The 57671-nt window shown below is 37.6% G+C and carries 51 protein-coding genes, 7 tRNA genes and 1 pseudogene (1 of these 59 running past the window's edge); 48 read left to right on the forward strand and 11 right to left on the reverse strand.

Features of this window, described 5'->3' with window-relative positions; genetic code table 11:
• A partial coding sequence (tnpC, locus tag BQ7352_RS05000; RefSeq protein WP_143143375.1) for an IS66 family transposase occupies window positions 1–900 on the forward strand: 900 nt, incomplete at its 5' end.
• Window positions 901–2043: 1143 nt separating this feature from the next.
• On the opposite strand, the gene BQ7352_RS05005 is transcribed toward tnpC, so the two are convergent.
• Complete coding sequence (locus tag BQ7352_RS05005; RefSeq protein ID WP_072447518.1) at window positions 2044–3198, reverse strand: GNAT family N-acetyltransferase; 1155 nt, start codon at window positions 3196–3198, stop codon at window positions 2044–2046.
• 189 nt (window positions 3199–3387) lie between these two features.
• On the opposite strand from BQ7352_RS05005, the gene BQ7352_RS05010 reads away from it, so the two are divergent.
• Together BQ7352_RS05010 and BQ7352_RS05015 are read left to right on the forward strand one after the other, a co-directional pair.
• Complete coding sequence (locus tag BQ7352_RS05010) at window positions 3388–3903, forward strand: GerMN domain-containing protein (protein ID WP_072447520.1); 516 nt, start codon at window positions 3388–3390, stop codon at window positions 3901–3903.
• Between the two features lie 20 nt (window positions 3904–3923).
• Window positions 3924–7256, forward strand: a complete 3333-nt coding sequence (locus BQ7352_RS05015) for an N-acetylmuramoyl-L-alanine amidase (protein ID WP_072447522.1) — start codon at window positions 3924–3926, stop codon at window positions 7254–7256.
• 129 nt (window positions 7257–7385) lie between these two features.
• On the opposite strand, the gene BQ7352_RS05020 is transcribed toward BQ7352_RS05015, so the two are convergent.
• A complete protein-coding gene (locus BQ7352_RS05020; RefSeq protein WP_072447524.1) occupies window positions 7386–8558 on the reverse strand; it encodes an MFS transporter in 1173 nt (390 codons plus the stop codon).
• 159 nt (window positions 8559–8717) lie between these two features.
• Here BQ7352_RS05020 and BQ7352_RS05025 point away from each other — a divergent pair, with 159 nt between their 5' ends.
• The 4 genes from BQ7352_RS05025 to BQ7352_RS05045 all read left to right on the forward strand — a co-directional run bounded on the left by BQ7352_RS05025 (window position 8718) and on the right by BQ7352_RS05045 (window position 12451).
• A complete protein-coding gene (locus BQ7352_RS05025) occupies window positions 8718–10031 on the forward strand; it encodes a putative ABC transporter permease (RefSeq protein ID WP_072447527.1) in 1314 nt (437 codons plus the stop codon).
• A 3-nt stretch (window positions 10032–10034) separates the two neighbouring features.
• Window positions 10035–10484, forward strand: a complete 450-nt coding sequence (locus BQ7352_RS05030; RefSeq protein WP_072447529.1) for an 8-oxo-dGTP diphosphatase — start codon at window positions 10035–10037, stop codon at window positions 10482–10484.
• A 12-nt stretch (window positions 10485–10496) separates the two neighbouring features.
• Entirely contained in the window at window positions 10497–11015 is a 519-nt protein-coding gene (locus BQ7352_RS05035; RefSeq protein WP_072447530.1) for a cysteine hydrolase family protein, read from the forward strand.
• Between the two features lie 276 nt (window positions 11016–11291).
• Window positions 11292–12451, forward strand: a protein-coding gene (locus BQ7352_RS05045; protein WP_118401458.1) for an IS3-like element ISRgn1 family transposase whose coding sequence is annotated in 2 segments (ribosomal slippage) — window positions 11292–11544 and window positions 11544–12451 — 1161 coding nt in all. Because the reading frame shifts where the segments join, the coding sequence is not laid out codon by codon here.
• Window positions 12452–12655: 204 nt separating this feature from the next.
• Here BQ7352_RS05045 and BQ7352_RS05050 read toward each other — a convergent pair.
• The 6 genes from BQ7352_RS05050 to BQ7352_RS05075 all read right to left on the reverse strand — a co-directional run bounded on the left by BQ7352_RS05050 (window position 12656) and on the right by BQ7352_RS05075 (window position 18980).
• On the reverse strand, window positions 12656–14887 hold the full coding sequence (locus tag BQ7352_RS05050; protein ID WP_072447534.1) for a sensor histidine kinase: 2232 nt from the start codon (window positions 14885–14887) through the stop codon (window positions 12656–12658).
• A complete protein-coding gene (locus BQ7352_RS05055) occupies window positions 14859–15572 on the reverse strand; it encodes a response regulator transcription factor (RefSeq protein WP_083429857.1) in 714 nt (237 codons plus the stop codon). Before BQ7352_RS05055 ends, BQ7352_RS05050 begins: the two co-directional genes overlap by 29 nt.
• A 135-nt stretch (window positions 15573–15707) precedes the next feature.
• A complete protein-coding gene (aroC, locus tag BQ7352_RS05060; RefSeq protein ID WP_072447536.1) occupies window positions 15708–16811 on the reverse strand; it encodes a chorismate synthase in 1104 nt (367 codons plus the stop codon).
• 18 nt (window positions 16812–16829) lie between these two features.
• Window positions 16830–17102 (reverse strand): DUF1294 domain-containing protein, encoded by a 273-nt coding sequence (locus BQ7352_RS05065; RefSeq protein WP_330390387.1) that lies wholly within the window; start codon window positions 17100–17102, stop codon window positions 16830–16832.
• A gap of 4 nt (window positions 17103–17106) precedes the next feature.
• Complete coding sequence (locus BQ7352_RS05070) at window positions 17107–18117, reverse strand: asparaginase (protein ID WP_072447538.1); 1011 nt, start codon at window positions 18115–18117, stop codon at window positions 17107–17109.
• A complete protein-coding gene (locus BQ7352_RS05075) occupies window positions 18114–18980 on the reverse strand; it encodes a class I SAM-dependent methyltransferase (protein WP_072447540.1) in 867 nt (288 codons plus the stop codon). The genes BQ7352_RS05070 and BQ7352_RS05075 overlap by 4 nt, the downstream gene beginning before the upstream one ends.
• Before the next feature lie 148 nt (window positions 18981–19128).
• Between BQ7352_RS05075 and BQ7352_RS05080 the strand changes: the two genes are divergently transcribed.
• A complete protein-coding gene (locus BQ7352_RS05080; RefSeq protein WP_072447542.1) occupies window positions 19129–20298 on the forward strand; it encodes an MFS transporter in 1170 nt (389 codons plus the stop codon).
• A 140-nt stretch (window positions 20299–20438) separates the two neighbouring features.
• Here BQ7352_RS05080 and BQ7352_RS05085 read toward each other — a convergent pair whose 3' ends face one another.
• Window positions 20439–21302 carry a hypothetical protein gene (locus BQ7352_RS05085; RefSeq protein WP_072447544.1) on the reverse strand — a complete coding sequence of 288 codons (864 nt, stop codon included), beginning with the start codon at window positions 21300–21302 and terminating at the stop codon, window positions 20439–20441.
• A gap of 257 nt (window positions 21303–21559) precedes the next feature.
• Between BQ7352_RS05085 and BQ7352_RS05090 the strand changes: the two genes are divergently transcribed.
• The 6 genes from BQ7352_RS05090 to BQ7352_RS05115 all read left to right on the forward strand — a co-directional run bounded on the left by BQ7352_RS05090 (window position 21560) and on the right by BQ7352_RS05115 (window position 31102).
• Window positions 21560–24145 carry a cation-translocating P-type ATPase gene (locus tag BQ7352_RS05090; RefSeq protein ID WP_072447546.1) on the forward strand — a complete coding sequence of 862 codons (2586 nt, stop codon included), beginning with the start codon at window positions 21560–21562 and terminating at the stop codon, window positions 24143–24145.
• 154 nt (window positions 24146–24299) lie between these two features.
• Window positions 24300–25586: an aspartate aminotransferase type Ic gene (locus tag BQ7352_RS05095; protein ID WP_072447548.1), complete on the forward strand. Its 1287-nt coding sequence runs from the start codon at window positions 24300–24302 to the stop codon at window positions 25584–25586.
• Window positions 25587–25727: 141 nt separating this feature from the next.
• A complete protein-coding gene (locus tag BQ7352_RS05100) occupies window positions 25728–27131 on the forward strand; it encodes a L,D-transpeptidase family protein (RefSeq protein ID WP_072447550.1) in 1404 nt (467 codons plus the stop codon).
• 37 nt (window positions 27132–27168) lie between these two features.
• On the forward strand, window positions 27169–28200 hold the full coding sequence (locus BQ7352_RS05105) for a D-alanine--D-alanine ligase family protein (RefSeq protein WP_072447552.1): 1032 nt from the start codon (window positions 27169–27171) through the stop codon (window positions 28198–28200).
• A gap of 13 nt (window positions 28201–28213) precedes the next feature.
• Complete coding sequence (locus BQ7352_RS05110) at window positions 28214–29578, forward strand: UDP-N-acetylmuramoyl-tripeptide--D-alanyl-D-alanine ligase (protein ID WP_072447554.1); 1365 nt, start codon at window positions 28214–28216, stop codon at window positions 29576–29578.
• Window positions 29579–29701: 123 nt separating this feature from the next.
• Complete coding sequence (locus BQ7352_RS05115; protein ID WP_072447556.1) at window positions 29702–31102, forward strand: alanine/glycine:cation symporter family protein; 1401 nt, start codon at window positions 29702–29704, stop codon at window positions 31100–31102.
• Between the two features lie 75 nt (window positions 31103–31177).
• Here BQ7352_RS05115 and BQ7352_RS05120 read toward each other — a convergent pair whose 3' ends face one another.
• A complete protein-coding gene (locus BQ7352_RS05120; protein WP_072447558.1) occupies window positions 31178–31918 on the reverse strand; it encodes a lysophospholipid acyltransferase family protein in 741 nt (246 codons plus the stop codon).
• 195 nt (window positions 31919–32113) lie between these two features.
• Between BQ7352_RS05120 and BQ7352_RS05125 the strand changes: the two genes are divergently transcribed.
• The 9 genes from BQ7352_RS05125 to BQ7352_RS05165 all read left to right on the forward strand — a co-directional run bounded on the left by BQ7352_RS05125 (window position 32114) and on the right by BQ7352_RS05165 (window position 41293).
• On the forward strand, window positions 32114–32524 hold the full coding sequence (locus tag BQ7352_RS05125) for a protease complex subunit PrcB family protein (RefSeq protein WP_072447560.1): 411 nt from the start codon (window positions 32114–32116) through the stop codon (window positions 32522–32524).
• A gap of 15 nt (window positions 32525–32539) precedes the next feature.
• A complete protein-coding gene (locus tag BQ7352_RS05130; protein WP_072447562.1) occupies window positions 32540–34099 on the forward strand; it encodes a DUF3794 and LysM peptidoglycan-binding domain-containing protein in 1560 nt (519 codons plus the stop codon).
• Between the two features lie 153 nt (window positions 34100–34252).
• Window positions 34253–35125, forward strand: coding sequence for a 4-(cytidine 5'-diphospho)-2-C-methyl-D-erythritol kinase (gene ispE / locus BQ7352_RS05135; RefSeq protein WP_072447563.1), 873 nt, complete (start codon window positions 34253–34255; stop codon window positions 35123–35125).
• Between the two features lie 5 nt (window positions 35126–35130).
• Entirely contained in the window at window positions 35131–35796 is a 666-nt protein-coding gene (locus BQ7352_RS05140; RefSeq protein ID WP_072447565.1) for a GntR family transcriptional regulator, read from the forward strand.
• A gap of 307 nt (window positions 35797–36103) precedes the next feature.
• On the forward strand, window positions 36104–37600 hold the full coding sequence (locus BQ7352_RS05145; protein ID WP_072447567.1) for a spore germination protein: 1497 nt from the start codon (window positions 36104–36106) through the stop codon (window positions 37598–37600).
• Between the two features lies 1 nt (window position 37601).
• On the forward strand, window positions 37602–39257 hold the full coding sequence (locus BQ7352_RS05150) for a GerAB/ArcD/ProY family transporter (protein WP_072447569.1): 1656 nt from the start codon (window positions 37602–37604) through the stop codon (window positions 39255–39257).
• 26 nt (window positions 39258–39283) lie between these two features.
• Window positions 39284–39946, forward strand: a complete 663-nt coding sequence (gene spoIIR, locus BQ7352_RS05155) for a stage II sporulation protein R (RefSeq protein WP_072447571.1) — start codon at window positions 39284–39286, stop codon at window positions 39944–39946.
• Window positions 39947–40016: 70 nt separating this feature from the next.
• Window positions 40017–40838, forward strand: coding sequence for a glutamate racemase (murI, locus tag BQ7352_RS05160; protein WP_072447573.1), 822 nt, complete (start codon window positions 40017–40019; stop codon window positions 40836–40838).
• 2 nt (window positions 40839–40840) lie between these two features.
• Window positions 40841–41293: a YwiB family protein gene (locus BQ7352_RS05165; protein WP_072447575.1), complete on the forward strand. Its 453-nt coding sequence runs from the start codon at window positions 40841–40843 to the stop codon at window positions 41291–41293.
• 155 nt (window positions 41294–41448) lie between these two features.
• Here the strand turns inward: BQ7352_RS05165 and BQ7352_RS05170 are convergent, their stop codons facing one another.
• Complete coding sequence (locus tag BQ7352_RS05170; protein ID WP_072447577.1) at window positions 41449–41901, reverse strand: hypothetical protein; 453 nt, start codon at window positions 41899–41901, stop codon at window positions 41449–41451.
• Between the two features lie 161 nt (window positions 41902–42062).
• Here BQ7352_RS05170 and tig point away from each other — a divergent pair, with 161 nt between their 5' ends.
• From tig to BQ7352_RS05290, 25 genes and pseudogenes are all read left to right on the forward strand, one after another.
• Window positions 42063–43229: a trigger factor gene (gene tig / locus BQ7352_RS05175; RefSeq protein ID WP_072447579.1), complete on the forward strand. Its 1167-nt coding sequence runs from the start codon at window positions 42063–42065 to the stop codon at window positions 43227–43229.
• 106 nt (window positions 43230–43335) lie between these two features.
• The gene (locus BQ7352_RS05180) at window positions 43336–44457 is read left to right on the forward strand and encodes a ComEC/Rec2 family competence protein (RefSeq protein WP_072447581.1); all 1122 of its coding nucleotides are present in this window, start codon (window positions 43336–43338) and stop codon (window positions 44455–44457) included.
• Between the two features lie 32 nt (window positions 44458–44489).
• On the forward strand, window positions 44490–46223 hold the full coding sequence (locus tag BQ7352_RS05185; RefSeq protein WP_072447583.1) for an ABC transporter ATP-binding protein: 1734 nt from the start codon (window positions 44490–44492) through the stop codon (window positions 46221–46223).
• Between the two features lie 40 nt (window positions 46224–46263).
• Window positions 46264–47454, forward strand: a complete 1191-nt coding sequence (locus BQ7352_RS05190; RefSeq protein ID WP_072448606.1) for a pyridoxal phosphate-dependent aminotransferase — start codon at window positions 46264–46266, stop codon at window positions 47452–47454.
• A gap of 23 nt (window positions 47455–47477) precedes the next feature.
• Complete coding sequence (locus BQ7352_RS05195; protein WP_072447585.1) at window positions 47478–47909, forward strand: DUF1700 domain-containing protein; 432 nt, start codon at window positions 47478–47480, stop codon at window positions 47907–47909.
• A 285-nt stretch (window positions 47910–48194) separates the two neighbouring features.
• Window positions 48195–48365, forward strand: a complete 171-nt coding sequence (locus BQ7352_RS14510; protein WP_159430631.1) for a hypothetical protein — start codon at window positions 48195–48197, stop codon at window positions 48363–48365.
• Between the two features lie 111 nt (window positions 48366–48476).
• Window positions 48477–48812, forward strand: coding sequence for a rhodanese-like domain-containing protein (locus BQ7352_RS05200; protein WP_072447587.1), 336 nt, complete (start codon window positions 48477–48479; stop codon window positions 48810–48812).
• A 36-nt stretch (window positions 48813–48848) separates the two neighbouring features.
• The gene (gene yfcE / locus BQ7352_RS05205; RefSeq protein WP_072447589.1) at window positions 48849–49394 is read left to right on the forward strand and encodes a phosphodiesterase; all 546 of its coding nucleotides are present in this window, start codon (window positions 48849–48851) and stop codon (window positions 49392–49394) included.
• Window positions 49391–50548 (forward strand): THUMP domain-containing class I SAM-dependent RNA methyltransferase, encoded by a 1158-nt coding sequence (locus BQ7352_RS05210; protein ID WP_072447591.1) that lies wholly within the window; start codon window positions 49391–49393, stop codon window positions 50546–50548. The genes yfcE and BQ7352_RS05210 overlap by 4 nt, the downstream gene beginning before the upstream one ends.
• A 15-nt stretch (window positions 50549–50563) precedes the next feature.
• Window positions 50564–51163, forward strand: a complete 600-nt coding sequence (locus BQ7352_RS05215) for an XTP/dITP diphosphatase (protein WP_072447593.1) — start codon at window positions 50564–50566, stop codon at window positions 51161–51163.
• Window positions 51160–51639: a metallophosphoesterase family protein gene (locus tag BQ7352_RS05220; RefSeq protein WP_072447595.1), complete on the forward strand. Its 480-nt coding sequence runs from the start codon at window positions 51160–51162 to the stop codon at window positions 51637–51639. The genes BQ7352_RS05215 and BQ7352_RS05220 overlap by 4 nt, the downstream gene beginning before the upstream one ends.
• Window positions 51640–51793: 154 nt before the next feature.
• Window positions 51794–51868, forward strand: a tRNA-Pro gene (locus tag BQ7352_RS05225).
• Window positions 51869–51903: 35 nt separating this feature from the next.
• Window positions 51904–51974, forward strand: a tRNA-Gly gene (locus tag BQ7352_RS05230).
• A gap of 29 nt (window positions 51975–52003) precedes the next feature.
• A tRNA-Arg gene (locus BQ7352_RS05235) sits at window positions 52004–52077 on the forward strand.
• A 21-nt stretch (window positions 52078–52098) separates the two neighbouring features.
• Window positions 52099–52172 (forward strand) — tRNA-His (locus BQ7352_RS05240).
• Between the two features lie 18 nt (window positions 52173–52190).
• Window positions 52191–52262, forward strand: a tRNA-Gln gene (locus tag BQ7352_RS05245).
• Window positions 52263–52277: 15 nt separating this feature from the next.
• A tRNA-Lys gene (locus tag BQ7352_RS05250) sits at window positions 52278–52350 on the forward strand.
• Window positions 52351–52408: 58 nt separating this feature from the next.
• A tRNA-Leu gene (locus BQ7352_RS05255) sits at window positions 52409–52489 on the forward strand.
• Window positions 52490–52613: 124 nt separating this feature from the next.
• Window positions 52614–52739, forward strand: a pseudogene (locus BQ7352_RS05260) (sporulation transcriptional regulator SpoIIID); the annotation flags it as partial.
• A gap of 583 nt (window positions 52740–53322) precedes the next feature.
• Window positions 53323–53862, forward strand: coding sequence for an RNA polymerase sigma factor (locus BQ7352_RS05265; protein ID WP_072447599.1), 540 nt, complete (start codon window positions 53323–53325; stop codon window positions 53860–53862).
• Window positions 53846–54571, forward strand: a complete 726-nt coding sequence (locus tag BQ7352_RS05270; protein ID WP_072447601.1) for a hypothetical protein — start codon at window positions 53846–53848, stop codon at window positions 54569–54571. The genes BQ7352_RS05265 and BQ7352_RS05270 overlap by 17 nt, the downstream gene beginning before the upstream one ends.
• 11 nt (window positions 54572–54582) lie before the next feature.
• Entirely contained in the window at window positions 54583–55470 is an 888-nt protein-coding gene (locus BQ7352_RS05275; protein WP_072447603.1) for an ABC transporter ATP-binding protein, read from the forward strand.
• Complete coding sequence (locus BQ7352_RS05280) at window positions 55457–56668, forward strand: ABC transporter permease (RefSeq protein WP_072448608.1); 1212 nt, start codon at window positions 55457–55459, stop codon at window positions 56666–56668. The genes BQ7352_RS05275 and BQ7352_RS05280 overlap by 14 nt, the downstream gene beginning before the upstream one ends.
• A gap of 56 nt (window positions 56669–56724) precedes the next feature.
• Window positions 56725–57030 carry a hypothetical protein gene (locus tag BQ7352_RS05285; RefSeq protein WP_242948530.1) on the forward strand — a complete coding sequence of 102 codons (306 nt, stop codon included), beginning with the start codon at window positions 56725–56727 and terminating at the stop codon, window positions 57028–57030.
• Between the two features lie 261 nt (window positions 57031–57291).
• Window positions 57292–57671 carry the 5' portion of a single-stranded DNA-binding protein gene (locus BQ7352_RS05290; protein WP_072447605.1) on the forward strand. Its footprint extends 25 nt past the window's final position, so only the first 380 of its 405 coding nucleotides appear in the window; it begins with the start codon at window positions 57292–57294; the stop codon falls past the right edge of the window.

Genomic DNA, 57671 nt, shown 5'->3' on the forward strand with positions numbered 1-57671 from the left:
GAGGCATTTTTCCGCCCGATGTATGAATACTTTCATCGGAAGCTTCTGGAAAGAAACTTCGTAATGGCTGATGAGACTCCTCTTCAGGTTTTGCATGAAGAAGGGCGTCGTGCTCAGACAAAGTCCTATATGTGGCTGTTCCGTAGTGGAGAAGACGGTGGTATCCCGATCATTCTCTACAAGTATTCACCAACCCGCGCCGGAGACAATGCCGTTGAATTCCTTCAGGAATTTAACGGCTATCTGATGTGTGATGGTTACAGCGGATACAATAAAGTATCAAAGGCAAAGCGGACAGCCTGTTGGGCACATATCAGAAGATACCTGACAGATGCCATTCCAAAAGGAAAGCAGCTGGATTATACCCAGCCTTCCGTACAGGGCATGATGTATATCAATCAGCTCTTTCATCTGGAAGATATCATTAAGGCAAAGCACTCATCCTTCGATGCTATCAAAAAGGCCAGACTTGAGAAAGAAAAGCCGATAGTGGAAGGCTTTTTGTCGTGGCTTGATAAACAGAACCCTGTCAAAGGTTCGAGGATGGATAAGGCTGTAACATATATCCTGAACCGGAGAGACTATCTTATGACCTATCTGGAAGATGGACGATGCAGTTTTTCTAACAATCTCAGTGAAAATGCGATCCGTCCTTTTACAGTCGGCCGCAAAAACTGGCTGTTCTGCGATACACCTCATGGTGCCCAGGCCAGTGCTATAGTATATACGATGGTAGAGATGGCCAAGGCAAATGGAGTAAATATCTATCACTATTTAACCTATCTTCTGGAAAAGCTGCCAGATGATAGTATGAGTGACAATGAATTAGATCAACTTGCTCCATGGAATGAAAAGGTAAAAGCTGAGATAGGGCGTCGAGCAGAAAACTCAAATCAATAATAAATCATATGTGAATTATCAAGGTATTCCGGTTGCTGAAAAGTAGCCGGATATTTTTCTATCAACGGCTGAAATCTAAGCGCTTACGAAAAATCTAAAATATAAATGATTAGTGAGAGGTATTACAAATGGAAGATTTATTTTGAAGAAAAGGAATTTTGAATGATGCTGGAGATGTATTACGAGCACGAATTACTCATGATAATAAAAAAATTTTAACAATATCCCGAGATAACGGTAATTATAAATATAGTAGGACAGAATATGGGAATGGTACGGTTGTAAAAACTAGAGTAATTAAAAAAAGAAAATGAGATTTTTGAATATTAAGGATTTATATTTTGTAGAAGTGATTTTAAGAGTAGAAGAAGTAGAAAGTAATACGAGTTTGGTATTATAATTTACCAGGCGATACAAAGTAGAAAAATGGAAAAATCTTATAAAATCAAGAAAAAAGAACAGAAAAAGATTAAAAATCTAAAATAAGGAAATGGTTGGTAAAATGGTTTGGAAAAGTTGAAAAATAAGGCTATGTGAGATACTATATAGATGAAAAGTGCGTAAAAACGTTGGATAAATAAGAACATGAGATGTGTTTAACTCTTTTCGAGCATGTTGATGAATTTGTCTAAGCTCAGTTGAATAAGAACATAAAGCGTATTTAAAGCAAATGGAGAATATTGGGGAAATAATGTTTTTTGCATTGTCCCCAAATACGCTAATAAGAGGATTTAAGGAGAAAAAAGCAATATGATAGATTGTTAGAGTGTGATTGGCATTATCGGAGTTTGTTATATTGGATGAATATGGTGAAGAATTGAAAGTATTTATTTGACATAAATTTTCCAAAGATATATAAAGAAATTAAATGAAATGGATAATGATGAAGTGGGCAGAAAGAAGTATAACTAAGACATAGAGGTTTTAAACAGAATGTGTAGAATAGAAGATGGTAAGGAAACAAATTAGAAAAATTGGAGGGTAATAGAGGATTACATATAAAACAGGTCAGTAATACTGAATGAGTAAAAAATTATAGGAATTATATATCAGTTATTCTAGCAAGGAAAAAACTCCTTACTGATTTTCAGACATTAAAAAGTTGAAAATCAGTAAGGTCTATTATTTTATAGGAAATTTCTATCAGCATTTATCAAGTGGTGACAATGCCAACGGCAAAGGAAACCAGTTACAATTTTCAGGCAACTGTGTTTCGTCTAAAATTAAATGGTAATTAGGAGAGAATAAAGCTAAAATACTTTCAAAAGAAGAAAATTCCAAATTGGATTTTTCTTTTGATTTTTTTAATTGTGTAACGGAAGGAGCTCCGTTATCTACTTGAATTCGAAAACTTCCTTGCTCTTTTATAGTAATATCCAAACTTCCTGAGGTTAAAGGAATATATGAAGATTTTACATTTAAGAAAAATTCTAAAACCTTAGGATAATCAAAAATCATATAATTATCATCCAGAGATGTTGTAAATGACTCAAAGAGCTGGGTACATCCTTTAATAAGGCTGGTATCATAAGGGGCAATCCGCAGAAACAGTTCTTTTGAATTACTTTCTTTTAAGCATTTTTCTAAAGAAGCAAAAAGCAAATCTTCATCGGTTAAATACATTTCTAATATGTGGTTTCCTTGGAGGGCAACGTACCCTTTACATATCTGATTTTCTAATATACCATAAAATTTTGTATTCCAGCTTTCCATAATGAAAAGAAAATCTTTAGGATTTCTTTTAATAAATAATATTTGATTTTCCTGTATTGCCCGGATTTTGGCGAGCAAAGGATCTTTTTCATTTTGAATTTGGCGGAGAGTTATTTTGCGTTCTGGAAATTTTTGACGACAGTGACGGAAATTATCCGATGTAAAACAATACTGGAAAACAAATCCTCCTTTTTCATATCCGTAGTATTGATAGCGGTTTCTAAGACCTGAAAGAGTGCTCATAGAGATATTATTGTCTTTCATGTCCTGAATAGCTGTATGCATTAGATTACGCATATATCCTTTTCCTCTGGAATAAGGATGAACCGAAACGCTGCCTACAGTAGCGCAAGTGATTGTTTTGAATCCACAACACAAGGTAATGGGAAGAACACATACGTAGGCCTTGATTTCTCCATTTTCCAAAGCAAGATAGTGAATAGATTTTTCTTCTTGGCCTTCTTCATACAGTTTGGGAAGAAGTTGACGAAAATCATGAGGACTATGGGACATGCTAAACACCATATTAATAAAATTCAATATGCTAGGGAAGTCTTTTGGAAGTGCTTTTCTGTAAATAATCATGTTAATCTCCTTTTTATGATGAGCTTTATTGCCTGTATTTTAGCATACCCCTTAGTACTATACAATAAAACAGTGGCTGTAGTGTGAAATTGGCAATTGAATGGATAGAATGTTGATGTTATAATGATTTAGAAATAGAGGTGCAGCTTAATAAGAATTGAGATTTTATTATGAAGAGGGAGAAATCAGATGAAAAAGAGAAATGTTTTGTTAATATGCTGCAGCATATTGTTGGTATTAGCAGGATGTGAAAAAAAAGAGAATGCCAATGAACTTCATCAGGGAAATGAAACGGTTCAGCAAGAAAGTTTAAATGAAAATGATGAAGCGAAGGAAGAACCAGTAGAGGTAAATATCTATAAGATTAATCCTGACAATGAAGAACGTGTAATAGAGGTAAAAGAATGTGAAGAATTAAATGAAACAATTCTTTGGGAGTTTTTAAAAGAGGCAAAAGTTGTTCCAGAAGAAAGCAATGTATTATCTTTGGAAGTAAAGGGAAATCAACTTGAATTAGATGTAGATATTGCTTTTGGAGAGTGGTTGAGGAGTTTTGGAACGACTGGGGAAAAAGAGATTATTAGTTGTGTTGTAAATACATATCTGGATGCATATCAAGCTGACGAGATAAAAATTACAGAAGAAGGACAGACATTATATTCAGGTCATACAGAATATACAGAATATTTAAGAAAATTTGAATAAAACTTATAGGGAGAGAACAAATGAAAAAAAAGTTAGCTAAATGGGCTGTAACGATGATTGCAGGAGCCATAATTGCATTATCAGCCCCGGGAAATGCAGTAAATGCAGCAGAAAAAACGCAAATTCAGGAAGAAGAAACAAAATCAACTGAAAATCCATTGAATTATATTTATATTGATGAGGCGCAATTAGAAGAAGAGAGTATGCAAAGTATTGTTCTTTCATGGGGAGAAAATACAGCAGAAATTTTAGATATAACGTTAACTGTGGAGGATGAGAATGGCTCACGAACAAATTTAAATGTGGAGAAGAGAGTGGACGAACTCTTTTTGTATGAACACAGTTTTGAAAATGGTATTTATCATGTGTCGGAGGTAAATGTTACAACAAGCTCAGGTGTAAGAACTTTTACAGCTGAAGAGCTTAAGATAGATGCTTATTTTGGGGTTGGAAAGAAAGTCGATGAGAGTATTAAGAGTGATTACATAGAAATGGAGAGCCAGTCTGCAGAAAATGCAGTGGTTACAATTGAGACAGATAATGCGGCAACAGTTGAGAAAAGTGTTGCAGATGCACTTTCTGAGCAGGCTGTGCCATTGACTGTAAATAAAAAGGAAAGAAGCAATTCTAATTTAGTCATTGTGCTTGATCCCGGACATGATGCCAGTAAACATCCAGGAGCAACTTCCCATGGCGTTAAAGAGGAAATTGTAACTTTAAAAATTGCAGAGTATTGTAAGGAAGTGTTAGAGCAGTATTCGGGTGTATCCGTATATATGACACGAACAGATGGAAATTGTCCGTATCCTGGTACGAACAGTATAGATGATATCATCAAACGTGTAGAGTGGGCAAAAACAAAAGATGCTGATGTGTTTATCAGTTTTCATATCAATTCTTCGGTTTCTAGTGCAGCACAGGGAGCTGAAGTATACTATCCGCAAGGAGAGGAAAATGCCCAGGAACTTGCCAAAGATATTGTAGGTGAACTTGCAAAACTAGGTCTTAAAAATCGTGGGGATAAAGGCGATGACAGTTATGCAGTAATAAGGCATTCAAAGAGAAATGGCTTTCCTGGTTTAATTATTGAACATGCGTTTGTATCAAATGCATCAGATGCAAAATGGTTCCAAACAGAGGAAAATCTTAAAAAATTAGGTCAGGCAGACGCAGCGGGAATTATCAGTCATTATGGTCTTACAAAAGATAAAGGTAAGTGGGAATTTATAGGTAAATATTGGAAATGGAATGAAGGAAATGGCAAGTATGCAACAAGTACCTGGAAATTCATAGATAATACATGGTATTATTTTGATGCGAATAGTAATATGACAACAGGCTGGCAGCAGATTGGCGGAACATGGTACTATATGAACAGCAGTGGAGCAATGACAACAGGCTGGCAGCGAATTGGCGGAAGCTGGTATTATATGACCGAAAGCGGAGCAATGGCAACGGGTTGGCAGCAGATTGGCAATCAGAAATATTATTTGAATGAAAGCGGAGCAATGGCAACAGGCTGGCAGCTTGTTGAGAATATATGGTATTATTTTAATAATTCTGGCTATCTGTTGAAAGGCGAACAGACAATTGTGGGAAAAAAATGGTATCTTGATGAAAATACAGGAGCGTTATATACTGGTTGGCAATTAATTAATAATAAATGGTATTACCATACAAGTGAGGGACGAAAACAAACGGGTTGGCAGCGAATTGATGGAATATGGTATTATATGGACGCTAGCGGAGTGATGACAACAGGCTGGCAGCGAATTGGCGGAACATGGTACTATATGAACAGCGGTGGAGCAATGACAACGGGCTGGCAGAAAATTGACGGAACATGGTACTATATGAACAGCGGTGGAGCAATGACAACGGGCTGGCAGCAGATTGGCAGAACATGGTACTATATGAACAGCGGTGGAGCAATGACAACAGGCTGGCAGCAAATTGGCGGAACATGGTACTATATGAACAGCGGTGGAGCAATGACAACGGGCTGGCAGCAGATTGGTGGAACATGGTACTATATGAATGGAAGCGGAGCAATGGTAACCGGTTGGCAATTACTAGGACGTAATTGGTACTATATGAACGGAAGCGGAGCAATGCTTACAGGATTTCAGACTATTGGAAATCAGACCTATTATATGAATGGAAGCGGAGTAATGCAGACCGGCTGGCAGCTTATTGAGAACATATGGTATTATTTTAATAATTCTGGCTATCTGTTGAAAGGCGAACAGATAATAGGCGGGACAAAATGGTATTTAGACAGCAGTACAGGAGCGTTATATACCGGCTGGCAATTAATTAATGGAAAATGGTATTACTATACAAGTGTAGGTGTGAAACAAACCGGCTGGCAGCAGATTAATGGAACATGGTACTATCTGGATGGCAGTGGAGTAATGCAGACCGGCTGGCGGACTATTGGAAGTCAGACATATTATTTTAATGGAAGCGGAGCAATGGTAACGGGCTGGCAGCTTATTGAGAACGTATGGTACTATTTTAATAATTCTGGTTATCTGTTAAAAGGTGAACAGATAATTGGTGGAACGAAGTGGTATTTGGATAATAGTACAGGAGCATTACATACTGGTTGGCAAACACAGGCAGGAGAAAAATACTATTATAATGACTATGGAAAAAAGCTGACTGGCTGGCAGAGTATATCAGGGAAAAAGTATTATATGAATGAAGATGGTGTTGTACAGACTGGCTGGAAAAACATAGAGAATGTATGGTATTTTTTTGAAAATTCAGGCGAGTTAAATGATAATCCATCTTCAAAACCGCCAGTAAACAATGGTGTTGAATTCTACTATGAAATAGCTGGGAATAGTTCCGTTACTGTAGAGCAAATGGTGAATTATTATAAAAAAAGCGGAAAGTCTTATCCAACTGAGGCTTTAAAAGCAGGTGGAGCTGCAACTATTGAAGAATTTTGTAAAATTTATTATGAAGAATGTGAAGCAGAAGGAATTAAGGCTGAAGTAGCATTTGTACAATCTATGATTGAAACAGGATTTCTGCAATTTGGTGGAAGTGTAAAAATTGAGCAGTTTAATTTTGCAGGATTAGGTGCTACCGGAAATGGTGTCAGCGGCAATTCTTTTGAGAATGTAAGAATTGGTATTCGAGCACATGTCCAGCATCTGAAATGTTATGCGAATGCTGAACCATTGCAAAATGAATGTGTTGACCCAAGATGGGGAGAATGGCTTAGAAACAAAGCACCGTATGTAGAATGGCTGAGTATTCCGAATAATCCCCATGGAACAGGGTGGGCAGGCGATGCAGATTATGCTGCAAAGATTTTAAAAGGAATTCAAGGTATGAAGTGATATAGAATTGTATCAGGTATCTCGTTAACAGGAAGATATTAGAAAATTATCTGAAAGGATTTTTTTCTAATATCTTCTTTTGGATTTTGAATATTTTTGAAATGGTTTCGACTGTATCAGCGAAACAGACTACCTTACTTTTTTCAACATTCTTTCGTGCATTACTGTCATCAGTGCTAAAATAAGAAGCAGATACACGGGCAGCAGTGCAATTTGAATATGGTTGGCAATAAGCCCAAACAAAGGCGGCATCACGCAAGTTCCAATATAAGCAAATGCCATCTGGACACCAATCATTGCCTGAGACTTATCCTTGCCGAAATTCACCGGTGTAGAGTGAATGATACAGGGATATACAGGGGCACAGCCTAAACCGATTAAGATAAAACCACAAAAGGCTGCCAGACTGCTCTTTGGAATGAAAAGTGCAGCAATTCCTGCTAGAATAAATCCTTCTCCAAGACGTATCATTTGAGTATCATTGAATTTTAATGTGAGAAAACCACTAATAAATCTTCCTGTAGTAATTCCAATAAAAAACAATCCTGCAAAGCTTGCAGCAGTTTTGGCATCTAATCCATGATGCAGAACAAGATAACTGCTTATCCATAAGCTTGCGGTCTGCTCCAATGCGCAATAGCAGAAAAAGGCAGTCATTACTTCCTTTGCTCCGGGAATTTGCAGAACCTGACGCAGAGAGAGTGCTTTTTCAGGTGTTTTTTCAGTGGGGTTTTTAAAATGCCCTGTGCTGCCGTCACGATTTTTCCAGAGAGGCAGACTGAGAAATAAAATCATTGTCAGCACAATCTGGAGAATGGAAATTATACGATAGCCCGCATTCCAGCTGTACCCGTTGGTCAAAGTATAGCCCATAAGATAAGGACCTAAAGTTGCACCCACTCCCCACATACAATGGAGCCAGCTCATGTGCTTGCTGGTATAGTGAAGTGCTACATAGTTGTTTAAAGAAGCATCTACACTTCCGGCTCCCAATCCGTAAGGAATTGCCCAGATACACAAAGCGGCAAAAGAATGGCTGATGGAAAAACCGAACAGGGCAAAAGCTGTCATCAGAACACTAAAGGCAGTTACCTTTCCTGTGCCAAATCTCTTTGTCAGGCGGTCGCTTTGCAGACTGGAAATAATAGTTCCAAGAGCAATAATCATAAAGACGGCACCTGAATAAGAGACAGGTACAGAAAACTCCCTGTATATAACTGGCCATGCAGAGCCTAAAAGCGCATCGGGAAGTCCTAAACTGATAAATGCCAGATAAATAATAGCTAATAATAAATGAAACATCAGACGTTCCTCCTTCTAATATATTCTTTAAAAGAATATCGTTAAACTGCAAAAAATGCAAGAATAAAAAGATATTGAATAAAGAACAACAAAACTTGCATTTAAATCATAATTTCGGTATAGTATGTTCCATAAAATAAACACAAAAGAGGAGATCCTATGGTTTATACGTGGAGTGAATTATTTTGGATTTTTTATATCTATTCCTTTATTGGATGGTGTGCAGGAGTTATTGCCAATGCTCTTCGCAGAAGACGATTTGTAAATACAGGATTTTTAAACATTCCCCTTTGTCCCATTTATGGAATTATAGGAGTTGCTTATTGTATCTTTTTGCCTGAGCTGACAAATAAGATTTTCTTCCTGTTTTTGGGAGGCTGTGTCATTGCGTTTATCGTTATTGTAGTGACCGGCGCTGTTTTGGAAAAAGCTTTTAACAGGAAATGGTGGGATTACAGCAAGAGACGTTTTCAGTTTCAAGGATATTTGAATTTTATTCATTTAATATTCTTTGGCGTCAGCGCTGTAATATGTATGCGTTTTATCAATCCGCTGCTGGTAAAATTGATGAGCTTTATTCCCGGACAGATATTATTGATTTTAGAGATTGTTTTCGGAGTTATTTTACTGGTCGATACCATTTGTTGTGTGACAACGGTGCTTCAGATTAAGCATACGATTAAGACACATAAATTTGTGGACTATGTGCAGGGAGCTACAGAAAACTTTGGAAATGCATTGACGAAAAAGGTACAGCATAGAATGGAAAAAGCCTATCCGAATATTGAGAAGGAACGCATTATTCAGGCTGAAGAACCTAAGAAAGAGCCGAAGGTCTTTGCTGAAGGCTGCTGTTTTTATAAAATTGTAGGACTGTTTTTTATCGGGGCATTTCTGGGAGATATTACAGAAACGATTTTTTGCCGTATTACAGCAGACAAATGGATGAGCCGAAGCAGTGTGGTATACGGTCCGTTTAGTATTGTATGGGGGCTTGGCTGTGCCTGTCTGACAGCATTTTTGTATAAATATAAAGATAAAAGTGACCGTTATATTTTCCTGTACGGAACAGTTTTAGGCGGTGCTTATGAATATATTTGCAGTGTGTTTACTGAGCTGGTGTTTGGAACGGTATTCTGGGATTACAGTAAAATCCCTTTCAACTTGGGTGGACGCATTAACTTGTTATTCTGTTTCTTTTGGGGAATTGCGGCAGTGGTATGGCTGAAAATTCTGTATCCTGTTTTCTCCGGCTGGATTGAAAAGCTTCCGAAAAAAGGCGGTAAAATTATTATGTGGGCAGCTATTGTATTTATGGTAATCAATATGTTGATTTCAGCCCTTGCTCTTTATCGCTATAATGACAGAATAGAAAATCCTGTTCCGAAAAATAGTTTGGAAAAGATTTTAGATGAGCGTTTTGATGATGAAAGAATGGATAGAATTTATCCCAATGCAAAGAGAGGAAGATAAGAAATGCATACCAATGAGATGACAGAGCTTATGAATATCTGTATGATTTATGACAACCATGGAAATGTATTGCTGCAGAACAGAAGAAAGAAAAATTGGGCGGGAGTAGCGTTTCCCGGCGGACATGTAGAAGAAGGAGAAGCCTTGGTGCCTTCCGTTATTCGGGAGATAAAAGAAGAAACAGGACTTGACATTAAGGATGTAAAGCTCTGCGGAGTGAAAGAATGGTTTAAGGATGGTGTGCGCTGCATGGTGTTCTTTTATAAAACAAATTGCTTTTCAGGAACGTTGCAGTCCTCTGAGGAGGGCGAGGTCTTCTGGGCGCCGGCAGATAAGATTTCAGAATATCCGCTGGCAAATGACTTTGAGAATAATTTAGAATTGTTTTATTCAGAAGAAATCAGCGAATTGTTCTATGGGGCAGATGAAGCACGTATTTTGAAGAAATATTAAGGAGGTTTTACAATGAGAGAATTATTAGTAGTTGTGGACATGCAGACAGATTTTGTAGATGGAGCTTTAGGCACAAAAGAAGCTCAGAATATTGTGGAAAATGTGGTTACTAAGGTAAAATCTGCTAAGGAATGTGGAAAAGATATTATTTTTACTATGGATACACATCAGGAAAATTATCCGGAAACTCAGGAAGGAAAGAAGCTTCCTGTTGCCCATTGTATCAAGGGAAGTAAGGGCTGGGAAATCATTCCGAAGCTTCAGGAATTGGCACAGGATTGTATGATTGTGGAAAAACCTTCTTTTGGAAGCACACAGCTGGCACATATTGCTGCCAGAGGGCAGTATGAAAGAATTGAATTGGTTGGACTGTGCACAGACATTTGTGTGATTTCCAATGCTATGATATTGAAATCTTCACTTCCTGAGGCTGAGATTTTTGTAGATGCAAATTGTTGCGCAGGGGTATCGCCGGAAAGTCACAGAAATGCTTTAGAGGCAATGAAAATGTGCCAGATAGAAATATTGTAGAACTAATTGTAAACTCATGTAAAGAATGATAGAATATCGTATAAGAACAATCGTGTTGCAGGGTGGCTGACCTCTAGCATTACTGACATTCGTTTTTACGTTTTGTAAGTAGTGTTTTAAGCATAGAAAAACCACCCGTTGAACTTTGGCCGAGTCTCTTGGGTGGTAATCCATAGATTAAAAGGTCAACCCCTTGTGGGCGGTTGTTCTTGTTGTGATATAACATAGTTGTAACATCTCGACCTAATAAGATATAATCTTAGGAGGAAACGAGGTATGTTACAGATGAGTCAATACTATGAACCAGAATTCAAGAAGAAGATAGTCCGTCTTCATCTTGAAGAGGGAAGATCCCTCAAAGGTCTTGCTGAAGAATATGGTGTATCCAAAGCAAGTATATCTATTTGGACAAAACAATTCCGTGAAGAATGCCAAACAAACGACGAAGCCAAAGCCGATTATGATTACATGAAAGAGAATCTACAGCTTAAAAAGCAACTTGCAGAACTCCAAAAGGAAAATGACTTCTTAAAAAAAGCAGCGGCATTCTTTGCGAAGGAAATCGATTAGAGGCTTATCGATTCATTCAGAAATACAACAAAGACTTTGGACTCAGATGGCTTCTTAGAAAGTTTAACATCTGTCCAAATGCTTATTACAATTATCTAAAAAATCGAAAAGCTGATTATCATCAACAGAAAGATGAGATCAAAGATTCCATTCGAGAAATCTATCATTCTCATGGCGGAGTTGATGGATACAGAACTATACATGCCTATCTTATTCGTAAAGGATACGATATTAGCCGCTTAACAGTTCACAAATATATGAATACTGAAATGCAGTTGTTTTCAATTTCAAGAAAAAAGAAAACAACATATGAACATGGCGTCGCTCACAAAGTATACGAGAACAAACTGAATCAGAATTTTCGAGCAGATGAAATCAATCACAAGTGGTGTACAGATTTTACTTATCTTTTCCTGACGGATGGCAGCAAGCGTTATAATTGCACGATTATAGATCTACATGACCGAAGCGTTATTGCAAGTATAACGGACAGAAATATAACCGCTGATTTAGCGAAAAGAACGTTGGAAAAAGCAATTCATTCTCAACCAGGAATTGACTTGAGCAAGCTTCTCGTGCATTCGGATCAAGGAAGCCAGTACACATCAAAAGAGTTCACTGAATTTTGTGAGGAGCTTGGCATCACTCAAAGTATGAGTAAGGCTGGATATCCATATGATAATGCTCCTATGGAAAGATATTTTAATACATTGAAAAATGATCTTATTTACCAGCATTATTATCGTACAGAGGAAGAACTTTACACAGCAATCGAAGAATTTGCGTATGTACAATATAATCATGTACGACCGCATTCTTATAATAACTACAAAACGCCTTATGAGGCACGCTACGGGAGTGTATAACTCCTGTAGTGGAAATTAGGTCGTAGTGTTACAAAAAAGCTTGACCACAACATCTTTTTACTTTATTATAAGCCGGAAGGAAAGATTTTTCAACTGTTAGTAATGATTAAATTAAAGATTTTTAGGGTTGCACTGCGACGGAGCATTGTTATAATTATAGAAGCAATCCGCCGCAGGCAAAGAATTCTACAAATAGAACTCTTTCTATTGTTTTAGAAAAGTTATCTCAGCAGTGAATAAGTCAGCGTCTGTGGAAATTTCCAGCCGTCCGCCCTGCAGTTCTGTAAAACTCTTTGCAATGGCAAGACCAAGTCCGCTTCCTTCTGTATTTCTGGATGCATCTCCTCGTACAAATCGTTCTGTAATTTCATTTGGATTGAAATTCAGCTCTGTGGCAGAGATGTTTTTCATAATAATTTTTACATGATTTTCTGTATTTTCCATAGTGATATATACTCTTGTGCGAGGCATTGCGTATTTTGTAATGTTTACAATCAAGTTTTCAAATACGCGATAAGTTCTTTGGCTGTCCAGAGGAAGAATGACTTTTTCTTCCGGAAGCTGCCAGCGGAAAATTAAATCCGTTGCATCAATTTTATCCTGAAGTTCCAGTTTTACCTGACGCATAAGGCTGACAATATCAACATCCATAATGTTTAAGGTGACAGTTTTGCTTGTTGCCTTGCTGACTTCAAACAAATCTTCGATTAAAATTTTTAAGCGGTTTGCTTTCGTATCCAGTATTTCAATATATTTGTGTCTGTCTTCTTCTGATAAATCTTCATTTTTCAAAAGGTCAACATAAGTGATAATTGCAGTAAGCGGAGTTTTCAAATCATGGGAAACATTGGTAATTAAATCTGTTTTCATTTTTGTACTCTTTACTTCTTCTTCTACGGCTTTTTTAAATCCGGTCTGAATTTTGCCGATTTCGTCACGGAATGGTTCAAATACACCTAAATCTTCGGGAATTGTACCGTTTAAGTTTCCTTTTGCCAGTTCATTTGTTGCTTCCAAGAGAAGCTGATACTGGTCCTGAATTTTTCTCAAATATTTTCTCAGCAGGAAGAATAATGCAACGGAGTAAATAACTAATACACCAATTCCCCAAACCCAGAATAGACTGATGAAACCTAAAACAATAAAGTTGATTAAAATAACTTTGAATAAGATTTTGTTTGTATTTCCACGGAGGTCTACATGAAGCAGAGCCTGAATTACTTTTTCTATCTGTTTTCTGAGCCACGGATATATACGGTAAACGAGAACACTTTCCTTTATATATGTTTTTGGCCCAAGAACGAAAATTCTTCGAGCACAGCCGGCAGCCCAATAACAGGTGGTAAATACACCAATCCAGCCAAATAGTCCCCATAAATACTGCAAAGTGTTAGCAAGAAACTCAGGAGAGCCGATGCTGGTTAATACATTGTAAATTGCCTGCTGACTGAGGTTATTGGAATTATAGGCCACGGCCAGCGCCATAGCAATAACTGTACAGGATACAGCAAATACAATTTCAAAAGGTAATGCAAATATTTTTTCCCACTTCCATGTGAAGAATTTAAAGGAAGGGAGAACAAAAGCAAGAATAGCTACAATACCCATCAGAGTTGCCAGAAGAGTAACCAAATCACCTTCGTGGTTTCCTGCGTAATAGTCTGTCTGGTAGATGAAACCGGAGTCTGTATTCTTCAAGGATTTTAAACTATCTTTTGTCATGCCAAAGTAGTAAATTCTGTCTTGTGGTTTTTGGAATTCTTTGTTGTAGTCATAGTTTTCGTCATAATTAGAAGCAGGGTTGGACTTTGCATTTTTATTTAAAACCTGTGAAGTATTGGTACGTTCATGGGAAATAAAATTGGTAAAAGTAATATTTCCGTTTTCTCCATATCCGATTGCACCAAGGAACGCATAATCGCTGTCCGTGTTTAGAATATTGTCTTTTTGGCAGTCAGATAAAAGGGAAGATAAAGAGTTTTCTGTTTTATCTGAACCACGATTGCTGTCTATGATTTCTTCGCTTTGTGCATCCACTACCTCATATTCAATATAAGGACGGAGAAAAGTGAAGTCTCTTTCCCAGTCTCTGTACATATCATTTGTTGTTTCAGCAGCCCATTGCCAAGGCTCTTCATAGGTATAATCATCTTCGTCTTCATCACCGGAAGTTTTTTCATAAGGGAAAAAGATGTCAAAAGGCGTCAGCGTTGTCTGATTTTCTCCCTGTATTTCTTCTGCGTGAAGAACATAGGTACTTTTTACTAAAAGGTCGGGCAGATTAGATGAAGAAAAGGGAAAGTTATATCCATCTGCGCCGGTCTGTTGTTTAATGTAATGAGGTCTTATAATCATCATTGCCAGAGAAGGCAGGAGGATTATAAGAGCAATAAGAATAAGAGTTATTTTATGATAATTTTTCGATTTTGTATCCAACTCCCCACACCACCTTTAAATATTTTGGTTCCTTCGGATTAATCTCGATTTTTTCACGAATATTTCGCACGTGAACCATGACAGTTTCTGTATTGATTGCCCGTTCATTCCACACACGTTCATAAATTTCGTCAGCCGAGAATACTCTTCCGGGATTTTTTATAAGTAACAGAAGAATTTTAAACTCCATAGGAGTCATTTTTACGGGAGTATCATCTACCCGTACTTCAAAGGTATTTTCATTGACTTCCAGACCGCCTATAGTATAAATGGTGTCTGTACGTTCGGTTTCCTTTGCCTGAAGCTTTTCCATAAACTTACGGTATCTGCGCATCTGAGAATTTACCCTTGCCATAAGCTCCATAGGAGTGAATGGTTTTGTAACGTAATCATCTGCACCGATATTCAGTCCCATGATTTTATCTACTTCTTCAGATTTTGCAGAGAGCATAATTACAGGGAAATCGTGTTTTTCTCTTAACTTGATGGTCATAGTAATACCATCCATGCGAGGCATCATAATATCTACAATGGCAAGATGAATTTCCTCCTTTTCTAAGACCTCCAGCCCTTCTATTCCGTCCGCAGCCATGAAAACCTCATAGCCCTGACTTTTCAGGTAGATAGCAACGCCTTCACGAATATCCTTGTCATCTTCTACAATTAAAATATGATTCATTTCCATGATGTTTTCTCCTGTTCCTCTGTCTATAACAGATATTAAAATATAAATATAAAAAGTGATGTGTGAAAAAATATAAGAATTTCTAAAGAAAACCTTCGCAAATTATATAGCACAAAATGCGAAGGTCTTTACATATTATTTCCGGAAGAATTCTTTGATTTTATCCAACCGAGTAGTCATACCTGCCAGCATAAAGTCTAAAATTACCAATGCTGCCATGGCTTCTACCACTACAACGGCTCTTGGAACAATAATCGGGTCATGTCTTCCGTGAATTTCAATTTCAATATTTTCCCCCTGACGATTTACAGTTTGTTGTAGGGCTGCAATAGAAGGAGTTGGCTTAAATGCAGCGCGAAATATAATGTCACAGCCATCGCTCATTCCGCCTGTGATACCGCCGGAGTGATTGCTGTGTTTTTGGCGGCAGCCGTTTTCATCTATATAATAGCCGTCATTATTCTGTAAACCTGTGGAGCGTGCGGCGTTCATACCATCTCCGATTTCAAAGCCTTTTACAGCTCCAATCGAGAAGATTGCTTTTGCAAGAGCAGCATCCAGCTTTTCAAAAGCAGGCTCACCCACTCCGGCAGGGACACCGCTTATGATACATTCCACCATTCCCCCGGAGGAATTACATTCTTTCATGCACTGCTCCAGATAATCCTGTGCTTTTTCGGCTGCCTGAGCATCCGGCATATAAAGAGGGTTTTTCTGAATTTCTTCTTTAGTAAAGTTATCAGGATTAATTGCCACAGGGCCTATGGCGCTGGTATAGGCACAGATAGAAATTCCCAGCTCTTTTAAAAGCTTTGCGGCTACTGCACCGGCTGCAACTCTTCCAATGGTTTCTCTGCCTGAGGAACGTCCGCCGCCTCGATAGTCACGAAAACCATATTTGATATCATAATTTAAGTCTGCATGACCGGGGCGGTAATACTGTGCAATTTCGCTGTAATCTTTGGAGCGCTGGTCTTTGTTGCGTACTATAAGAGAAATCGGTGTACCGGTAGTTTTTCCTTCGAATACGCCGGACAGGATTTCCACAGCGTCATCTTCCTGACGTTTTGTCGTATAGCGGGACTGTCCCGGTTTTCTGCGGTTGAGATATGCCTGAATATCTTCTTCACTAAGGGGAAGACCGGCAGGACACCCATCAATGACAACTCCAATTCCCTTTCCGTGAGACTCTCCCCATGTACTGACACGGAATATATTTCCTAATGTAGAACCATACATAAATAACCCTCCCCTAAATTAAAAAACAGTGTAAGCTGCAACAGCAGCGATTGCCTGCAACAGCAGGATAATCGGAAGTCCTATGGTAAACTTCGGATGTTTCGTCTTGTGACGGAACAGACGCATACCACAGATTGCACCCAGAGAACCGCCGCATATGGCAATGCCTAAAAGTGTGTTTTCTGATATTCTCCACTGATGTGTTTTGGCTTTTTGTTTGTCAACACCAAAGCAGATAAATGCCAGAATGTTCACAGCAACCAGATACATCATAATATTTTTAACAATCAATTTTTTACTCCTTTGTGCTTGTCAGATTGATTTCTCCTGCAAGATTTTTATAGAACATTTCTTCGATTTTTTTTCTTTCCCAGTGCTTGCCTAAAATCCACATAACCTTTGTGACAACTGCCTCTGTACTCATATCATAAGCTTCAAAGACACCTGCTTCCAGCGCGGCCTTTCCTGTTTCATAGAGGGAGAGATTGCTGCCCTCGTAAGGACACTGGCTTTTTACCACAACAATCATTCCTTTTTGGATAACGTCTCTTAAATCATTCATAACTTCAGAAGACAGGGAAGGAATTCCGCCCATTCCAAAAGCTTCGATAATCAGTCCGCGATAGCCCTGCTCATAAAGGAACTGGAAAATCTTTCCGTCAAATCCGGGAACCAGTTTAATGAGGAAGACTTTTTCCTCTAAACGGCGTTCCAGTACACAGCTTCCTGTTGGCCCGGGAATATAAGAACGCTGAATATCAAGTCCACGGGAATTAATTTCTCCCACATAAGGGTAGTTAATACTTTCAAAAGCATGAAAACTGGTGGTACGCACTTTGGAGGCTCTTGTTCCCAGAATAACTTTGCGGTTAAAGGCAAGGAAAATGCCCGGCATTCCGCTTCCTGCCATGTGAATGGCGCAGCGGCAGTTTTCTACGGCATCTGCCAGAGGATTTAAAATAGAAAGCTGGCTGCCGGTAATAACTACAGGAATTGGAATATTTAAAAGCATAAAGGACAGGGCAGAAGCTGTGTAAGCCATGGTATCTGTACCGTGAAAAATAACAATTCCATCATAAGAAGTATACTTTTCGTAAATGGTTTCTGCCATAGTCTGCCAGTTGGAGGGCTGTATATTTGCGCTGTCCAACTGGAAAAGCTCGTAAAAATCCACATCATATAAATTGGTGATATCTGAAATATAAGATAAGATATCATTGCTGGAAAGTCCGGGAACCAGCCCCTTTTCATTTTGTACACAGGCAAGTGTACCTCCCGTGGTAATAATCAAAATTTTCTTTTTCATTCTTTTTTGCTCTCCCAGCGTCCGGAAGCACCGCAGGGAAGTACCAGATTTGTCTGGGTAACAGGAAGTCCGATTTCCTGTGAGTCTACGGTACCGTTAAAATTCTTTAATTCTGTTGCCAACATATAGGTAAGCACAGCAGGAGCCAGCCCTGTTGTGTAAGAATTTACAAGGAAAAACAGCGGTTCGTCAGAGAGTATCTGGGTACACAGCTTAATCAGAGGATGAATGGCATCCTCGATTTTCCAGATTTCGCCCTTCGGACCTCTGCCGTAAGAAGGCGGGTCCATAATAATGGCGTCATATTTGTTTCCTCTGCGAATTTCTCTCTCTACAAATTTTACACAGTCATCTACCAGCCAGCGAATAGGAGCATCCTTTAATCCGGAAGATACGGCATTTTCCTTTGCCCATGCTACCATTCCCTTAGAGGCGTCTACGTGAGTAACCGCAGCGCCTGCAGCAGCAGCGGCTAAAGTTGCACCTCCTGTATAGGCAAAAAGATTTAAAACCTTAATAGGACGGCCTGCATTTTTGATTTTCTCAGAAAACCAATCCCAGTTGGCTGCCTGTTCAGGGAAAAGCCCTGTGTGTTTAAAACTAAATGGCTTTAAGTTAAAAGTCAGGCTTTTATATTGAATGGTCCACTGCTCAGGCAAATCAAAAAATTCCCATTCTCCGCCGCCTTTTTTGCTTCTGTGGTAATGGCCGTTCATGCGTTTCCAGCCTTTGTGTGTTTTTGGGGTGTCCCAGATAACCTGAGGGTCAGGACGTACTAAAAGGTAATCTCCCCATCGCTCTAATTTCTCTCCATTTGAGGTATCTATGATTTCATAATCTTTCCATTGATTTGCAATCCACATATTTTAATCCTTCCTATTATATAAGGTAATTCACACTTAGTATAACAGAATGGGAAAGAGCAGGCAACAGCGGAATTTAATTCAGGTTTATTGAAATAAACAGGCAGGGATGATATGATTGTCTATAACAAAAATTCAGGAGGGGAATATGCAGGAAAAAAGCATGAAGCAAAATCTTTTTCTGCTTTCATTGGCAAAGTTTTTGTCAGGATTTGCAGGCTATATTTACGATATTGGAATTGTCATTTATCTGTTTAGTCAAACAAAATCCGTAGCAGTTATCGGGGGATTTTTTATCTCTCAGTTTCTTCCTGCGTTGATTATTTTGTTTACAGGGAAGATTATTGATACCCATAACCAGAAAATGCTTATGTTTTTGTCAAATCTGGCAAAGGCAGCAGTTTTCTTTTTACTTTTATTTGAAGCAAATATAGTTTTTATTTATGTGGCAACGTTCTTCATGAACTTACTTTTGGAGTTTGAAAGTAATACCACTCAGGCACTTATGGCAAACCTTTTTTCAAAAGGCAATTTATTTAAGGCAGATTCGGTTATCAATCTTTTAGACTCGGCATCTCTTATTCTTGCTCCGGTCTGTGCGTCTGTAATTGCAACGAAGTTCAGTATTCAGATTAATTTGATGATTGATATTGCATTATATGGAGTGACTGGATTTTTGTATTTATTACTGCCGTCAGATGCTTTAGGTAATATAGAGAAACAGAAAGAGGAAAAGAAAGGTTATGCGTCTATTGTAAAGAACAAAAGAATTTTATGTACGGTTCTTTTCTGGAACTTTTTTATGCTCTGCATCGGAATTGCGTCACCTCTTGAAATCAGCATGATTGAGGATACCCTGGGAATGTCATCTTCCTGGTACGGAATTGGGAATACAGTAGAGGGTATTGGAATGTTGCTTGCATCGGGCTTTGTTTTGGGAATTATTAAGAAATTAAAGCCGGAAAACATTATTCTTCTGGGACTTTTCAGTGCGGCTATGAGTTACGGGGTAATAGGAACTGCCGGAAATATAGGAGTGTATCTTTTTGGTGCAGGATTGGTAGGGGTGACATCGACTTTTTGCCCGCTGGGATTTAAAACGGCTGTACAGATACAGAGTGAGACTAGTCTGGTGGGGAGAACTTTTACCGCATCAAGATTTACGATTTTGATTACCAGAATGATAGGCTCTTTGCTGGTAGGCGGTATGCTTACTGTGTGGAATATAAGAGTGATCTATTATCTGCTGGCAGGATTTTTGATGGTTACAGCAGTGGCGTATTATTTTGTAAATAGACAGAAGGAGTTGCTACATTAAGCGCACACCGAGAATATTTATACATTTTATGCTCAATCTGCGCTCACTTTGAGCTTGTAATCTCAAAACGTGCTCGACAAATTCGCTAAAAGTGTATAAATATTTCGGATTGCTGTTTCCTGAACAATTTCCTTATCATACTAACGAGAAATATTATATTTTTTCAGAAGCGCTTTTAGTCCATCCGGAGTCTTTCCAAGTTCTTCCAGTTGGGCTAAATCTCCGTTTTCTGCTAACTTTGCAATTAAAGTGCTGGTTTCTTCAATACCGTCTTCCCAAGCATCTTCTCTCTCCTGACGGAGATGTTTTTCAGCATCATATTCATAAATACTCATACTTTTCGCCTCCATTCGATTTTGACTTAAAAATTCTGAAAGAATTCCCTCCTCAATACATTCACAAATAGCACGTTCTACCGCATCCTCAATCTCCATTTCTTTTGAATATCGTCTGACTCTGGCTGTATATTCTGAGTAATCGTGCAGGGACTTACACGTAGAAAGAAGTTCTTTGTTATGTCCCGGATTGATATTCAGCATAACAGCTTCAAGCTCTAATTTGGGAGCACCGTCTAAATGGGTATATGCGTTTGATAATCTCAGTATTTGCCGATCCGGTACTTCTTCCTCACCATTATAAAAAATTAAGAAATTCGGTGTGGGAATGGGAATAATTTTCGTGCCGTATAAATGGGCTTCTTTTGTTAAAGCTGAGTAAATATCAGATACATAAAATAAAAATCTCAGCGGTAAATTAGGGTTGTAGGTAGATTGATGCTCGTAAAGAGAAAGTCTGGAGTCAATTAGGAAAGATACATCATTTTGCATAGACATATAAATAGCATTTTCCAATGTATTGATTTCCAGTTCTTCAGGATTTTTGTAGTGCTTTCCGGTTACAGCATTATATAAATCCAATAATTCCTTCTTATCCCTGTAAAGCATAGCAAAAATACGAGATTTAAACGTGCGGTTTACAGCAAGTTCGTTGTTTCCTTTGTCCATATAAATACCTCCTTGAATAAAAATTATGCAGGAGGCACTTTTAATAAAGAAACCTCTCTGCTGTTGTGGGAATAAAAGCATTGAGATTTCTGTTTGAATAGAAATTAGAAATAAGACAGGCTTAGCCCTTAGAATTATAAGAAATATAATGCTTTTCCAATAGTTTAACATGCCGGAAATGCAACTGCAACCAGAAAAGACAATAATATATTTTCTTAGGACAGCATACACTGAGTTAAGATACAGGAGGTGTTGTCATGTACGAAAATTTAACTCACAAGGAGCTTTGTGAGGCTTTTCATACGGATGAGAAAAATGGCCTTGATCAACAGGAGGCTGAAAAACGTCTGCTCCGTGACGGAAGCAACACTTTAAAAAAAACCAAAGAGCAGACGATTTGGGACAGGATACAAAATCAGATTAACGACCCTATGATCTTCATTCTTTTTCTGGCAGCGTCTATTTCTATGTTGCTGCGGGAGTATGGTGATACAGGAATTATTCTGGCAGTGATTGTCCTGAATACCACAGTAGGAGTGATACAGGAAGGAAAAGCTCAAAAAGCGTTAGAAGCACTGAAAAAGATGACAGCTCCTTCTGCAATTGTAAAGCGTAATGGAGTTTATCAAAAGATACCGGCAGATAGGCTGGTAAAAGGGGATTTAGTAAAGCTAAAAGCAGGTAATCAGGTTCCGGCCGACATACGCTTGCTTAAAGTACAGGGGCTTGCTGCTAATGAGTCGACCCTTACGGGAGAGTCTTTGCCTGTGGTGAAATCCTGTGAAGTATTGACAAAAGAACTTCCCGTAGCAGAGAGGAAGAATATGGCATATATGTCCACAGAAATCACGAAAGGCGACGGTGAAGGTGTTGTAGTTGCTACAGGAATGAACACAGAGTTGGGGAAAATTGCAGGAATGATAGAAGATACAAAACAGGAAATGACACCTTTGCAGAAACGTCTGGGAGATTTAGGGAAAATTCTAAGTATTGTGGCGGTAGCATTGTGTGCAGGCTTGTTTTTTATTGGAGTGATACAGCATAGAAATCTCTTACAGATGCTGCTTCTGGCTATTTCACTGGCTGTAGCTGCTATTCCGGAAGGGCTTCCGGCAGTAGTTACCATTGTCCTTGCTCTTGGAGTAGCCAGGATGGTAAAAGTAAATGCCATTATCCGCAGACTTCCGGCAGTAGAAACCCTGGGTTCTGTGGGTGTTGTGTGTTCTGATAAAACAGGAACTTTAACTGAGAATAAAATGGCAGTGACGAAAATTTATGCGGACGAGAAAATACTGCCTGTTTCTACAGTGAGAAAAAGAGAATTTCCAAAACTTATGGAAGGATTTCTTCTATGTAATAACAGTATTCTGGGGAAACAGGAAATCGGAGATGCTACAGAACTGGCTCTTTTACATACAGGAAGAAACATGGGATATGATGAAAGACGATTGCAGCAGCAGTATCCCAGAACTTTTGAAATTCCCTTTAATTCCGAAAAAAAATATATGGTAAGTGTACATAAAGATGGAAGTCATGAGACAGCATATATAAAAGGTGCATGTGATTATATCTTAAATCAATGTACTTATGTAGAAAATCGTGGAAAAACGAAACCTATGACACAGATGGAAAAGATGAAAATTCGCAGAGCTATGGAGGATATGGCAAAGGATGGACTACGGATTTTAGCTCTGGCATATAAGGAAAGAGTTACGAATAAAACAGAGAGGTCTTTAACGGAAGGGCTGGTTTTTGCAGGTATGGCAGGAATGATAGATCCGCCCAGAAAGGAAGCTGCCCGGTCTGTGAAAACCTTAAAACAAGCCGGTGTACAAGTGGCAATGATTACAGGAGATTACAAAGATACTGCATTTTCTATTGCAAAGAAAATTGGAATTGCAGATTGTATGGAGCAGTGTATTACCGGACAGGAAATGGATGAGATGAGCGAAGATATTTTGCGAAAGAAAATGAAAAATCTTCGGGTATTTGCAAGAGTAACGCCGGCTCATAAAGTGAGAATTGTAAAAGAATTTCAGGATAATGGGCAGATTGTTGCTATGACAGGTGACGGTGTCAATGATGCTCCTTCCCTGCAAAAAGCGGATATTGGAATTGCCATGGGTGAGAATGGAACAGACGCAGCTAAGAATGCAGCAGATATGGTACTTTCCGATGATAATTTTTCTACTATTGAAAAAGCAATGGAGGAAGGCAGAGGGATTTATGTAAATATTAAGAAGTCGATTTTATTTCTATTGTCTTCTAATTTTGGTGAAATTATTACTATGTTTGCGGCTGTTCTTTTTCAGCTGCCTACACCTTTAAAAGCGAGTCATATTCTGTGGGTGAATTTAATTACAGACTCTCTTCCGGCATTAGCGCTGGGAATGGATAAAAATGATGAAAAAGCTTTGATGAAGAAAAAACCTCGAAACCCAGATGAAGGACTTTTTGCACACGGAGGCTGGGGATTTACTATTTTTTATGGGATTTTAATTGCTACAATTACTTTGTATGCTTTTTATCTGGGAGGACAGACCTATGCATTTACTGTTTTGGGGGTATCCCAGCTTTTTCATGCCATTGGTATGAGAGATAAAGACAAATCTGTTTTCCGAATGAAACATTTGGAAAATCCGTTTATGCTGGGAGCTTTTTTTCTGGGATTGGCACTGCAGGCAATGGTTACAGAAATTCCGTATTTTGTACAACTTTTTGGAACGGCTCGTCTGTCTTTACAGGAATGGTGTCTGCTTCTGGGGATTTCTTCAATTCCTCTTATTGCTCATGAACTGCTGCTTATTCCAGGCAAACTTTTGGGAATGAAGAAGAGACAGTAAAATGCAGGAAAAAACAAAGAAAATTGCATATAAAAACAAAGAATACCTATAAAAACACCTAAAATTAAAGAGAAATGCAAGAAACACTTGACACTAAGTCATATATTAGCATACAATATGTAGAAATAAAAAAGAAAACATCAGGAGGAAAGCCATGACACCGTATAAAGAACTTAGTAAAGAGCAGTTACAGGCCATGAAGGCTGATTTAGAAAAGCAGTTTGAAGAAGTAAAGGCAAAGGGGTTAAATCTGGATATGTCCAGAGGAAAACCGTCTAAACAGCAGTTAGAATTGGCAATGGATATGCTGGAAGAATTAAAGAGTACAGATAAACTGAAATGTGAAACAGGAATAGACTGCCGTAATTATGGTCTTTTAGACGGTATTCCAGAGGCTAGACGTTTGCTGGGGGAAATGACAGAAGTATCTCCGGAAAATATTGTGATTTTTGGAAATTCCAGTTTAAATGTTATGTTTGATACAATTTCCAGGTCTATGACTCATGGAGTTTGTGGAAGTACACCATGGTGTAAGTTAGATAAAGTAAAATTTTTATGTCCTGCACCGGGATATGACAGACATTTCCGTATTACAGAATACTTTGGGATAGAAATGATCAATGTTCCAATGACACCTGCCGGACCGGACATGGATATGGTAGAAGAACTTGTCAGCACAGATCCTGCTATTAAAGGTATCTGGTGTGTGCCAAAATATTCTAATCCCCAGGGCATTACTTATTCTCCTGAAACTGTAAAAAGATTTGCAAATTTAAAGCCGGCAGCAGAAGATTTCCGTATTTTTTGGGATAATGCGTACTGTATTCATCATTTATATGATGATAAACAAGATTTCCTTGTGGAAATTTTAGAGCAGTGTGAAAAAGCAGGAAATCCAGATTTAGTTTATAAATTTATTTCAACTTCTAAAGTGAGTTTTCCAGGTTCCGGTATTGCAGCAGTGGCGGCATCTACAAAAAATCTGGATGAATTCAGAAAGCATATGGCTGTACAGACCATTGGTCATGATAAAATTAACCAGCTTCGTCATGTTCGTTTCTTTGGAGGAATTGTGGGAATGCACAAACATATGAAGAAGCATGCAGAAATTCTTCGCCCGAAATTCGAGATTGTAGAAAATACATTAGAAAAAGAGTTAAGTGGAGCGGAAATTGGAACATGGACAAATCCAAGAGGCGGATATTTTATTTCTTTTGAAGCTCTGGAAGGGTGTGCAAAGGCTATTGTGGCAAAAGCAGCCGAGGCAGGTGTGAAAATGACAGATGCAGGTGCAACTTATCCTTATGGAATTGATCCTCAGGACAGCAACATTCGTATTGCACCAAGTTTTCCAACGGTAGATGAGCTGAAACTTGCTACAGAAGTCTTTGTGCTGAGTGTAAAATTAGTAAGTATTGATAAAATTTTAAGTGAAAAATAAATTTGAGAAAGAGCAGAGGGCGCTGAATGGGGAACAGTGTCCTCTTTGTGCGTAATAAAATTGTTAATAATTCTTAATTGGTGAATTGGAAAAATTGTGTTATACTGGAACGCAACAGAAAGTAATGTCAGGGGTGATTATATGGCAAAAAGAAAATCTAAGAAAAATAAATATAAAAAAATGAAAAGAATTCTACTGGGAATTTTAATCGCTTATGCAGTCCTTTTGATGGGAGCATATTTTATTGGTGTGTTTTATTATTCCAAACATTTCTATCCGGGCTCGCAAATAAATGGAATAGAATGTACCGGAAAAACTGTGGCAGAAGCAGAAAAGGCCATGAAAAGCCAGATTGCCGGATATATGCTGGTGTTGAAGGAACGAGGAGACAAAGTAGAAAGTATCAATGCTTCGCAGATTGATATGAGATACATAGATGACGGGAAGATTGCGGAGCTTAAGAAGGAGCAAAATCCGTTTACCTGGTTTTTATCCTTTGCACATAAGAAGGATTATACCATGTCAGCTACAACCCCGTATAATAAAGAAGCCGTCTATGCAGCAATCGACGGGCTGGCATGTTTTCAGGAAGAAAATATAGTACAGCCTTCCGATGCACATCTGGAAGTGGGCGAAAACGGATATGAAATTGTTCCTGAAGTACAGGGAACAGCTCTTGATAAAGAAAAGGTAAAAGAAGCAGTAATAAAGGCTATTGATAACGGAGAAATCGAATTAGATTTTGAAAAAGAAGGCTGCTATCTTGCGCCATCTGTATTAGCAGATGATGAAAATTTGGCAAAGCAGAAGGAGCAGGGAAATGTGCTTTTAGGTGTGACGGTTACCATTGATTTTTCTGACAGACAGGAAGTCGTTAATGCAGAGATTATGAAAGACTGGCTGGTAACAGATGAGGCTGGTAATCTGGATTTGGATAAAGCGAAGGTAAAAGAGTATGTACAGCAGTTAAAATATGAATATGATACTTTTGGCTCATCCAGACAATTTACAACTGCAACGGGAAATACTATTACGGTAAAAGGCGGAGATTATGGATGGGTAATTGCCCCAAATGATACAACAGCTAAGATTATAGAAGCTATTAAAAGTGGGCAGTCACAAACAATTGAGCCGGAATATACCTACCGGGGATATTGCAGGGATACCAATGATATTGGTAATACATATGTTGAAATCAGCCTGGAAGAACAGCGTATGTGGTTCTTTAAAGACGGGCAGCTTCTTGTTGATACACCGGTAGTTACGGGAAATCATAACAAGGGATACGATACTCATACTGGTGTTTATGCCATTATGTATAAGGAGAGAAATGCCACTTTGACAGGTGAAGATTATAAGACACCGGTAGATTACTGGATGCCATTTTATGCCAATACAGGTATTCATGATGCAGGCTGGAGAAGTACTTTTGGAGGAAAAGAGTATATCAATAACGGTTCACATGGATGTGTCAATACACCGCCTGAAAATGCAGAGAAGATTTTTAATAACATTGAAAAGGGCGTTCCAGTAGTGGTATATTAAAGAAAGAAAATTTGACCTATAAAAGGAGTTTATAAATATGAAGATTATAGTATTAGCCGGAGGAAACAGTACAGAAAGAGAAGTATCTATTGCGTCAGGGCAGGGAGTCTGCAAGGCATTAAGAGAGCGTAATCACAAAGCAGTTCTTTTGGATCCTTACTTTGGAGTACCCCAAAAAGAAGAAAATCTTTTTCCGGCAGAATATGATATTGATAAAGCAGCAGATGCTATGAGAGAAATGAGCAGTAAATTAGAGGAAACCATGAAGACTCGTAGGGGATTTTTCGGACCAAATGTTCTGGAAATCTGTAAGGAAGCTGATATTGTCTTTCTGGCGCTTCATGGAGCAAATGGAGAAGATGGAAAAGTACAGTCTGTTTTAGATTTAATGGGAATTAAATATACAGGTTCCGGTCCGTTAAGCAGCGGGATGGCAATGGATAAAGGTATTACAAAAATGGTTTTTGAAGCAAAGGGAGTACCTACACCAAAGGGAATTACTTTGGAAAAGGGAAAATGCAGCAGCCGTCTTTCAGATTATGGAATGGGATTTCCGGTTATTGTAAAACCTTGTTGTGGAGGCTCCAGTGTAGGAGTGTGCATTGCGAATGATCAGAAGGAGTATGAAACAGCGTTATTAGAAGCTTTTTCTTATGAAAATGAAGTTGTAGTAGAACAGTTTATTACAGGAAGAGAATTTTCTGTAGCTGTTGTGGATAAAAAAGCATATCCTGTTATTGAAATTGCTCCGTTACAGGGCTTTTATGATTACAAGAATAAATATCAGGCAGGTTCTTGTGTGGAAACTTGTCCTGCAGACCTTTCTTCTGCACTGACAAAAGAAATGCAGAAATATGCAGAAATGGGTTATGAAGCATTAAATCTTCAGGCTTATGCCCGTCTGGACTTTTTAATGGATGATGAGGGAAATATGTATTGTCTGGAAGCAAATACTTTGCCGGGAATGACACCTACCAGTTTAATTCCTCAGGAAGCAAAAGCAATTGGAATGGATTACCCTCAGCTTTGCGAAAAACTCATTGAAGTTTCATTGAAAAAGTACCAGTAGGAGGGAAGACACTATGAAAAATCTTACCTTAAAAAATCTTGCATTAGCCTGTAACGGAACTTATGTAGGAGCAAAGGAAGCGGAAAATAAAGAAATAACCTGCATTTTTACAGACAGCCGAAAGGCAGAAGCAGGAGGGTTGTTTGTTCCTATTAAAGGTGCGAGAGTAGATGCCCATGATTTTATTGAGCAGGTAATGGAAAAAGAAGTGCTGGCTACTTTATCAGAAAAAGATTTAGGAGAAAAGCCTTTTCCGTATATTCTTGTAGAGTCATCTCTTGCTGCTGTAAAGGATATTGCAGAATTTTATTTAAAACAGCTTCAGATACCAGTGGTGGGAATTACAGGAAGTGTTGGGAAGACCAGTACAAAAGAAGTGATAGCATCTGTATTGGCTCAGAAATATAATACTTTGAAAACACAGGGGAATTTCAATAATGAATTAGGTCTTCCTCTTACAATCTTCAGGCTTCGTGATGAGCATGAAATGGCAGTACTGGAGATGGGAATTAGCGATTTTGGGGAGATGCACAGACTGGCAAAAATCGCAAGACCGAATACTTGTGTCATTACAAATATTGGATTATGCCATTTGGAATTTTTGAAATCCAGAGACGGAATATTAAAGGCGAAAACAGAGATTTTTGATTATCTTCAGCCGGATGGACATATTATTTTAAATGGTGATGATGACAAGCTGGTGACTGTACAGGAAGCAAAAGGAATTAAACCTGTATTTTTCGGTGTAGAAAATCATCAGGGCATTTGGGCGGATGAGATTAAACCAGAAGGGTTAAAGGGAATTTCCTGCTGTATTCATGCAGGAGAAGAAAGTTTTTCTGTACTTATTCCTGTTCCGGGAAAACATTCTGTCTATAATGCTCTTGCGGCAACAGCAGTTGGTTTGACTTATGGGCTTACTATAGAAGAAATCCGCAGAGGTATCGAAAGCCTTCAGTCCGTAAGCGGCAGATTTCACATTATAGAAACACCAAAATATACAGTCATCGATGACTGCTACAATGCAAATCCAATATCCATGAAAGCCTCTTTAGATGTACTTACAGATGCTCTGGGCAGAAAAGTTGCCATCCTGGGCGATATGGGAGAATTGGGTGCAGATGAAAGAAAGATGCATCAGGAAGTTGGAAAATATGCAGCAGAGAAAGAAATCGATGTTCTCTTATGTGTGGGAGAACTTTCAACAGATATGGCAGAGGCAGCCAAAGCAGTAAACTCTAAAACACAGGTAAGACATTTTACAAATAAAGAAAATTTGATGAAAGAAATTCCGGAAATTCTTGAAAAGGGTGATACGGTGCTGGTAAAGGCATCTCACTTTATGGAGTTTGGGGAGATTGTAGAAAAATTGAGTTAATACATTGCATTTTCAGGGATATATTGTAATTCTTGCGAAATAGTATACTTTCTGTTATAATTTCAGAAGTGTGCATGGTTAAAGCACTATGTAAGATACTATAACGTAAGGAGGAAATGACACATGCTGAACAACATTTTAAGTGCAGTAAATGATTGGATGTATACGTATCTTCTATTATTTCTGCTGGTAGGAACGGGAATTTACTTTACTGTGAGAACACGTTTCGTACAGGTGAGATTATTAAAAGAGTCGTTTCATGTATTAAAAGAAAAAGCAGGAGAAGAGAATGGAAAAAAACAGGTTTCTTCTTTTCAGGCGCTGATGATTTCCACAGCCTCCAGAGTTGGAACAGGGAATATTGCGGGAATTGCTACAGCCATTGCAGCCGGCGGGGCCGGTGCAGTATTCTGGATGTGGCTCATGGCAGTGATTGGTGGAGCATCTGCTTTTATTGAAAGTACATTGGCACAGGTTTATAAAGTGAAGGATAAAGAGGAGTTTCGAGGAGGTCCTTCCTATTACATGGAGAAGGCTCTTGGCAAACGCTGGCTGGGAATTTTATTTTCTGTTCTCCTGATTATCTGCTTTGCTTATGGTTTTAACGGGCTTCAATCCTTCAATATGTCATCTTCTCTGGAATACTATATTCCGGGTTATAGCGATACAATTTATCCTATGATTGTAGGGTTGATTTTAGCAGTAGGAACAGCATTTGTTATTTTTGGCGGTGTACACAGAATTGGTTTCATTACATCTGTGTTAGTGCCAATTATGGCTGGGGCATATTTGTTAATCGGGCTTTATACGATTATTACGAATATTACAGAACTTCCTGAAGTATTTTCTATGATTTTTTCTCAGGCATTTAATTTCAAGGCATTTGCCGGAGGTATGGCAGGAAGCGCCGTGGTAATCGGTATTAAAAGAGGTCTGTTTTCCAACGAAGCAGGTATGGGAAGTGCCCCAAATGCTTCTGCGAGTGCATCTGTAAGTCATCCGGCAAAACAGGGAATGGTGCAGGTTTTGTCTGTATTTATTGATACTCTGTTAATCTGTTCTGCAACAGCTATGATGCTGTTACTTTCCGGTGTGCAGGGTGAGTCCGGTGTACTAGATGGAATTCCTTTCGTTCAGAAAGCCATTTCTGAAAATGTGGGGAACTGGGGTATTCATTTTATTACGCTTTCAATTTTTGCCTTTGCATTCAGCAGCCTGATTGGAAATTATTATTACGCAGAGTCTAACATTCTGTTTATCAAAAACAATAAAAAATTATTATTTATTTTCCGTATTACCTGTCTTTTAGCAGTGTTTTTTGGAGCACAGGCAGATTTTTCCATGATGTGGAATATTGCGGATATTACTATGGGCTGTATGGCAACCGTAAATATTCTGGTTATTTTAGTTTTGGGAAATACGGCGATTAAAGTATTAAAAGATTACGAAAAACAGAAAAAAGAAGGAAAAAATCCTGTTTTTAAAGCAAAAGACGTGGGGATTGAGAATACGGAGTGCTGGTAAAATAATCAGGTAATGAAAAGGTATACATTTGATGCAAATTAAGCGTCCAATGTATACCTTTTTTCGTGGAGTCTCTTAAGTTAAATCATGATTTTTTTCCAACATTTCTAAAATGACTTTCTGTGTATACGCTCCTAAATGTTTTTTGTCTTCTTTCTCTAACTGGTCCGGATAAATAGGAGCACCGTATTCAACAACTAGCCTGCAAGGCTTGATTTTTGGAAAATGTGCTTCAAAAATTTCAGCAGAGTTGCTGATTGCAATAGGTATAATCGGACATCCTGCCTTTGTGGCAATTTTAAAGCTGCCTTCGTGGAATGGAAGCATTTCCAGTTCATTTTCCCCTTTGTTTCTTGTTCCCTCTGGAAAAATGCAAATCGAAATTCCGCTTTTTACTTTATCGATAGCAGTTAAAATAGTTTTCATGCCGGCTTTAATATCCTGTCTGTCTAAAAAGAGACAGTGCAGATAGCGCATCCATGTAGAGAGCAGAGGAATTGGCTCCATTTCTTTTTTTGCAATATAACCTGTTAAATCAGGACATAAAGTATAAGTCAGCAGGATATCAAAAAAGCTTCGGTGATTTCCGATATACAGTACTGGCTGGTCTGCAGGGACATTTTCATGTCCGATTATAGTGATTTTTGCACCGGTTACTTTTAAAATAAATTTAAAAACAGTTTGAATAATACGCAGGGAACTAATATCCTTTGCGCGTTTATTAAACTTTCCTACAATCCACTCCACAATAAGAATAGGAATAGACAAAATTAAGTATCCGATTACACAGATACATACAATAAGAAATCGAAACATAATAAATAACCTTTCTTTCTGTTGAATAATTAAAAGATGCCTGACGGATTGCTTTGCATTTTGTACGCTTACAATCCCTGGTATCTAATAAATTATAATGAAATCAGCTTTAATATGCAAGGATTAGTACGCATATTTCAGAAAAAAACCGCATACATTTAGGATAAGACTGGCAAAGTGAAGGTGGCGCAAGATGTGAAAAAAGGAACAGCCATAATACTGCTTTTGACAGCAATTTCCTGTTTTCTCTGCGGATGCAGTATTGAAAAAGTAAGGGCGATGGATGGTGTGAAGCCGGAGTATACTGTTATGAAGGAAGCAGATTATCCTGAAAAAGTAAAAGAATTGATAGGAGAAAATAAAACAAAGGAATTTCAGATGACTTATCAGGATGCAGGCTACCTGTATCTTATGAAAGGATATGGCGAGCAGAAGACAGGAGGATATAGTATTCAGATTGAAGATTTATCTCTGTGGGATAATGCAATTCATTTACAGACGACATTATTGGGACCTGAGGATGGTGAAGAACTAAAGGAGGAAGCATCTTATCCCTGCTTGGTGATTAAGATGAAATACCGGGAAGAGCCGGTTATTTTTGAATAGAAAAGGGGTAATGGTGTGGAACTGGTAACGAAAAATGTGTATATGCTTCAAAAAAAATGTGAGGCAGTCAATCAGATTACTTTTGATGAGGATTTAAATGTTCCTGACGTAAAGCCGGATATCGGGCGCATGATACAGAAAAAAGGCGATATACAGTTAGAGGATATTCAGATAACAGAAGGGCGTGCATATATTACAGGAGCCCTTGTGGTAAGTCTTTTATATGTCAGTGATAATGAAGAGAGACGTTTACAAAGTCTTATAGGAACTTTGCGTATTGATGAAAATCTGAATTTGGAGGGGCTGGAGAACGGAGATAAAGTGCAGTTAAAATGGGATATTGAAGATTTAAGTGTTCAATTGATTAATTCCAGAAAATTAAATATGAAAGCACTGGTGACATTTACAGCATATGTGGAAGAAAGCAAAGAGCTGGAGCTTCCTGTTGCCGTGGAGGATGATGAGATTTCCCAGAAAAAAGAAGATATTTCCATTTTGGGAACTGTAATACATAAAAAAGATACTATGCGTATAAAAGAGGATATTTCTTTAAGCTCTAATAAACCTGATATTTATGAGTTACTCTGGAATACGGTAGAAGTAAGAGGATTGGATATTCGGACAGAAAATGATAAAATTGTGATAAAGGGAGAGCTTTTTGTTTTTGCCCTTTACAGTGGAAATGATGAGAACAATTCTTTGCAATGGCTGGAACACTCAGTTCCTTTCTATCAAGAATTGGAATGTATAGGGTGTATTCAGGAAATGATCCCCAATGTGGAAATTTCCATGCCACAGGGTGATTTAAAAGTAAAGCAGGATGAAGATGGGGAAGAGCGAGTCATTGGTGTGGACACTGTTCTGGAATTAGAAATGAAAATTTACGAAGAGGAAGAACTTTCTCTTCTTATGGATGTGTATACACCATTAAAAGAGTGTGAGGCAGTGAGGGAAAAACATACGTTAGAAAGTCTGCTGGTAAAGAATTTTTCAAAATGTAAGGTAAATGACAGAATTAAAATAGAAAACAGTCATGGGAAAATTCTGCAGATTTGTCACAGTGATGGCAGTGTTAAGGTGGACAGCAGCAGGATTGTGGAAAATGGAATTGAAGTGGAGGGAGTTGTCCAGATCCGGATTTTGTATATTATCGGGGATGATGATATGCCATTTTATTCTATGGAGACTATGATACCTTTTCAACATATAATTGAGGCTGAACATATTACAGAAAATTGTGTTTATTACATGCGGGCAGACTTGGAGCAATTGTCAACTACGATGATTGACAGCGATGAAATTGAGGCGAAAATAGTGATTAATTTAAACGCTCTGGTAATGAAGCAGAGAGAGACTGGTATTATTCAAAATATTGAAGAAAGAGAGCTGGACAGGGAAAAGCTACGCAATATGCCGGGAATTGTCGGATATCAGGTACAGCCTCAGGATACTCTATGGGATATTGCAAAACGGTTTTATACCACAATTGATACAATCTTAGAATTGAATGAAATGGAAACAGAAATAATTAAGCCCTATGATACATTGGTGCTTATGAAAAAAGTAGAAAAATAAAATATCATGAGTAAAGGGAGCGGTTTCATGTAAACGGCTCCCTTTAAAATGCAGAAACTTATTTTTTGCTGTACTAGTTGAAAAAAAATAGGTTTTCATATAGAATAGAATGTACTAAAAGGAATACAATATACAAAAGTCGGAGGAGAAGCCATGAGATTAAGAGCATTAGCAAAAATCAATCTTGGTTTAGATGTTCTGCGTAAAAGAGAAGACGGATATCATGAATTGCGTATGATTATGCAGACAATTAACATGTACGACCAATTAGATATAGAAATAAGTCAGACACCCGGAATTACAATCACCACGAATTTGCCGTTTATACCGGTAAATGAAAATAATCTGGTATATAAAGCAGCCAGGCTTTTGATGGATGAATTTCAGATAGAGCAGGGAATTACTGTGGATTTGCAGAAATTTATTCCGGTAGCAGCAGGTATGGCAGGGGGAAGTTCTGATGCAGCGGCAGCCATGATTGGTGTAAATCGTTTGTTTGGATTAGGGCTTTCTGTAAAGGAACTGATGGAGAGAGGCGTGAAAATAGGCGCAGATGTACCTTATTGTCTTTTAAGAGGAACTGCATTGGCAGAAGGAATTGGAGACAAGCTTCGTGCCCTTCCGGCATGTCCGGATTGTTATGTGTTAATTGGAAAACCGGCAATTAGTGTGTCTACAAAGTTTGTTTATGAAAATCTTCATGCTAATGAATTAGAATATCATCCTGAAATTGACAAAATGTTGGATGCAATTCAATGGCATAATTTGAATAAAATTGCAGACAATATGGGGAATGTATTAGAAACAGTTACAATTCCTCATTATCCTATTATTCAGGAAATTAAGGATCATATGAAAGAGCATGGGGCATTAAATGCTATGATGAGTGGCAGTGGACCTACTGTGTTTGGTTTATTTGATGACAAAACAACGGCAGAAAATGCCTGCGAAGCATTGCGGGCCAGCCGTCTGGCGCGAACTGTTTTTTTGACTACAGTATTTAATAATGGAGGAAGGAGAAAATAGCAGGAATGGATTTAGAAATGAATATGGATGACTATCTTCCTTTGAGGGATGTAGTTTTTAATACATTGAGAAGGGCAATTTTAAAAGGTGAATTAAAACCGGGAGAACGCCTGATGGAAATTGCCCTGGCAGATAAGCTTGGAGTAAGCCGTACACCAATCAGAGAGGCAATTCGTAAGCTGGAGTTGGAAGGGCTTGTGGTTATGGCTCCCAGAAAAGGGGCAAAGGTTGCTTCTATTACAGAGAGAGACTTAAATGATGTGCTGGAAGTAAGAAAAGGAATGGAAGTATTAGCCATTTCTCTTGCCTGTGAGCGAATTACAAAGGAAGAGATGGAACGTCTGGAAGAAATAGAAGCACACTTTCAGACACTCATTGAGTCTGACAACCTTACAGAACTGGCAGAGGTGGATGTGGAATTCCATGACACCATTTATCAGGCAACCAATAATAAACGTCTGGTACAGCTTTTGAATAATTTAAGAGAGCAGATGTATCGTTACCGTATGGAATATTTAAAAGATATTGCTGTACGCCGTACATTGGCAGAAGAACATAAATCCATCTGTGAGGCTTTGAGAGCAAGAGACGAAAAAAAGGCTTTAGATTACGTACAGCTTCACATTGATAATCAGCAAAAAGCAATTATTCGCAGTTTAAATCAAGAATAAAAGAAAATATGGGTGAGATAATAAAAGGAGATGTTGCACGAAGTTTGTGTGGCAACTCCTTTTTTCATACAAATTAATGATAATGTTTGAAGATATAGACTCAGCCATTCCATGGCAAATACGTCCATTTTCTTGCTTTTTTGCGCTGTCTACGGATGTTTTGTCCGCCAAACTCGTGCCAAGGCACTCAGACACGGCATCTATAAGCGGCGGAGAAAAATAAGAAAATGGACAGGTTTGTTCATGGAATGGTTGGAGCTGTATTCGTCATTTTGCCAAGTTTTAAAATTATTTTGAGGAGAAAATCATGAACAATATAATTTCAACACATATTGATGAAAATGAAGCATATGTAAGAAAACGCCTGCAAAACTGTGATGATTGTATCATTCGTCCTATGCTTTTAGGAGAGGGTAAGAAGATACGTTGCCTTGTAGTTTATATCGAGGTTGCCGTAAGTAATATGGTGTTGGAGGACTCTGTAATTGGCAAGCTGATCAATCATATATGGGAGATGCCGGGAGATGAACTGATTGAATTTGTTAAAGACAACGGAATGGGAATTTCCGATGTACAGCCTTTGGAAAACATGGATAAAGCTTTTGCAGCCATGTTGGCTGGAAATGCAATCTTTTTTATAGATGGTTACAATAAGGCAATTAAAATCGGAAGTAAAGGATACCCCAATCTCAGTGTTTCAGAGTCCAGCAGAGAAAAGGTGCTTCGTGGTTCAAAAGAAGGGTTTACCGATGCAGTAAAGACAAATGCCGCATTGGTGCGAAAGAGAATTCGAGATACAAGATTAAAAGTAAAACAGAAAACAATGGGAGAAAGAAGCCAGACGCTGGTGCAGCTTTTGTATATGGAAGATTTAGTGCGGCCGGAGCTTTTGTCAGAGATTGAAAATCGTCTGGACTCCTTTGTTATTGATGGAATTTTAGATACCGGAGTTATTGAGCAGCTTACAGAAAAACATTGGCTTTCACCTTTTCCTCAGTTTCAGACTACAGAGCGACCGGATAAATGCGCAGCAGAAATTTTAAATGGCAGAATTTTATTATTGTGTGACCACTCTCCCACAGGGGTTTTACTTCCGGCAGTTTTAAATGATTTTCTGCAGGTTAGTGAAGACAGCTACAATCACTTTGAAATTGTGAGTTTTCAGCGGATTATTCGCTATTTTGCTTTGCTTTTAACCCTGTTGTTTTCCGGCACATATCTTGCAGTTACAAATTTTCACACACAGGTCTTGCCAACAAATCTGATTTTGTCCTTTTGCGAGGCACGACAAGGGGTTCCTTTTCCGGCTCTTTTAGAAGTATTATTTATGGAAATTGCCTTTGAAACTATTCGAGAGGCAGGAGTACGGATGCCAGGACCTCTGGGGGGTACTATTGGTATTGTAGGAGGCCTGATTGTAGGACAGGCAGCGGTGGAAGCCAATCTGGTAAGCCCTATTGTGGTGGTGGTAGTGGCTGTGACAGCGCTTTGCTCACTGGCAATTCCTAATCAGGAATTTTCAGCGCCATTTCGAATGTTAAAGTTTGGCTTTATTTTTCTGGGAGGAACTTTAGGAGTATTTGGAATTCTTCTTGGGCTTTATCTGACCATCAGCCATCTGGCAGGGTTAAAGAGTTTTGGAATTCCTTACCTGACTCCTTTTGCAGCTCAAAATCAGGCAGGATACAGAGGGGAACAGGATGGTGTTGTACGTGCTCCCTTCCTTTTTCTTACCAAAAGACCATTGTATGCAAAGCGAGACCAGCAGATAAAACTGCGTAATAAAAAGAAGGGAGGGGTATGATATGTTTGCAGATAATGCCAGAATTTCTCACAGACAATTGTTTCGCCAGATTGTTCTGGGCGTTTTAGGGATTTATACACTGGTTATTCCTATATTTCCGGAAGTTTCGGGAAGACAGGGGGTTTTATGCCTGCTTACAGTACTGGCAGTGTATCTTCTTTTCTGTATTTATTTTATTCGAATAAAAACCGTAATGCAAAATCCTAAGAGGTATATGGGGAAGGCTGCAGGCAGTATTTTTGTTTTTCTGTATATGTCGTGGCTGTGCGTCATGGGAGTGTATCTTCTTTTGATGACAGCCAGAATTACGGACCGCTTTCTTATTGAAGGAAGTGTGTATTGGATTATTATTATTTTAGCAGGAATAGTCACGTATCTGGGCAGTCATCAAGGTCTGGAAAGAAGGGGAAGAATGGCAGAGGTGTGCTTTCCTGTTTTGCTTTTTATTATAGGAATAATGTTATGTCTGGGAATTTTGCGTATGAAAAGCTACTACCTGGGAGAATTGGGAGATTTGAGTTTACAGGGGTGGTTAAAGGGAAGTTATCAGATTTTTTGCGCTTTTTTACCTTTTGCCTTTTTACCTGTTACACTGGGAAATGTGAAAAAACCGGGAGAAACAGGAAAAGTGATGCGTGGAGCGCTGCTGCTTGTAACAGGAACTTTGATAATATGCCTTTTATTGTTACAGGGAAGCTTTGGGATTGGGGGATATGAGCACAGGCAGTATCCAATGATTGAATTCATGGCAGGTATTCGAATTCCCGGAGATTTTCTGGAACGAGTGGATATTTTCTGGGTGGCAGCAGTGATGTTTAGTATGTTGTTCGCTTTAGGAGGCGTATTTTTTTACAATCATGAATTGTTGGTAAGGACAGATATGGAAAAAGGAGCTCCTTTTCTGGCAGTGGGAGTTGTGGCAGCGGCTTTAATATGTGAAAAAATGCAGATACCCGAAGAATTTTTCTGGAATATCACAGGCTGGTTTTACGGACCATTGTTTTTGCTTCTTCTATCTTATGCCGGTTTTGCCGGTCGGAAAAAATCCGTTTTTGTAAGAAGCGCAGTGATTGTTTTGTGTATACTTCCTTTATCCGGCTGTGGGGTGTCTTTAGAAAACAGAGAATTTCCACTATCTATGAGTGCAGATTATAAAGACGGAAAATATGAACTGATTTATGGCATTCCCGGATTAGGAGAAATAACAGGACAGGGGAAAAATCAGGAAGAGCAGGCTCAGGCGATTTCCTATCAGGGAAAGACTCCCAAGGAAGCAGAGGCAGCATTTAACAGAAATCAGAAGAATTATCTGGATATGGGACATATGAAAACGGTTATTTTAGGAAAAGAACTTCTGGAAAACGAGAAGGCTTTATTTGAAATTTTAGATTATTTAGAAGAAAAGCCTTCTGTAGCAGGGAATATCTACGTGTTTTCCTGTGAAGATGTTGCAACGCTTATGAGTTTTGATACACAGGGAGGGGAGTCAGTGGGAGATTATCTTACGGGAATTTTGGAGAACAATCTGGAGGGCAGGCCCAAGGATGCAGTTACTCTTCAGGATTTATATAATGCGTGGCACAGAGAAGAAAAATTGCCAGAGCTTTTAGAAGTGGAAACAGTGAATAAAAGACCGCAAATTCGTCAATACTCCTGATAAGAAAATCAGGAGGTACATAAAAGTTGGGTGAAAAATGGAAAGACAGGAAAATCTGGCTGGCAGCAGCAGTTTTGGGATTGGCAGTGACTTTGTTTTTAACAGGAATAAATACGGTTCGCTTAAAAAGAGAAAACAGAGAAATGCAGGAACGCCTGGACAGAGAAATACAGCAAGGGATTGCAGAAGAGGTATTCCGTCTTCACGTAATTGCAAACAGCGATAAAGATATGGATCAGGAATTAAAATTACAGGTGAAAAATAAAATCGTAGAATATTTACAGAAAATTTTAAAACCAGATGCAGATTTAGAAGAAACTAAGGAGGCAGTACTCACGCATTTACAGGAAATAGAGGAAGAAGCAGAAAAGACTGTAGAGGAGGCAGGGTTTGATTATGAAGTACGTGCAGCAGTGGAGAACACCTACTTTCCGGATAAAACCTATGGAGATTGTACTTTTCCGGCAGGAGAATATGAGGCTTTGAATGTACGCATTGGAGAGGCACAGGGACATAATTGGTGGTGTGTGCTTTATCCCAGTTTGTGTTTTATTGATGATACTTATGGTATAGTGACAGAAGAAAAGAAGGAGGATTTGAAATCTGTGCTTACAGAAGAAGAATTTGAGCAGATTTTAAAAAATCCACAGGAAAAGCCAAAGGTGAAGATTGGATTTCGTTGGTTTTAACCTTGCAATATCCCTTTGTTAAGGGTAAAATGAGAAACAGACGATAAAAAGACAGTTATGAGGTTATTGTATGAAATATAAGAAAACAGCGCCTATCGGCGTTTTTGATTCCGGAGTAGGTGGTCTGACAGTTGCAAGAGAGATTATGAGAAATTTGCCTCATGAGAAAATCGTGTATTTCGGTGATACTGCCAGAGTTCCGTATGGAAGTAAATCAAAAGAAACAATTTTGCGCTATTCCAGACAGATTGTCCGCTTTTTACAAACTCAAGAGGTAAAAGCTATTGTGGTAGCCTGTAATACGGCAAGTGCGCTGGCTCTTGAAACAATCAGTGAAGAAATTGATATTCCCATTATTGGTGTGGTAAAGCCGGGAGCAAAGGTGGCAGCACAGACTACCAGAAATAAAAAGATTGGACTTATTGGTACAAGGGCAACTGTAAAGTCAGATTTATACCGCAAAACTATTCAGGCGGAAAATCCGGAGATTGAAGTAATCGGGCAGCCATGTCCGTTGTTTGTGCCTCTGGTGGAAGAAGGATGGTTGAAAGACCCTGTTACTATAGAGGTTGCTAAGCGGTATCTGGCGCCGTTATTAGAAAAAGATATTGATACACTTATTTTAGGTTGTACTCATTATCCTCTTCTTCGTTCTACTTTAAAGACGTTAGTGGGGGATGAGGTGACACTGGTAAATCCTGCTTATGAAACAGCAAAAGAATTACAGAGACTTTTAAAAGAGCAGGGTATGGAAAATGAGATACATGTAGATGAAGAATTTCCCTATCGCTTTTTCGTCAGTGATGAGGAAGAATGTTTTCAGGAATTTGCAAATTCTATTCTTCCTTATAATGTAAAGCGAACAGAGCAGATTAATATTGAGGAGTTTTAAAAATGACAAAAGATGTTTTAGTTACGGTAAAAGGACTTCAGAGTATGGAAGATGGCAGTCCTCCAGAAGAAGTAGAAATGGTGGCAAAGGGTGAGTATTATTATAAAAATGGACACCATTATATTTTTTATAATGAAACTATAGAAGGGTTCACAGAGCAGAACAGAAACAGTATTAAAATTTTAGAAAATAGTGTGGAAGTAAAGAAAAAGGGACTTACTAATATGCAGATGATTTTCGAGGAGCAGAAAAAAAATATCACATATTATACCACTCCTTTTGGAAATCTTCAGATGGGAATTGCAGCTACCAATATAGATGTAAAAGAACAGGAAAAAAGTCTGGAGCTTTGTATTGATTATGCATTGGAAATTAATGGAGAACATGCAGCAGACTGCCAGATTGCAGTAAGTGTAAAAGAAAAGGACAGCGGTGAATTTTCTTTAAATATATAAAAAATGGGATTATTTCTTTAAGCAATAATCAGGAATATCCATACATTTTTGATAAATCTGTGGAGCACGCCTTGAGATTACAAGCTCAAAGCAAGTCCAGACTGAATGTAAAATGTATAAATATTCCCAACGTACACTTAAAGTAATAATCCCGTTTATTTTTGGGCAGACGCAGCTTTTTCTTTCATGCGTTTGAACCATCCCTTTTTCTTAGCCGGAGGTGTCAGGGAACCGCGAAGTCCTCTTACTCCTACAATGTAAATACCGCTTACATCGGCTTTGATTTCTTTTTTTACAGGAATTAAGTCAAATATTGCTTCGTCAGCTACCAAAGTCATAATCTTTGGTCCGATTTTGGCTTTTACGATAGGCAGCTTAGAACGGCGCATAAGCTTTGGAGTCTGGTCGATAACCATCTGTGGCAGACCGGATTGTTTAATAGGCAGACGTTTTTTATCAATGATAAGCATTGTCATAGTCTGCTTCATAGCATCCATCTGTACCTGTTGTTCTTCCTGTTTTTTCTGAGCCTTTTTTCCAAGGAAAAAGAGAACAATAATACCAATGATTAAAATAACCAAAACAACCAGAAGTATTTTCGTAAGCATTTCTGTTAATCCTCCTATTATTTCAGTAATTCATACTTAGAATATTCTAGCACCCTTTCCGTGAAAAGGCAACTAAAAATCCCTTGAAACCCTTTCTTTTTCAGCGGTAATATGGTATAACTGCTTTTGTATACTAATTTTGAATGGAGAGGAAAAAAGGCATGAAGAAAAAAATGATAATCCTTCTGCTGACATTGGGAATTCTGGGTACAGCGATGGGCTGCGGCGAAAAGAAGGATAAAACAGAAGATAAAGAAGGAACAAAAACAGAGCAGTCTTCACAAGAAGATTTTCAGCTGACAAATAAAGACGGAAAAGTAGTAGCGGTAGATATTGATGATATAGAAAAATATATTACTTTAGGAGAATATAAAAATCTTCAGGTGACAGAAACACCTAAGGCTACTGTGACAGACGAAGAAGTGGATAACAGTATTCATTATACACTTATGACAGGTTATGAGCAGGTTGAAGTGACAGAGGACAGAGCTGTTCAGCAAGATGATACAGTCAATATTGATTTCACAGGTTATATGGATGGTGAGGAATTTGAAGGCGGTTCTGCACAGGGTGAAGATTTGCGTATTGGTTCAGGTTCTATGATCGAAGGCTTTGAAGAAGGGCTGATTGGACACAAAAAAGGTGAAGAAGTGACTTTAGACCTGACTTTTCCAACTGATTACAGAGCGGAAGAAATGCAGGGAAAAGCAGTACAGTTCAAGGTGAAAATTAACAGTATTTCTCAGGCGCCGGAACTTACCGATGAATGGGCAGCAGCCAATACAGACTATAAGACTGCGGAAGAATTCAGAACAGCACATAAAGATACAATGCAGAAGAGTATAGATTTAGAATATGAAGGTCAGGTAAAATCTGATTTATTTACTATGGTAGTAGAAAGTACAGAGTTTAAGGAATATCCGGAGGCTATTTTAGAACAGGGCAAAAAAGATGTAAAGGAAAGACTTGATCAGATGTATCAGGCACAGTTCCAGATGACTTTGGACGATTACGTTAAGCAGCAGGAGATTTCTGAAGAAGAAGTAGATAAGGTACTTACAGAGTCCGCGCAGACTTATTTACAGCAGAATTTAATTGTACAGGCTATTTTCAATGCAGAGGGAATTGAAATGAGCGAAGAAGACTACACAGTAGAAGAAGCAAAATATGCAGAAGCAAATGGATTTCCAGATGCAGAAACCATGAAGATGTATTATGGTGATTTGAACGTATTAAAAGACAGCGTTCTCTGGAATAAAGCATGTGATGTAATTATGGAAACTGCTACAGTAACAGAACAGGAACCGGAAGCTGATACACAGGAATAGTGGATAAATACCGCAGACAAACATGAAAGATAGAATGTGTGTCTGCGGTTTATTATTACTACGCAAAGAGCGTACTGCAGCGGATAGATAAAAGGAGATAAAAGAGATGAAGACAAAAACAAGGAGAATATTAGGACTTTTGCTTGTTATGCTTCTTATTGTTGTGCCTCTTTGGGGCTGTGGAAAAGAAAAAATGCAAGGCAGTGTGAATTCTGATATTGTGCAAAATACACAGACAGCAGGTGGTCTTATCGTACATTATCTGGATGTTGGACAGGGAAATGCCATTTTACTTCAGTCAGAGGGGAAATCCATGCTCATAGATGGTGGTGCAAGAAAGAGTTCTTCCTTTGTGGTAAGTTATCTGGAAAAGCAAAATATTGAAAAACTGGATTATGTTTTGATTTCCCATTTTGATGAGGATCATTTATCAGGCGCTGTGGGTGCCTTACATAAATTTCCGGTGGGGACTTTGATTACACCGGATTATGAGGCTGACTCTAATATTTTTCAATCTTATCAAAAAGTGGTAGAGGAGAAAGGATATGAAGCTGTGCATCCACAGCAGGGACAGGAATTTTCTTTGGGAAGCGCAAAATTTCGGATTATCTCTCCTGTATCTTACGGTCATGAGGATGAAAATCAAGACTCTGTAGGAGTTATTTTAGAAAACGGAGAACAGAAATTTTTTATCGGCGGAGATATCGGGCTGGAAAGTGAAAAAGAAATTTTAGAGTCCGGTGTGGATATTCAGGCAGATGTTATGCTTATGAACCATCATGGTTCCCATGTAAGCGAAGAATTTTTCAAAAAAATCGCCCCTTCTTACAGTGTAATCAGTTGTGGGGAGGACAATAAGTATGGGCACCCCAGAGAAGATACTATGGAGCTTTTAAAGAAGTATGATGTACCGGTATTTCGTACAGATGTGCAGGGAACTATCCTTATGTACAGTGACGGAAAAGAGCTGACATTTCAACAGGAACCCTGTAATGATTACACCCCGGGGGATAGAAATGGGACAGAAGAAGACCAGGATATCCAGGAGTTTAATAACAGCAATGAACAGGAATGTGACTTTGTTTTGAATGCACATACAAAGAAAATTCACAAGAAGAGTTGTTCATCTGTAGAAAAGATGTCAGAGGACAACAGAAGTTACTACAAAGGGGATATCAATGCTTTGCTTGATGCAGGATATAGTGCCTGCAAAAGCTGTAATCCATAAAAAGAAGGAAAAGATACAAAGGAGAATAGGAAATGAAAAAGACATTAAAGCAGCTGGCAGGTTATTATAAACCCTATAAGGGACTTTTCTTTTCAGACCTGTTTTTCGCAGTTTTAGGAGCAGGGATTACATTGGTAATCCCGCTTCTGGTACGTTATATTACAAGCAATGTAGTGTATTATCCGGTGGATAAAGCTGTAAATGTGATTATAAAATTGGGGATATTAATGATTGCTTTAGTCCTTTTAGAGGCCTTTTGCAATTTTTATATTTCTTATTATGGGCATCTTATGGGGGCTCGCATTGAGAGAGATATGAGAAATGAGATTTTCAGTCATTATCAGAAGCTGTCCTTTGCGTTTTTTGATAACCAGAAGGTAGGACAGCTACTTTCCAGAGTGACGTCAGACTTGTTTGAAATCAGTGAGCTTTTGCATCACGGACCAGAGGATTTAATTATTTCTATAATCAAATTTGTGGGTGCATTTTTCATTTTGGCGTTTATTAATATGAAATTGGCTTTAGCTGCATTTTTCTTTATTCCATTTTTGGTTTTGTATGCCCTTTATTTTAACCGTAAGATGGAGACAGCGTTTCGAACCAATAGAGCCCGTATTGCAGACATTAACACACAGATTGAGGATAGTCTTTCAGGAATTCGTGTGGTAAAATCTTTTGCAAACGAACAGGAAGAAATGAGAAAATTTAAAATCGGAAATCAGCGTTTTGTAGAGTCTAAAAAACAGAGTTATCAGTATATGGGGACGTATTATTCAGGGATGGGAGCCTTTACCACACTGATTACGGTTGTAGTTCTTCTGGTAGGTGCATTTTCTCTTACAAAAGGACAGATGCCGGTAGCGGATTTAGTAACGGTTCTTTTATATATTAATAATTTTACGGAACCTGTGAAAAAGTTAATTAATTTTACAGAGCAGTTCCAGAATGGATACAGTGGATATGTACGTTTTCGCGAAATTATGGAGGTAGAGCCGGATATTACAGATGATGAGGATGCTTGTGAACTTACCAATGTAAAAGGTGCCATTGATTTCGAAGGTGTTTCTTTTTCTTATGAAGGAAACAAAGAGCAGGTACTAAAGGATGTAAATCTTAAGGTAAATGCAGGAGAATATGTGGCTTTAGTAGGTGGCTCAGGAGCTGGAAAAACAACTCTTTGCAGCTTAATTCCCCGTTTCTATGACGTAACAGAGGGAAGGGTTTTACTGGATGGACAGGATATCAGAAAGATTAAATTGCACAGTCTGCGAAGCAAAATTGGTATTGTGCAGCAGGATGTTTATCTGTTTGCAGGAACGGTTATGGAAAATATTCGATATGGAAAACCGGCTGCCACAGATGAAGAAGTGATACAGGCTGCCAAAGCTGCCAATGCCCATGATTTCATTATGGAACTGGATAATGGTTACCATACAGACATCGGACAAAGAGGTGTGAAACTTTCGGGGGGACAGAAGCAGAGACTTTCTATTGCCAGAGTTTTCCTGAAAAATCCTCCGATTTTAATTTTTGATGAGGCAACTTCTGCTCTTGATAATGAGAGCGAAAAAATTGTACAGGACTCCCTGGAAAAGCTTTCTGCAGACAGAACTACCTTTGTAATTGCCCATAGACTTTCCACGATTAGAAAAGCTCAGCGAATTCTGGTGCTGACGGAGGACGGAATTGCAGAGGAAGGAACACATCAGGAACTTATGGACAAAGAAGGGATTTACAGCAGTCTTTATAAACTTTCGTTTTCATGATACAATAAAAAAAGAAATGCAGGGAAAGGAATGGTTGAACATGATAGCAGATAAGATGAAAGCAGTGATAAACAACAGCTCGGCAATTCGTGCAATGTTTGAAGAAGGAAAAAAATTAGCAAAAGAATATGGTGCAGAAAACGTTTATGATTTTAGTCTGGGCAACCCAAACGTCCCTGCACCGCCTGTAGTACAGGAGGCAATGTGTGAAATAGTGAAGAATGAGGATCCGGTTGTTCTTCATGGATATATGAGCAACGGCGGATATGAAGATGTAAGGCAGGCAGTGGCAGAGTCTTTGAATAAAAGATTTGATACTTCTTTTGAGAAGGAAAATATTATTATGACAGTAGGGGCTGCCGGAGGATTAAATGTAATTTTAAAAACACTGTTAAATCCACAGGATGAAGTTATAGTGATTGCACCATATTTTGGAGAATACAATGCATACGTTTCTAATTATGATGGAGTTTTAGTGGTAGTGAGCCCTGATACCAGAGATTTTCAGCCTAATTTAAAAGAATTAGAGGAAAAGCTTACAAAGAGAACAAAGGCAATTATCATAAATTCGCCTAATAATCCTACGGGTGTAGTGTATTCAGAGGAAACAATCAAAAAGCTGGCAGAGATTTTGAAGAGAAAACAAAAGGAATTCGGAACGGATATTTATCTGATCTCTGATGAACCATATCGAGAATTGGTTTATGACGGGGTAAATGTTCCTTATCTGACAAAATATTATGAAAATACTATTGTAGGATATTCTTTTAGTAAATCACTTTCTTTGCCGGGTGAAAGAATTGGTTATCTTGTTATTCCAAAGGAAGCGGCAGACTCAGAAGAAATTCAGGCAGCAGCCAGTGTGGCAACCAGAATTTTAGGATATGTAAATGCGCCTTCTTTCATGCAGAAAGTGGTTGCCAGATGCCTGGATGCAAAGACAGATGTGCCTTATTATAATCGAAATCGCGAAACATTGTATCATGCCCTTGTAGAAATGGGATTTCATTGTATTAAACCGGAAGGGGCTTTTTACTTGTTTATGAAATCGCCTGTAGCAGATGAAAAAGAATTTTGCGAAGCAGCTAAGAAATATCATATTCTTATGGTGCCTGGTTCCTCTTTTTCCTGTCCGGGATATGTAAGAATTGCTTATTGTGTTTCTTATGAAACGATTGTAAACTCTTTGGACAGCTTCAGAAAGCTGGCGGAGGAATTTCACACCATATAGATTGAGAAGGGAGCAGGTCTGATATGATGAAAAGGGAGTTTTTAGAAGAATTAAAGACAGCGTTAAGCGGGCAGCTGCCGGTAAGTGAAGTGGCAGGACATGTGGCATATTATAAAAATTATATAGAAGAGCAGGAAAGAAGCGGAAAAAGCGAAACAGAAATTTTAAATATGCTGGGAGATCCAAGGCTGATTGCGAGAACAATTTTGGATACTGCTCCCAATAGCGCTGAAAATCAAAACTATTTTTATGAGCAGACACCTGAGGAAAGCCAAAGAAAAGCAGAGAAAAAAGGGTTATCAGACAAAACCAAGAAATATCTTTTTATTGGAATTACTATTGCGGTTGTATTTCTGATTATTTCACTTATTACAACTTTGTTATCTTTTTTACTGCCGATTTTATTACCGGTTATCCTTATTTTAGTGGTGATTTCTATTGTACGAAAAAGATAAAAAACAGAAAGAAATCCCTCATAGGGGAGCTATGAGGGATTTCGAGGGGAGTATAAATAATTAAATAAGGGGTTATAATGTAAAAAAAATTTTTGAAGGGTAAATTCTTTTTACAACCCATATTATAATATAAAAGGAAAAAAAAAGCAATAATATTATTTTTTTGTTAGAAAATTGTTAAAATTTAAGAAATATCAATTTAATATATTTTCCTGAGAATATTATTTTTGATTACAGAGATAATAATACTGTAACGAAAAATTTTTATTCAGGAGGTATTTTATCATGGCAAAAAACATGAACAACACAAATAAGAACAAAGCAACATCTAACACAAACAAAGCGAAAAATTCATACGCAGAAAATTGTGGTGACAGAAATGCAAATAAATCTGCTGCTTCCAATAACAAGAATGCAGCAGAGAAAAATAACTCTAAATCAGAATACAGCTATTAAAAAGGAAACTGTCGCCTGTGCAGGAAACTTCGGTTTTACCGGAGTTTCCTTTTTTTGAAAATAAATTTCTTCCTGCATATACTAATACTAAAAGAAAAAGGAATGATTGTGATGCTGAGTATTGATACAATTTCAGCGGAGGAATTAGATAATTATATAGGCAGACAGGATGCTGTTATTATAGACTTGCGGAATACAGAGGAATATGAGGTCAGCCATTTAAAAACAGCAGTGAATATTCCATATGGGGAAATTGAAAAATGTAGAAAATTCTCCAAGGATAAATTGCTGGTGTTGTACTGCAGTCGTGGAAGCAGCAGTTTATTTGCAGCAAGAGAGCTGATGAGAAGGGGATATCGGGTAAAATCTGTAGTAGGAGGAATTAGATGTTACAAAGGTTCGAACTTGTATTTTTCCAATAGGCATAGTAAAATAAAAAACAAATAATTGAAAATTAAAGTATACAACAAGGAGAAAAACAAGATGAAATATATGTTTGCTTCAGACATTCACGGTTCCGCATATTATTGTAAGAAAATGTTGGAAGCTTATGAGCAGGAAAAGGCAGATCGTTTGATTTTATTGGGAGATATTTTGTACCATGGTCCCAGAAACGATTTGCCAAAAGAATATGCACCTAAGGAAGTTATTGCAATGCTCAATGAAAAAAAGAATGAGCTTTATGTAGTAAGAGGGAACTGCGAAGCAGAAGTAGATCAGATGGTTCTGGAATTTCCGGTTATGGCAGATTACTGTATTATTATGGATGGGGAAAGAACTATTTATGCAAGCCATGGTCATATATATAATGAGGAAAATCTTCCGCCGATGAAAAAAGGGGATATTTTTATTCATGGACATACTCATGTATTACGTGCAGAAAAGAAGGAAAATTATACAATTTTAAATCCGGGTTCTGTGTCAATTCCAAAAGAAGGAAATATTCCTACTTATGCTGTTTTGGAAGATGGTATCTTTAGTATCCGTGGGTTTGAAGGGGAAATTGTTAAGGAGTTAAAACTTTCATGAAAATGTTTGAATTAATAGCACCTTGCCATTTTGGGCTGGAAGCTGTATTAAAGAGAGAAATACAGGATTTAGGATATGAAATCAGCGAAGTAGAAGATGGAAAGGTTACTTTCTATGGAGATGCAGAAGCAATTGTAAGAGCAAACATTTTTCTTCGTACAACAGAAAGAATTCTTTTAAAAGTAGCAAAGATTAAAGCTACAACTTTCGAAGAATTATTTGATAAAACAAAAGCTTTGCCGTGGGAAGAATTTATTCCTGTAGATGGAAAGTTTTGGGTTGCAAAAGCAAATTCTGTAAAAAGTAAACTATTCAGCCCTTCAGATATACAATCTATTATGAAAAAGGCAATGGTAGAGCGTTTGAAATCTGTTTATCATGTGGAATGGTTTGAAGAAGATGGGGCCAGTTATCCTGTACGTGTTTCTTTTATGAAGGATGTGGCAACTATAGGGATTGACACTACGGGATTGTCCTTACATAAACGAGGTTACCGTCAGCTTACCAGCAAGGCTCCTATTACGGAAACTTTGGCAGCGGCTCTTTTAATGCTTACTCCATGGAATAAAGACAGAATTTTAGTGGATCCTTTCTGTGGAAGTGGAACATTTCCAATTGAGGCAGCTATGATAGCAGCTAATATTGCACCGGGAATGAACAGGAGCTTTTTATCTGAGGATTGGAAAAATATAATTTCCAGAAAACACTGGTACAATGCTCATGATGAAGCAAGAGATTTAATGTGTCTGGATATAGAAACCGATATTCAAGGATATGATTTAGATGGTGAAATTGTAAAAGCTGCAAGAGAAAATGCCCGTTGTGCAGGGGTTGAGAAGCTTATTCATTTCCAACAAAGAGATGTAAAAGATTTAAATCATCCGAAAAAATATGGGTTTATTGTAACAAATCCTCCTTATGGAGAACGTATTGAGGAGAAAGGAAATTTACCACAGCTTTATACAACTATAGGTGAAAGTTTTCAAAGACTGGATGCCTGGTCTATGTATCTTATTACTGCATATCAAGATGCAGAGCGTTATATCGGAAGAAATGCGGATAAAAATCGTAAGATTTATAATGGTATGATGAAAACATATTTTTATCAGTTTTTAGGACCAAAACCACCCAGAAAGAAAAAACCTCTGGAGTAAAGGAGAAAATGTCAAATGAGAAGATTGATTTTTGCTACCGGAAATGCACATAAAATGATTGAAATTAAGGAAATCTTAGGAGAGCTGCCAGTAGAAATACTTTCCATGAAAGAAGCTGGAATTGAGGCTGATATTGAGGAAAATGGAAGCACTTTTGAAGAAAATGCTTTAATAAAAGCAAAGGAAGTATGCAAATTAGCGGGAGAAATGGTTTTGGCAGACGATTCTGGTCTTGAAATTGACTATTTAAATGGAGAGCCGGGTATTTATTCTGCGAGATATATGGGAGAAGATACCTCTTATCGTATTAAAAATAAAAATCTCATTGATCGTTTGGAAGGAGTACCCGATGAAAAGAGAACCGCGCGCTTTGTGTGTGCCATTGCAGCTGCATTTCCCGATGGGAGAAGCTTTGTGGTCCGCGGAACTATAGAGGGAATTATAGGGTATGAGGAACGTGGCGAAAATGGATTTGGATATGATCCGATTTTTTATTTACCGGAAAGAGGGGTAAGTACAGCAGAACTTCCTCCTGAAGAGAAAAATAGTATCAGTCATAGAGGAAATGCACTTCGGAAAATGAAAGAACTCCTTGAACACGAGGATTTGTTATGAGAGTATTGATTGTTAGTGATACACATGGCCATGAAGAAAATTTGGAACGGGTTTTGAAGGAAAGAGGACCTTTTCAGCATTTAATCCATTTGGGTGATGTAGAAGGGCAGGAGGATTATATTGAAGTTATTGCAGGCTGTCCAACACATATTGTATCCGGAAATAATGATTTTTTTTCAGATTTGCCCAGAGAAGAAGAGTTTTGGATAAAAGATTATCATATTTTTATTACTCACGGACATTATTATGGTGTTTCAGTGGGAACAGACAGGCTGTATGAGGAGGCAGTTTTTCGAAATGCCAGTGTGGTAATGTATGGTCATACTCATCGGCCGGAGATAGAAGAAAAGAATGGGATTACAATTTTAAATCCAGGCAGTCTGTCTTATCCAAGACAAATAGGAAGAAAGCCCAGTTATATTATTATGGAAATAGATGAGACCGGAAAGGCAAAATATACAATTAATTATTTGTAAGAAAAGCCTCAAACCCCTTATAAATCAAGGGGTTTGAGATTTTGCTTAAAAAAATAAAAAAAATTTTAAAAAAGTGTTGACTTTTTTGTTGAGTGCTGGTATAGTATACCTTGTCGCCGGGCAAGAGAGTTCGGAAGACAAGAAAAAACACTTTCGGGGTGTGGCTCAGCTTGGCTAGAGCGCCTGGTTTGGGACCAGGAGGTCGCAGGTTCGAATCCTGTCACCCCGACTGTTTCTTAAAAAAAGAAATGTTATTTATTTTATGCGGGTGTAGTTCAGTGGTAGAACACCAGCCTTCCAAGCTGGATATGTGGGTTCGATTCCCATCACCCGCTTACGTTAAGCCCAAAAGGTTTAATGTGATGTGTTTGTAGCTCAGCTGGATAGAGCAACGGCCTTCTAAGCCGTGGGTCGGGGGTTCGAATCCCTCCAAGCACGTTTGCATCAAAGATGCACATGGTGGGTATAGCGCAGTTGGTTAGCGCGCCAGATTGTGGCTCTGGAGGCCAAGGGTTCGAATCCCTTTATCCACCCTAGCCGTAAGGCGGTCTTGGGCTATCGCCAAGCGGTAAGGCACAGGACTTTGACTCCTGCACTCGCTGGTTCGAATCCAGCTAGCCCAGTTTAATAATATTTACGGAGCATTAGCTCAGTCGGTAGAGCACTTGACTTTTAATCAAGTTGTCCGGGGTTCGAATCCCCGATGCTTCACTGTTTAAAATAGCCAAGGTAAAAACCTTGGTTATTTTTTTAAAACAATATGTGATTTGCGGATATGGCGGAATTGGCAGACGCGCCAGATTTAGGTTCTGGTGTCTACGACGTGCAGGTTCAAGTCCTGTTATCCGCAGTAAAGTACCAGAACCCTTGATTTTCAAGGGTTCTTTTTGAAATTGCTGCGAAATCTTTACGTGAGGTATATTGAATAAATCGAGGGCATACATTGTAAAAACAGCGTCTTCGGAGGCTTATCCTTGAAAGAATATATTGAAGAAAGAGCAATTGAAATAGCCAAGTATATTATTGAAGAAAAAGCAACAGTAAGGCAGACGGCAAAGAAATTTGGAGTAAGTAAGAGTACTGTACATATAGATGTAACAAAAGAGGTGTTTTTGTGAAGGTTGTTTATGAGGTGAGGTAAGAGCCTTTAGTGGGGTTAAGATCTTTACATGCAATATTATGTGTTCAAAAGGTAGGATTTAAGCGAAAAAGCCTCGTGACCATGAGGAAAAATAAAAGTAAAAAATATTCTGTAATAAAGTATAAAGGCTTAGAGGAGAATGTCTCTTCTAAGTTTTTTTAATAAGAAAGTAGTTTGGGAATATGCTGTTTGAATTTATAATATTTTCCTAGATGCTGGAAGAACCACTTGTTTTCTCAAAATATGGAAGAATATGATGAAGTAGTAGGACTTATGAATAACATCTAAGCCAGTATAGATAATATTGGCTATTCTTAATGGTATACCAAATGAAAGAAAATTGCTGTTAAAGGATGACAGTTTTTCTTTATCAGTAAGTATTTAAGCAGTCATTAAATCTTGAGTATGGTCGAAACGGATAAGTAGATTAAAATTTAGATAAAAAAATTTTTTAAATGACTAACTTTTTATTCACTTGAGTTGTTATACTTAGTAGAATGATGTAAACGTTTATAACATTTCAAATGAGAAAGGAGGATTTTGTGCTTACAGATTTTCTTTTAATTCAAAAAATGAAACAAGGTAATGAACAGGCTTTTGATACTTTTGTACGTAAATATTATAACGAAATATTAAAGTATTGTAGTTACCATTGTTATGACACAGAATATGCCGAAGATTTAACACAAGAAACATTTATAAATTTTTTCGCAAAATTATCTGAGTATCATTTTCAAGGCAAAACCAAGAATTATCTTTATACAATTGCTAGGAATTTGTGTAAAAATCATTATAAAAAGAAAAAAGACATACCAATGGACGATGAAGAACTATTGGCTTATGGAATGTCAAATGACATGGAACAAATTGTGGATAAGATGTTCGTGGATAGTGCTATCAATTCTCTTCCTAAAGAATTGAAAGAAGTAATTGTTTTGTATTATTTAGAGGAATTAAAAATTTCAGAGATTGCAGAAAAATTACAGATTAGCGAGTCTTTAACAAAGTACCGATTAACAAATGCACGAAAACAGTTGAGAATTTGTGGAAGAGAGGAGGGTACTTATGAAAAAGAATTTTAGGATATTCAAAACTGATAAACCAGTTAATCAAAATGAGGAAAAAATTGTAGATACAGTGAATAAGTCAATTGAAATATTCTATTTGAAAGAACAAGAAAAGATATTAACTTATCGAGAATTTTTATGGATACAGTTTCGTATTACTCAAAAAAGATGGTGGTTATTTCAAACATTATTACTAGCAGGAATAGGAATGATACTTTCTTCATATCCAGAAGAATTTTATGTACAAAGAGGATTAGGAATTACAAGTGTTTTGTTTGTGATTTTAATTATTCCAGAATTATGGAAAAATAAATCTAATCAATGTATGGAGATAGAAAGTGCTTCTTACTATTCTCTTAGACAGATATATTCTGCAAGAATATTTTTGTTTGGGTTAGTAGATGTTATATTGCTTACGGCATTTTGTTTGTTCCTACATGGAAGATTGCATATTACACTACTCGCTTTATTATCACAGTTTTTATTTCCTGCGGTAGTAACTGCTTGCATCTGTTTTGGAATGCTGTGTGGTAAAAAGAATACAAGTGAAACAAATTCAATTGCATTTTGTATTTTGTGGAGTGTAGTTTGGTGGAGTGTAATAACTAATGAGAAAATATATACTCTTATAAAGCTTCCAGTATGGATATTCTTAATTGGAATTGGGTTTGTGATTCTTGGAAATTTGGTTTATAGAACAATACATGATTCTATTAAATATTAGGAGGGTTATAAATGGAATTAAAAATAACAAATTTATCTAAGAAATTTGGAGACTTTACAGCTGTTGACAATCTGAATGTTACAATGACAACGGGGGTATATGGCTTGTTAGGCGTAAATGGAGCAGGTAAAACAACATTGATGAGAATGTTATGTACTTTATTAAAGCCGACCAGTGGAACGATATACTGTGACGGAAAAGATATTTTTAGTATGGATAGTGAATATAGAAAACTATTAGGATATTTGCCACAAGAATTTGGTTTCTATCCAGAATTTACGATAAAAGATTATCTTCTATATATTGCTTCTTTGAAAGGGATAAGACCTATTGTTGCTAAAAAAAGAGTAAAAGAATTAGTAGTAAAGGTAGGATTGCAAAAAGCTATAAATAAGAAAATGAAAAATTTATCTGGTGGTATGAAACGAAGAGTTGGGATTGCACAAGCTATGTTAAATAATCCTAAAATTTTGATTCTTGATGAACCGACTGCTGGACTTGATCCTAATGAACGAATTCGTTTTCGAAATTTAATTAGTGAGTTGGCAGAGGAAAGATTGGTATTATTATCTACACATATCGTTTCTGATATTGAATATATAGCGAATGAAATTTGGTTATTTAAAGATGGAAAGCTCATGCATAAAGGAAGTTCAGAAGAAGTGATAAACTCTATGCCGGAAAACGTGTGGGAATGTTATGTTGGAAAAAGTGAAGTATCCTATTTTATGAATAAGTACAAGATTTCTAATATGAAAACAGAAGCTAATGGAGTTATGTTAAGGATTATTTCTCTTGAAAAACCTATTGAAAATGCAAAATGTGTTGAAGCCTCACTAGAGGACGTATTTTTATATTATTTTGGAGAAAAGGCAGGTAATGAAAATGTTGAGATTTGAAATAAAAAAAATATTTTCTAAACCAAAAAATAAAATTGCGGTTGTATTATTATTTATTGTATTGATAATAACGAGTATTTTGACGATAAACAGAGTGGAATATGTTGACGAAAATGGAAATCATTCGGTTGGAATTTCAGCGTCACATAATTTGAGAGAAGCTAGAAATGAATGGGCTGGATATTTGACCGAGGATACATTGCGTAAGGTTCTTGATGAAAATACAGCTATAAATAATTCAAAAGAAGCTTTGTCTGATGATATTATAGAGCAGGATAAAGCTTACGCAAAAAAGCAAGGAATTGCAGGAATTATAGATGTTATCAATTCAGCATTTAGTGGATATAGAGATTATGATTATTATGCAGTTAATAGTGTTTCGGAAGATGAAGTAGGAACAATTTATGAACGAAGGATTGCTACTTTGAAAGATTGGCTAGATTCTGGAGAAGAAACATTTACAACAGAGGAAAAGAATTTTCTAATTCAACAATACGAAAATTTAAAGACCCCATTCTATTATGAATATGCAGATGGCTGGTCAGCATTGTTACAAAATATTTCAACATTTATTTTGATTTTGGCTTTAGCTATTGGATTTTTTGTATCGGGAATATTTTCAGATGAATTTCAAACAAAATCTGATTCTATTTTCTTTTCAACCAAGTTAGGAAGAAATAAAGGTGTATTATCTAAAATGGTGGCAGGATTTAGTATAGTTTCTGTATTCTATATATTATTTATACTTTTATATACTTGTATTGTTCTTTTTGTACTGGGAGCAGATGGAGCAAATTGTCCAATTCAGTTGGACTTATGGCGAAGTGTATATAATGTTACTTTTTTGCAGGCTTATTTACTTATTGTACTTGGAGGATATGTTGGGACATTATTTGCTTCTTTATTAGCAATGTTGGTATCGGCAATTACACATTCTACAACAACAGCAATTATTGTACCATTTATTGTATTATGTGCATTTCCGTTTTTAAGTAGAATTATTACGCTACCACAATTATGTTCGTTTTTTCCAGACCAATTATTAGAAATATACCTTGATATTAAAGAGTCTGGACTTATAAATCTAGGAGGAAAAATAACAACAATCGCAACTTTTATCATTCCATTGTATGCGATTATATGTTTAATGATTCAACCTATTTTATATAATACTTATAAGAAGGCAGAAATAAAATAAATTCAAATGATTTTACAGTAAAATGATATTATAAAAAATACTGAAGGAGGGAGAATGTGAAATTAGTAATTATTTTACTTTCTGTAATTATTGCGATGAGTATATCTTCTTTAATTTTAAATCAGTTGAAGGAATGTGAAAAAAGCGATACGGGAATAGAAATATGCTATTGGAAATTAAGTTATAGGCGAAAATTTATTAGAACATTATGGTTGATTCCAATCGGGATTATATTAGTTTTTTGTTTTCACATTACATTTCAGTCAACTATTTGGACATTTTTAGTTGCAGCTGGTTTTACAATAATGCTATTGGTTCAAGCAATGTACAATTATAAAAAGTGGAAAACTACTACAGAGTAGGTTGAACTAAATGCCCCTATGATTTCAATTTTGAAGTCATAGGGGTATTTTTTGTGCAGAAAAATAAAAAATTTCTTTTTTCACCCTGTATTTTCCCCTCTGAACCTTTCGTTATGTGAAGGCAAATAAATAAAATTCATTTTTTATTTGTAAAAACCCCTCTCTACGTTCTGATATATGAGGAACAAATTACATTTGCCTTAAAAGAATCGGGCCTGATTTAAGAACAAACAAAAAACGAAAAGAGAAAGGAGAAATTACATGAACAAAACAATCTTAATGGGAAGACTGACAAAAGATCCGGAGGTGAAATATCTCCAGGATGAAAACAGTACTGCAATGGCAAGATACACGCTGGCAGTAGAAAGACGATATCGAAAGGATGGAAAGGCAGAAACAGATTTTATTTCTTGTGTCACCTTTGGAAAGAATGCTGAGTTTGCAGAAAAATATCTGAAAAAAGGTTTGAAGATTTTAGTAAGCGGACGGATCCAGACAGGAAGCTATGTGAATCAGGAGGGGAATAAAGTTTATGCCACCAATGTGATTGTAGAAGAACATTATTTCGCAGAAGGGAAGAAACTGTCAGGAGCAGAAAAGAAAGAAGATACCGATCCAGATGGATTTATGCATCTTCCAGA

The organism is Blautia sp. Marseille-P3201T, assembly GCF_900120295.1.
Classification (GTDB): domain Bacteria; phylum Bacillota; class Clostridia; order Lachnospirales; family Lachnospiraceae; genus Blautia.

What these genes read in the sequence shown, in the direction of transcription:
- BQ7352_RS05005 (WP_072447518.1), bottom strand. Translation starts at nt 3,198, where the DNA reads ATGATTATTTACAGAAAAGCACTTCCAAAAGACTTCCCTAGCATATTG.
- BQ7352_RS05010 (WP_072447520.1), top strand. Translation starts at nt 3,388, where the DNA reads ATGAAAAAGAGAAATGTTTTGTTAATATGCTGCAGCATATTGTTGGTA.
- BQ7352_RS05015 (WP_072447522.1), top strand. Translation starts at nt 3,924, where the DNA reads ATGAAAAAAAAGTTAGCTAAATGGGCTGTAACGATGATTGCAGGAGCC.
- BQ7352_RS05020 (WP_072447524.1), bottom strand. Translation starts at nt 8,558, where the DNA reads ATGTTTCATTTATTATTAGCTATTATTTATCTGGCATTTATCAGTTTA.
- BQ7352_RS05025 (WP_072447527.1), top strand. Translation starts at nt 8,718, where the DNA reads ATGGTTTATACGTGGAGTGAATTATTTTGGATTTTTTATATCTATTCC.
- BQ7352_RS05030 (WP_072447529.1), top strand. Translation starts at nt 10,035, where the DNA reads ATGCATACCAATGAGATGACAGAGCTTATGAATATCTGTATGATTTAT.
- BQ7352_RS05035 (WP_072447530.1), top strand. Translation starts at nt 10,497, where the DNA reads ATGAGAGAATTATTAGTAGTTGTGGACATGCAGACAGATTTTGTAGAT.
- BQ7352_RS05055 (WP_083429857.1), bottom strand. Translation starts at nt 15,572, where the DNA reads ATGGAAATGAATCATATTTTAATTGTAGAAGATGACAAGGATATTCGT.
- aroC (WP_072447536.1), bottom strand. Translation starts at nt 16,811, where the DNA reads ATGTATGGTTCTACATTAGGAAATATATTCCGTGTCAGTACATGGGGA.
- BQ7352_RS05070 (WP_072447538.1), bottom strand. Translation starts at nt 18,117, where the DNA reads ATGAAAAAGAAAATTTTGATTATTACCACGGGAGGTACACTTGCCTGT.
- BQ7352_RS05075 (WP_072447540.1), bottom strand. Translation starts at nt 18,980, where the DNA reads ATGTGGATTGCAAATCAATGGAAAGATTATGAAATCATAGATACCTCA.
- BQ7352_RS05080 (WP_072447542.1), top strand. Translation starts at nt 19,129, where the DNA reads ATGCAGGAAAAAAGCATGAAGCAAAATCTTTTTCTGCTTTCATTGGCA.
- BQ7352_RS05085 (WP_072447544.1), bottom strand. Translation starts at nt 21,302, where the DNA reads ATGGACAAAGGAAACAACGAACTTGCTGTAAACCGCACGTTTAAATCT.
- BQ7352_RS05090 (WP_072447546.1), top strand. Translation starts at nt 21,560, where the DNA reads ATGTACGAAAATTTAACTCACAAGGAGCTTTGTGAGGCTTTTCATACG.
- BQ7352_RS05095 (WP_072447548.1), top strand. Translation starts at nt 24,300, where the DNA reads ATGACACCGTATAAAGAACTTAGTAAAGAGCAGTTACAGGCCATGAAG.
- BQ7352_RS05100 (WP_072447550.1), top strand. Translation starts at nt 25,728, where the DNA reads ATGGCAAAAAGAAAATCTAAGAAAAATAAATATAAAAAAATGAAAAGA.
- BQ7352_RS05105 (WP_072447552.1), top strand. Translation starts at nt 27,169, where the DNA reads ATGAAGATTATAGTATTAGCCGGAGGAAACAGTACAGAAAGAGAAGTA.
- BQ7352_RS05110 (WP_072447554.1), top strand. Translation starts at nt 28,214, where the DNA reads ATGAAAAATCTTACCTTAAAAAATCTTGCATTAGCCTGTAACGGAACT.
- BQ7352_RS05115 (WP_072447556.1), top strand. Translation starts at nt 29,702, where the DNA reads ATGCTGAACAACATTTTAAGTGCAGTAAATGATTGGATGTATACGTAT.
- BQ7352_RS05120 (WP_072447558.1), bottom strand. Translation starts at nt 31,918, where the DNA reads ATGTTTCGATTTCTTATTGTATGTATCTGTGTAATCGGATACTTAATT.
- ispE (WP_072447563.1), top strand. Translation starts at nt 34,253, where the DNA reads ATGAGATTAAGAGCATTAGCAAAAATCAATCTTGGTTTAGATGTTCTG.
- BQ7352_RS05140 (WP_072447565.1), top strand. Translation starts at nt 35,131, where the DNA reads ATGGATTTAGAAATGAATATGGATGACTATCTTCCTTTGAGGGATGTA.
- BQ7352_RS05145 (WP_072447567.1), top strand. Translation starts at nt 36,104, where the DNA reads ATGAACAATATAATTTCAACACATATTGATGAAAATGAAGCATATGTA.
- BQ7352_RS05150 (WP_072447569.1), top strand. Translation starts at nt 37,602, where the DNA reads ATGTTTGCAGATAATGCCAGAATTTCTCACAGACAATTGTTTCGCCAG.
- murI (WP_072447573.1), top strand. Translation starts at nt 40,017, where the DNA reads ATGAAATATAAGAAAACAGCGCCTATCGGCGTTTTTGATTCCGGAGTA.
- BQ7352_RS05165 (WP_072447575.1), top strand. Translation starts at nt 40,841, where the DNA reads ATGACAAAAGATGTTTTAGTTACGGTAAAAGGACTTCAGAGTATGGAA.
- BQ7352_RS05170 (WP_072447577.1), bottom strand. Translation starts at nt 41,901, where the DNA reads ATGCTTACGAAAATACTTCTGGTTGTTTTGGTTATTTTAATCATTGGT.
- tig (WP_072447579.1), top strand. Translation starts at nt 42,063, where the DNA reads ATGAAGAAAAAAATGATAATCCTTCTGCTGACATTGGGAATTCTGGGT.
- BQ7352_RS05180 (WP_072447581.1), top strand. Translation starts at nt 43,336, where the DNA reads ATGAAGACAAAAACAAGGAGAATATTAGGACTTTTGCTTGTTATGCTT.
- BQ7352_RS05185 (WP_072447583.1), top strand. Translation starts at nt 44,490, where the DNA reads ATGAAAAAGACATTAAAGCAGCTGGCAGGTTATTATAAACCCTATAAG.
- BQ7352_RS05190 (WP_072448606.1), top strand. Translation starts at nt 46,264, where the DNA reads ATGATAGCAGATAAGATGAAAGCAGTGATAAACAACAGCTCGGCAATT.
- BQ7352_RS05195 (WP_072447585.1), top strand. Translation starts at nt 47,478, where the DNA reads ATGATGAAAAGGGAGTTTTTAGAAGAATTAAAGACAGCGTTAAGCGGG.
- BQ7352_RS14510 (WP_159430631.1), top strand. Translation starts at nt 48,195, where the DNA reads ATGGCAAAAAACATGAACAACACAAATAAGAACAAAGCAACATCTAAC.
- BQ7352_RS05200 (WP_072447587.1), top strand. Translation starts at nt 48,477, where the DNA reads ATGCTGAGTATTGATACAATTTCAGCGGAGGAATTAGATAATTATATA.
- yfcE (WP_072447589.1), top strand. Translation starts at nt 48,849, where the DNA reads ATGAAATATATGTTTGCTTCAGACATTCACGGTTCCGCATATTATTGT.
- BQ7352_RS05210 (WP_072447591.1), top strand. Translation starts at nt 49,391, where the DNA reads ATGAAAATGTTTGAATTAATAGCACCTTGCCATTTTGGGCTGGAAGCT.
- BQ7352_RS05215 (WP_072447593.1), top strand. Translation starts at nt 50,564, where the DNA reads ATGAGAAGATTGATTTTTGCTACCGGAAATGCACATAAAATGATTGAA.
- BQ7352_RS05220 (WP_072447595.1), top strand. Translation starts at nt 51,160, where the DNA reads ATGAGAGTATTGATTGTTAGTGATACACATGGCCATGAAGAAAATTTG.
- BQ7352_RS05270 (WP_072447601.1), top strand. Translation starts at nt 53,846, where the DNA reads ATGAAAAAGAATTTTAGGATATTCAAAACTGATAAACCAGTTAATCAA.
- BQ7352_RS05275 (WP_072447603.1), top strand. Translation starts at nt 54,583, where the DNA reads ATGGAATTAAAAATAACAAATTTATCTAAGAAATTTGGAGACTTTACA.
- BQ7352_RS05280 (WP_072448608.1), top strand. Translation starts at nt 55,457, where the DNA reads ATGTTGAGATTTGAAATAAAAAAAATATTTTCTAAACCAAAAAATAAA.